The 57,671-nt window shown below is 35.6% G+C and carries 44 protein-coding genes and 11 tRNA genes; 44 read left to right on the top strand and 11 right to left on the bottom strand.

Going from position 1 to position 57,671, the window contains the following annotated elements; all coding sequences use genetic code 11:
• The first annotated feature begins 14 nt into the window (after positions 1-14).
• The 11 genes from ACU68U_RS05730 to ACU68U_RS05680 all read left to right on the top strand — a co-directional run bounded on the left by ACU68U_RS05730 (position 15) and on the right by ACU68U_RS05680 (position 1,071).
• Positions 15-89 (top strand) — tRNA-Asn (locus tag ACU68U_RS05730).
• Between the two features lie 3 nt (positions 90-92).
• Positions 93-181, top strand: a tRNA-Leu gene (locus ACU68U_RS05725).
• Between the two features lie 4 nt (positions 182-185).
• Positions 186-262, top strand: a tRNA-Met gene (locus tag ACU68U_RS05720).
• Positions 263-286: 24 nt separating this feature from the next.
• Positions 287-363: transfer RNA gene (locus ACU68U_RS05715), tRNA-Met, on the top strand.
• A gap of 49 nt (positions 364-412) precedes the next feature.
• Positions 413-487: transfer RNA gene (locus ACU68U_RS05710), tRNA-Glu, on the top strand.
• A gap of 7 nt (positions 488-494) precedes the next feature.
• A tRNA-Val gene (locus ACU68U_RS05705) sits at positions 495-570 on the top strand.
• A 30-nt stretch (positions 571-600) separates the two neighbouring features.
• A tRNA-Asp gene (locus tag ACU68U_RS05700) sits at positions 601-677 on the top strand.
• 5 nt (positions 678-682) lie between these two features.
• Positions 683-758 (top strand) — tRNA-Thr (locus ACU68U_RS05695).
• 26 nt (positions 759-784) lie between these two features.
• Positions 785-869: transfer RNA gene (locus tag ACU68U_RS05690), tRNA-Tyr, on the top strand.
• Between the two features lie 11 nt (positions 870-880).
• Positions 881-955 (top strand) — tRNA-Gly (locus tag ACU68U_RS05685).
• A gap of 39 nt (positions 956-994) precedes the next feature.
• Positions 995-1,071, top strand: a tRNA-Arg gene (locus ACU68U_RS05680).
• Here the strand turns inward: ACU68U_RS05680 and ACU68U_RS05675 are convergent.
• The gene (locus ACU68U_RS05675; protein WP_154272189.1) at positions 1,059-1,199 is read right to left on the bottom strand and encodes a hypothetical protein; all 141 of its coding nucleotides are present in this window, start codon (positions 1,197-1,199) and stop codon (positions 1,059-1,061) included. The genes ACU68U_RS05680 and ACU68U_RS05675 overlap by 13 nt on opposite strands.
• A gap of 508 nt (positions 1,200-1,707) precedes the next feature.
• Here ACU68U_RS05675 and ACU68U_RS05670 point away from each other — a divergent pair.
• From ACU68U_RS05670 to ACU68U_RS05610, 13 genes are all read left to right on the top strand, one after another.
• On the top strand, positions 1,708-3,006 hold the full coding sequence (locus ACU68U_RS05670) for an ATP-binding protein (RefSeq protein WP_446762908.1): 1,299 nt from the start codon (positions 1,708-1,710) through the stop codon (positions 3,004-3,006).
• Between the two features lie 272 nt (positions 3,007-3,278).
• Complete coding sequence (locus ACU68U_RS05665; protein ID WP_154272187.1) at positions 3,279-3,458, top strand: hypothetical protein; 180 nt, start codon at positions 3,279-3,281, stop codon at positions 3,456-3,458.
• Positions 3,459-3,560: 102 nt separating this feature from the next.
• A complete protein-coding gene (locus tag ACU68U_RS05660) occupies positions 3,561-3,740 on the top strand; it encodes a hypothetical protein (RefSeq protein WP_154272186.1) in 180 nt (59 codons plus the stop codon).
• 45 nt (positions 3,741-3,785) lie between these two features.
• Positions 3,786-3,959, top strand: a complete 174-nt coding sequence (locus tag ACU68U_RS05655; protein ID WP_154272185.1) for a serine/threonine protein phosphatase — start codon at positions 3,786-3,788, stop codon at positions 3,957-3,959.
• Positions 3,960-3,994: 35 nt separating this feature from the next.
• Positions 3,995-4,222: a hypothetical protein gene (locus tag ACU68U_RS05650; RefSeq protein WP_154272184.1), complete on the top strand. Its 228-nt coding sequence runs from the start codon at positions 3,995-3,997 to the stop codon at positions 4,220-4,222.
• Positions 4,223-4,288: 66 nt separating this feature from the next.
• Positions 4,289-4,465 carry a hypothetical protein gene (locus tag ACU68U_RS05645; RefSeq protein WP_154272183.1) on the top strand — a complete coding sequence of 59 codons (177 nt, stop codon included), beginning with the start codon at positions 4,289-4,291 and terminating at the stop codon, positions 4,463-4,465.
• Positions 4,466-5,860: 1,395 nt separating this feature from the next.
• Entirely contained in the window at positions 5,861-20,344 is a 14,484-nt protein-coding gene (locus ACU68U_RS05640) for a SpaA isopeptide-forming pilin-related protein (RefSeq protein WP_446762907.1), read from the top strand.
• A gap of 330 nt (positions 20,345-20,674) precedes the next feature.
• Positions 20,675-22,843, top strand: a complete 2,169-nt coding sequence (locus ACU68U_RS05635) for an isopeptide-forming domain-containing fimbrial protein (protein WP_446762906.1) — start codon at positions 20,675-20,677, stop codon at positions 22,841-22,843.
• Between the two features lie 117 nt (positions 22,844-22,960).
• On the top strand, positions 22,961-24,367 hold the full coding sequence (locus ACU68U_RS05630) for an MSCRAMM family protein (protein ID WP_446762905.1): 1,407 nt from the start codon (positions 22,961-22,963) through the stop codon (positions 24,365-24,367).
• 177 nt (positions 24,368-24,544) lie between these two features.
• Positions 24,545-25,411 (top strand): class C sortase, encoded by an 867-nt coding sequence (locus tag ACU68U_RS05625; RefSeq protein ID WP_446762909.1) that lies wholly within the window; start codon positions 24,545-24,547, stop codon positions 25,409-25,411.
• On the top strand, positions 25,398-26,237 hold the full coding sequence (locus ACU68U_RS05620) for a class C sortase (RefSeq protein WP_446762904.1): 840 nt from the start codon (positions 25,398-25,400) through the stop codon (positions 26,235-26,237). Before ACU68U_RS05625 ends, ACU68U_RS05620 begins: the two co-directional genes overlap by 14 nt.
• On the top strand, positions 26,224-27,075 hold the full coding sequence (locus ACU68U_RS05615; RefSeq protein ID WP_446762903.1) for a class C sortase: 852 nt from the start codon (positions 26,224-26,226) through the stop codon (positions 27,073-27,075). Before ACU68U_RS05620 ends, ACU68U_RS05615 begins: the two co-directional genes overlap by 14 nt.
• Before the next feature lie 137 nt (positions 27,076-27,212).
• Positions 27,213-28,382, top strand: a complete 1,170-nt coding sequence (locus ACU68U_RS05610; RefSeq protein ID WP_446762902.1) for a hypothetical protein — start codon at positions 27,213-27,215, stop codon at positions 28,380-28,382.
• Between the two features lie 97 nt (positions 28,383-28,479).
• Here ACU68U_RS05610 and trhA read toward each other — a convergent pair whose 3' ends face one another.
• Entirely contained in the window at positions 28,480-29,121 is a 642-nt protein-coding gene (trhA, locus tag ACU68U_RS05605; protein ID WP_446762901.1) for a PAQR family membrane homeostasis protein TrhA, read from the bottom strand.
• A gap of 152 nt (positions 29,122-29,273) precedes the next feature.
• Here trhA and ACU68U_RS05600 point away from each other — a divergent pair, with 152 nt between their 5' ends.
• From ACU68U_RS05600 to fic, 3 genes are all read left to right on the top strand, one after another.
• On the top strand, positions 29,274-29,777 hold the full coding sequence (locus ACU68U_RS05600) for a GNAT family N-acetyltransferase (RefSeq protein ID WP_446762900.1): 504 nt from the start codon (positions 29,274-29,276) through the stop codon (positions 29,775-29,777).
• Complete coding sequence (locus ACU68U_RS05595) at positions 29,777-30,511, top strand: carbon-nitrogen hydrolase family protein (RefSeq protein WP_446762899.1); 735 nt, start codon at positions 29,777-29,779, stop codon at positions 30,509-30,511. Before ACU68U_RS05600 ends, ACU68U_RS05595 begins: the two co-directional genes overlap by 1 nt.
• An 886-nt stretch (positions 30,512-31,397) precedes the next feature.
• Positions 31,398-31,973, top strand: coding sequence for a protein adenylyltransferase Fic (gene fic / locus ACU68U_RS05590; RefSeq protein WP_446762898.1), 576 nt, complete (start codon positions 31,398-31,400; stop codon positions 31,971-31,973).
• Positions 31,974-32,974: 1,001 nt separating this feature from the next.
• Here the strand turns inward: fic and ACU68U_RS05585 are convergent.
• The 3 genes from ACU68U_RS05585 to ACU68U_RS05575 form a co-directional block, all read right to left on the bottom strand.
• The gene (locus ACU68U_RS05585) at positions 32,975-33,217 is read right to left on the bottom strand and encodes a type II toxin-antitoxin system Phd/YefM family antitoxin (protein WP_094206721.1); all 243 of its coding nucleotides are present in this window, start codon (positions 33,215-33,217) and stop codon (positions 32,975-32,977) included.
• A gap of 162 nt (positions 33,218-33,379) precedes the next feature.
• Positions 33,380-33,994, bottom strand: coding sequence for a hypothetical protein (locus ACU68U_RS05580; protein WP_446762897.1), 615 nt, complete (start codon positions 33,992-33,994; stop codon positions 33,380-33,382).
• A gap of 82 nt (positions 33,995-34,076) precedes the next feature.
• On the bottom strand, positions 34,077-35,000 hold the full coding sequence (locus ACU68U_RS05575) for a YdcF family protein (RefSeq protein ID WP_446762896.1): 924 nt from the start codon (positions 34,998-35,000) through the stop codon (positions 34,077-34,079).
• A 79-nt stretch (positions 35,001-35,079) separates the two neighbouring features.
• On the opposite strand from ACU68U_RS05575, the gene ACU68U_RS05570 reads away from it, so the two are divergent.
• The 11 genes from ACU68U_RS05570 (at position 35,080) to pepD (ending at position 48,409) form a co-directional block, all read left to right on the top strand.
• A complete protein-coding gene (locus ACU68U_RS05570) occupies positions 35,080-35,865 on the top strand; it encodes a patatin-like phospholipase family protein (RefSeq protein ID WP_446762895.1) in 786 nt (261 codons plus the stop codon).
• Positions 35,866-35,970: 105 nt separating this feature from the next.
• A complete protein-coding gene (locus tag ACU68U_RS05565) occupies positions 35,971-36,465 on the top strand; it encodes a TDE2712 family protein (protein WP_294685572.1) in 495 nt (164 codons plus the stop codon).
• 60 nt (positions 36,466-36,525) lie between these two features.
• Positions 36,526-38,274, top strand: coding sequence for an ABC transporter ATP-binding protein (locus ACU68U_RS05560; protein ID WP_446762894.1), 1,749 nt, complete (start codon positions 36,526-36,528; stop codon positions 38,272-38,274).
• On the top strand, positions 38,252-39,988 hold the full coding sequence (locus tag ACU68U_RS05555; protein WP_446762893.1) for an ABC transporter ATP-binding protein: 1,737 nt from the start codon (positions 38,252-38,254) through the stop codon (positions 39,986-39,988). The genes ACU68U_RS05560 and ACU68U_RS05555 overlap by 23 nt, the downstream gene beginning before the upstream one ends.
• Position 39,989: 1 nt before the next feature.
• Entirely contained in the window at positions 39,990-41,453 is a 1,464-nt protein-coding gene (malQ, locus tag ACU68U_RS05550; protein WP_446762892.1) for a 4-alpha-glucanotransferase, read from the top strand.
• Positions 41,454-41,512: 59 nt separating this feature from the next.
• Positions 41,513-42,316, top strand: a complete 804-nt coding sequence (gene thiD, locus ACU68U_RS05545; RefSeq protein ID WP_446762891.1) for a bifunctional hydroxymethylpyrimidine kinase/phosphomethylpyrimidine kinase — start codon at positions 41,513-41,515, stop codon at positions 42,314-42,316.
• Positions 42,309-42,947 carry a thiamine phosphate synthase gene (thiE, locus tag ACU68U_RS05540; RefSeq protein ID WP_154272835.1) on the top strand — a complete coding sequence of 213 codons (639 nt, stop codon included), beginning with the start codon at positions 42,309-42,311 and terminating at the stop codon, positions 42,945-42,947. The genes thiD and thiE overlap by 8 nt, the downstream gene beginning before the upstream one ends.
• Before the next feature lie 672 nt (positions 42,948-43,619).
• Positions 43,620-44,120 carry a DNA-deoxyinosine glycosylase gene (locus tag ACU68U_RS05535; RefSeq protein WP_446762890.1) on the top strand — a complete coding sequence of 167 codons (501 nt, stop codon included), beginning with the start codon at positions 43,620-43,622 and terminating at the stop codon, positions 44,118-44,120.
• Between the two features lie 96 nt (positions 44,121-44,216).
• Positions 44,217-45,470, top strand: a complete 1,254-nt coding sequence (locus ACU68U_RS05530; protein ID WP_446762889.1) for an L-cysteine desulfidase family protein — start codon at positions 44,217-44,219, stop codon at positions 45,468-45,470.
• Positions 45,471-45,698: 228 nt separating this feature from the next.
• Entirely contained in the window at positions 45,699-46,910 is a 1,212-nt protein-coding gene (locus ACU68U_RS05525; RefSeq protein ID WP_446762888.1) for a DUF819 family protein, read from the top strand.
• Between the two features lie 83 nt (positions 46,911-46,993).
• The gene (gene pepD / locus ACU68U_RS05520; RefSeq protein WP_446762887.1) at positions 46,994-48,409 is read left to right on the top strand and encodes a beta-Ala-His dipeptidase; all 1,416 of its coding nucleotides are present in this window, start codon (positions 46,994-46,996) and stop codon (positions 48,407-48,409) included.
• Positions 48,410-48,830: 421 nt separating this feature from the next.
• Here the strand turns inward: pepD and ACU68U_RS05515 are convergent, their stop codons facing one another.
• The 5 genes from ACU68U_RS05515 to ACU68U_RS05495 are packed head-to-tail and all read right to left on the bottom strand — an operon-like array spanning position 48,831 to position 51,838.
• A complete protein-coding gene (locus ACU68U_RS05515; RefSeq protein ID WP_446762886.1) occupies positions 48,831-49,130 on the bottom strand; it encodes a DUF5960 family protein in 300 nt (99 codons plus the stop codon).
• A 2-nt stretch (positions 49,131-49,132) separates the two neighbouring features.
• The gene (locus ACU68U_RS05510) at positions 49,133-49,468 is read right to left on the bottom strand and encodes a hypothetical protein (RefSeq protein ID WP_110058382.1); all 336 of its coding nucleotides are present in this window, start codon (positions 49,466-49,468) and stop codon (positions 49,133-49,135) included.
• Complete coding sequence (locus tag ACU68U_RS05505) at positions 49,458-50,876, bottom strand: Y-family DNA polymerase (protein WP_446762885.1); 1,419 nt, start codon at positions 50,874-50,876, stop codon at positions 49,458-49,460. Before ACU68U_RS05505 ends, ACU68U_RS05510 begins: the two co-directional genes overlap by 11 nt.
• A 10-nt stretch (positions 50,877-50,886) precedes the next feature.
• Entirely contained in the window at positions 50,887-51,429 is a 543-nt protein-coding gene (locus ACU68U_RS05500; RefSeq protein WP_154272846.1) for an ImmA/IrrE family metallo-endopeptidase, read from the bottom strand.
• Between the two features lie 4 nt (positions 51,430-51,433).
• A complete protein-coding gene (locus ACU68U_RS05495; protein ID WP_446762884.1) occupies positions 51,434-51,838 on the bottom strand; it encodes a helix-turn-helix domain-containing protein in 405 nt (134 codons plus the stop codon).
• 180 nt (positions 51,839-52,018) lie between these two features.
• Here ACU68U_RS05495 and ACU68U_RS05490 point away from each other — a divergent pair, with 180 nt between their 5' ends.
• From ACU68U_RS05490 to ACU68U_RS05465, 6 genes are all read left to right on the top strand, one after another.
• Complete coding sequence (locus tag ACU68U_RS05490) at positions 52,019-52,144, top strand: LDCC motif putative metal-binding protein (RefSeq protein ID WP_311437516.1); 126 nt, start codon at positions 52,019-52,021, stop codon at positions 52,142-52,144.
• Between the two features lie 363 nt (positions 52,145-52,507).
• Positions 52,508-53,179, top strand: coding sequence for a ZinT/AdcA family metal-binding protein (locus ACU68U_RS05485; RefSeq protein WP_274983649.1), 672 nt, complete (start codon positions 52,508-52,510; stop codon positions 53,177-53,179).
• Positions 53,180-53,247: 68 nt separating this feature from the next.
• Positions 53,248-54,564 (top strand): metal ABC transporter substrate-binding protein, encoded by a 1,317-nt coding sequence (locus ACU68U_RS05480; RefSeq protein ID WP_094206739.1) that lies wholly within the window; start codon positions 53,248-53,250, stop codon positions 54,562-54,564.
• The gene (locus ACU68U_RS05475; RefSeq protein ID WP_002834940.1) at positions 54,565-55,236 is read left to right on the top strand and encodes a metal ABC transporter ATP-binding protein; all 672 of its coding nucleotides are present in this window, start codon (positions 54,565-54,567) and stop codon (positions 55,234-55,236) included.
• Positions 55,230-56,069: a metal ABC transporter permease gene (locus ACU68U_RS05470; protein ID WP_274983648.1), complete on the top strand. Its 840-nt coding sequence runs from the start codon at positions 55,230-55,232 to the stop codon at positions 56,067-56,069. The genes ACU68U_RS05475 and ACU68U_RS05470 overlap by 7 nt, the downstream gene beginning before the upstream one ends.
• Before the next feature lie 30 nt (positions 56,070-56,099).
• Positions 56,100-56,309, top strand: a complete 210-nt coding sequence (locus ACU68U_RS05465; RefSeq protein ID WP_002834937.1) for an AbrB/MazE/SpoVT family DNA-binding domain-containing protein — start codon at positions 56,100-56,102, stop codon at positions 56,307-56,309.
• Between the two features lie 213 nt (positions 56,310-56,522).
• Here ACU68U_RS05465 and ACU68U_RS05460 read toward each other — a convergent pair.
• Positions 56,523-57,671 (bottom strand): IS110 family transposase (locus tag ACU68U_RS05460; RefSeq protein WP_446762883.1); only part of this gene is annotated, 1,149 nt, incomplete at its 5' end.

Raw genomic sequence — 57,671 nt, 5'->3', positions numbered from 1 at the left:
AGGAGTGGTAATAATCCTAGGTAGCTCAATGGTGGAGCACTCGGCTGTTAACCGATAGGCTGTGGGTTCGAGTCCCACCCTGGGAGCCAAATGCCGGGGTGGCGGAACTGGCAGACGCACAGGACTTAAAATCCTGCGGTGGTAAAACACCGTATCGGTTCGATTCCGATCCTCGGCACCAATAACGCGGGATAGAGCAGTTTGGTAGCTCGTCGGGCTCATAACCCGGAGGTCGTAGGTTCAAATCCTGCTCCCGCAACCATACATAGCAACTAATTTTTAATATGGCGGAGTAGCTCAGATGGCTAGAGCACACGGTTCATACCCGTGGTGTCAGGGGTTCGATTCCCTTCTCCGCTACCAATTTTTTATTCAGCGGTTGTGTTTGATAAATAAATTACACTTGAAACAAGGCCCTATGGTCAAGCGGTTAAGACATCGCCCTTTCACGGCGGTATCCCGGGTTCGAATCCCGGTAGGGTCACCAGATATATGGGCGATTAGCTCAGCTGGGAGAGCATCTGCCTTACAAGCAGGGGGTCACAGGTTCGAGCCCTGTATCGCCCACCATATATTTTAACAAATAAATTTCTAACTAATGGCCCGGTAGTTCAGTTGGTTAGAATGCCAGCCTGTCACGCTGGAGGTCGACGGTTCAAGTCCGTTCCGGGTCGCCAAGTATGCTGGTGTAGCTCAATTGGTAGAGCAACTGACTTGTAATCAGTAGGTTAGGGGTTCAAGTCCTCCCACCAGCTCCACAAATCCTTTTTAAATAAAGGATTATGGAGGAGTTCCCGAGTGGCCAAAGGGGACGGACTGTAAATCCGTTACTTTATGTTTCGGTGGTTCAAATCCACCCTCCTCCACCAAAAGAATTCATGCGGAAGTGGCTCAGTGGTAGAGCATCGCCTTGCCAAGGCGAGGGTCGCGAGTTCGAGTCTCGTCTTCCGCTCCAGACAACAACAGATGTGCATACATCTGTTTTGTTGTATATGAACGATTAGCTCAGCTGGATAGAGCGTCTGGCTACGGACCAGAAGGTCGGGGGTTCGAATCCTCTATCGTTCGCCAAACACAGCGTTATACGAACTCTCGTCTACATCTCGAAGTTCAACATATACTTCGTGATCGTCACGATATTCGATACGCTCAAATAATGAATGGATTATAGTCTTCAATTGATGAGGGCTGTAATCCATTTTTTTGTACTAATATTTCCTATTTTATATCATCCGATTAAGAACCGCATATTGAGCTTTAGCCCAAATGGTAAAAGTTATCTATTCGATAATGCAAATCCTTAAGAATTATTAAATAAATATGCCTGTAATGGTATAATAAAATTACATAGAAAAGGCAACAAGATGAATAAAGAAATCGCAAAGCTAATATATTTATAGGTATTAAAGGTTCTGATGGGTTGAGAACAAAAGTATGTAAATTACATCGAGGCAGTTGCGTTGTTGTCAAAAAACATTGAATAAAGGGGCTTTAAAAGGATTAAAATCAATAGGTTTGTGAATTTTAAACTAGATAATTATATGTTTTTAAGAATTGGTGTTCAAAAAGTAAAAAACCTAATTAAAAAATATGTCCGATATGGAATTATTTCTAAATAGGTTTGAATTATATAATTTTACACTTTATAATATACTTAGATTAAGTTCCAAAATGGAAAAAATTCTAAATAGATAGAGGTGTAGACGTATGGAAATAAAGCGTGATTATTATTTAGATAAATTAATACGAAAAAAAGACAATGGGTTCATTAAGATTATTACAGGAATAAGAAGAAGTGGTAAATCTTATTTACTTAATAATCTATTTTATAATCATTTGACCCAAAGTGGTGTTGATGAAAACCGTATTATAAAATTTGCTTTTGATTCAGCTAGGGATTTATTAAAAATCGGCGAAGATTTAATGGATTTAGATGTATTAAGCGGTGAAAGATTAGTAGATCCTAAAAAGTTTTTAGACTATATCATGAACAAAACGAATGATAAAGAAAAATTTTATATCCTCTTAGATGAAGTTCAATTGCTTAATTCGTTTGAGCAAGTCTTAAATGGATTTTTGCGTCAAGATAATTTTGATATTTATGTTACTGGGAGTAACTCCAAATTCTTATCGAAAGATGTCATTACTGAATTTGCAGGTAGGGGTGATGAGATTCATATTATGCCGCTTGTATTTTCTGAATTTCTTCAAACTTTTGATGGCGACAAAGAAGATGCTTTTGCTGAATATCAAGTTTACGGCGGTTTACCAGCAGCAGCTTTAATGAAAACGGATGAAGATAAGATGAATTATCTAAAGAGGCAACTCGAAAATGTATATTTGCGAGATATTGTTCATAGGTATGACATACGCCTAACTTCTGAACTAGAAGACTTACTTAATATTTTAGCATCAGGTATTTCAAGTCTTACGAATCCAAGTAAACTAGCCTCAACTTTTAAGTCCATAAAAAAATCTAAAATTTCTGCAAATACAATTGATAAGTTTATAGGCTACTTTGAAGATTCTTTTATCCTAAAAAGAGTCTATAGATATGATGTTAAAGGGAGAAAATATATAGGTACACCTTATAAAATATACTTTGAAGATTTGGGGCTCAGAAATGCAAGATTAAATTTTAGGCAGATAGAACCAACCCACCTAATGGAAAATATCATTTATAACGAATTAAGATATCGTGGCTATATGGTCGATGTAGGAATGGTCATAAAAAGGGAAAATGTTAATAATAAAGATATAAAAAAACAGCTGGAAGTTGACTTCATAGCTAACCTTGGAAGTAAAAGATATTATATTCAATCTGCGTACAGCCTCCCATCCATAGAAAAAATAAATCAAGAAAAAGCGTCCTTGTTAAATATTGATGACTCATTTAAAAAAATTATTATAGTGAAAGATCGAATAAAGCCGTTTTTAGATGAAAATGGAATACTCACTATTAATTTATTTGACTTTTTGTTAAACAAGGAAAGTTTAGACTTTTAAAGAATAAGTTAACTTATTCTTTATTGATATATTCCAACATACGAGACTTTTGCAGAATACGAAGTTTTATCCATACTGACCATTTAAGCCGGGTAGAGACTATTTAACTATTAATGACGGTAAAAATTTAATTTTCTTTAGTGATAACGAAATAAATAATATAGAAATACTAGATTAAGTACAACTAGCTAGATAATGTTAGAAGTGCTTTTAAACACAAGAAAAGAAGAAACAATTAGTTGTTAATATTTATTGATTGAAAGAGGTGTAAGATGGCTAAAAGAGAACCAACTGAAGAAGAAAAACATGAACTACTGACAAGTAGGTTTACTGCCCCATTCAAAGCTGTGGTGACTGGCCATTTTGAGTTAACCGAAAAGCAAAAGAAAGAAAATGAGAAATGGGAAAAAGAGCTTGAAAGACGATATGGAACAACAAAATATAAGGATTAGCGAGTTGACAGGTCGCATGTGTAAAATGTTAGAAGTGCTTTTAAACACAAGAAAAGAAGAAACAATTAGTTGTTAATATTTATTGATTGAAAGAGGTGTGACATGGCTAAAAGAGAACCAACTGAAGAAGAAAAACGTGAATTATTGACGAATAGGTTTACAGCTCCTTTCAAAGCTGAAGTTACAGGACATAGAGAATTAACGGATGAAGAGAAAAGAGAAGCCGAAGAATTTTGGGAAAAAATAGACGAAAGAAAAAGAAAAAATAAAGATAAGCAGTGATAACATAATGTTAGAGGTGCTTTTTAGTACAAAAGAGGAAGCAAAATGAAAAAAATTGAAGACTTAAGAAATGAATATATAGAAAAATTTGATGATTATTTTCCTAATATGGGATTAAGTGAAGATAAAGAGGTAGAAATTATTGAAAAATGCTTGAAAGAAGGAAAAGACGCTTACGAATTAGGCTATTTTAAACTCGATGCCAACATAAAGTATTAAAAATAGATTTTAGGTGTTTTTTAGTGAGGTAGAATATGAACATTTCGGCTAAAAATATTGTAAATTTATCGAACAAAATAGAAAAAGAATATCTCAAAAAGTTTGGAGATAATTCACTGGATAGAGTTGTACGAGTTATTTATGAACCTGGAGTTAATGAGAAAGAATTTTTTGAAGATTTGAATAAGCTTAAAAATTCTGTAGCATCCGGTGTACAATTAGAGCAGATAGAAGAAAAAGATTGGAAGAAAATTATATTTTAAATTAAGCACGACTAGTCAAATTATGTTTGATGAGTGTAAAATAAACGGAATATTAATAGAGGTATTATGATGGTAACATTAGAGGAAATTAATAAAAAATTGGGATTTAATATTTTTGATTATGACCCAAAGGTATCAGATTATGAAGATGATACAGATACAGAAATTATATTTGATGTGTTAACAGATGAAGAGGTGAATTTTATAATAGATTACAAATTAAAAAATAAACTTAATAAATAGGCACACTAGCTAGTTACAGTTACAGCTGTAACTAGCTAGCACTGCTTTTTTTATACCCAAAAGTAATAAAAGAAAAATGAATAGATTGTTTGCTAAACAACTAGGGCATTACTGCTGCGTAGATTCGATTCCTACATGATTTGTAAGCTGTCTTTTACGTGATGGACATAAAAATCATGGGGCAAATATATTGAAAAACGCTGTTTCAATGGAAAAAAGAGTGACAGATTAAACAAACAATCAAAAGAAAAACACTAAAGAAAACAATGTTTCAATTGAATCAAACACCGAAATAGCTAAAAAATACAATAAATCAATAGTTTCTTACAGTGAAAAATAGTTACAATATGCAATTGACAAGGCTGTAGAAGAAGCGACAAAAGGAATGCTTACAAAAGACAAGATCAATTAGATTTTAAAATTGAAAAAAAGCTAAAAAAGAAACAAGAGCAAAGATGAAAGCTAAAGAAAAGGCTGAAGAAGAAAGAAAAGAACGCAAGAAAATCAAAAAAGTTCTCAGTAAGAGATAATGTTAATATAGCTTACAAATGAAACAAAAAATGCACGTAGACGTACTTTCAAAGACTCTTTTACTAAACCTATAGTCTTTTTTTTATTTTGACCAATAATAAGTCAACCATATACCCAATTATTTTCAAAATAATCACAAATATTTAATAAATTTAAACAAATTTTAAAAAAATTTGCAAACGATACGATATTTTTCGCTCTTAGTAACAAATTATATCAAAAAATTACTATTTACAATCTTTTAATTATAACGTTTCCTTAAAATAATCCGTAAATTTATAAAAATATTCTTAAATTTTTATGTTATATTTCACTAAATATATAGGGCGATATTTGAACGAAAAACTTAGAATAAATATTAAATTAGCAATTAATTTCATAATATAAAGTAAAATACAGCATATTTCTAAGTAATAAGATAAAAATAAAATAAATAAAATCTAATTAGAAAGTAATTTGTAAATATTTAATAAAACTTTATATGTATAACATCAAAAAGTCATTAAAAAAATATGAAAAAAACTTGTAAATTGACATTTCTTATATATCGTGGTAAAATTTACACATAAATAATACATGCAAATATATATTACATAAAAACAGAAGCAAACGTAATTATAATGGATATAAAAAGCAATGCATTTTATTTAGAACTAACAGAGTCAGGCAACACTATTCATAAAATATGTTGGGCTGATTCTTTCTTTATGTTAAGAGAATAAATGCAAACGATATGCATTAATCAGCGGAATGTTTGTAGTATTTTATTCTAAATGCATGTAAAGCAGTAGAGAATAAAAATAGTATAATAAATATCAAAAAACTAACATTTGAAATAAAAATCAAGTAATTCAGGAGGTTAAAATGAAGAAAATATTTGATAGACTAACGGCGTTAGTCATGGTGATGTTGATGGTAATACAGACCATCACGCCAGCAATAACATCATTTGCTAAGGAGGAAGAGCTCGACAAGAGATACGTAATACAAAAGCTCGAGACCTTGAAACAGGATACCTATGCCAACTTTTCATTGAACCTCGCTACAGTAATTGATGACAAGAATCTGGACACAGATACGAACGTCAAGTTTGTATTGAACACCACGAACGTCAATTCTAACATCAAACTATTAGTTAGAAAGGATTTTAGTCTTTATGACGAGAGGACATTTGATACAGTAGAAGAGGCTCACAAAGAATTCGACAGAGTGGACAAATCACTCAAAGATCAAGGATTGAGCTTGGATGTATCCGTAGTACAAGAAGATGGAAAATACAGAATCCATAACAATTACGTTCCTCAAGCTGACAAGGAAGACTTTGGAGACGACTACAAAGTATACAGTCTTAAAGTCGTAGACGAATTTGATTTTGACAAAGAAGGATTGTTTAACAAACTTCCAGAAAATCTAAAATCAACAGAACAACACAGACTTCAACTTGCTGAAGAACGCAGACTTCAACAAGACGGCGAAGTACCAGAAGGTGACAAAAACAACCGCACTTACATCTTCGACTTCAAAGTTGACAAAGCAGTTGACAACAAACTTACAACAATAGCTCTTAATAAGGATGACAATAATCCACTTGAAGTAAAACAAAACGCAGACTTATTTGCAGCTATATTAGATGATAAAACTTACAGCACATATCAAACAGAACAATTACCAGCTGAAGTTACATCATCAATAGAACACAAAAAAGAAGTTGCCGAAGCAAAAGCACAAGCAGAAGCCAAAGCCAAAGCAGAGACAGATGCCAAGGCAAAAGCCGAAGCCGAAGAAAAAGCAAAGAAAGAAGCCGAAGAAAAAGCAAAAGCAGATGCAAAAGCAAAACAAGAAGCAGATGCAAAAGCAAAACAAGAAGCAGACGCTAAAGCAAAACAAGAAGCAGATGCTAAAGCGAAACAAGAAGCTGAAAAAATAAAAGCAGAAGAAGCTAAAAAAACAGAAGAACAAAAAGCTCTTGAAGAAAAAGCTAAAGCAGAAAAAGATGCCAAGGCAAAACAAGAAGCAGACGCCAAAGCCAAAGCAGAAGCTGAAAAGTTAAAAGCAGAAGCTGAAGCAAAACAAAAAGCCGAAGCAAAAGCAAAACAAGAACAACTTGCAAAAAAACAAGCTGAAGCCGAAGCTAAAAAAGCCGCTGAAGAAAAAGCGAAAAAAGACCTTGAAAACAAAAAGCTTCTTGGACTTGAAAAAGACACAGAAGAAAACCAAGAAGAAGAACCTATTATAAAGAAGAAGGAAACAACAGAAGAAGTCAAAAAAGAACCTGCAACACCAGAAGAAAGAAAACAAAAAGCAGAAGAATTTGACAAAGCATTAAAAGACAAAAAAGAAGACATCAAAAAATCAGAAGACAAAAAAGATGCTAATAATAAAGAAGACAATAATAAGACAACTGACAAAAAAGAAGTTAGCAAAGAAACAAAAGGACTATTACAAGGCATCAAAGAATTCTTCGGATTTACTAATCTTCAAAAAGCAGACCGTGAATTAAAAGCAATCCTATCAGTAAAAGCAAACGGATTAAAAGAAGTTCAAGCATTATTATCCAGCTTTGAAGCAAAATATCATCTAACAAAAGAAGAACAAGCAAAGCTAATGGAAGATAACAAAGATGCAATCAAAGCATTAATCGAAAAAGATGCAGACAAGAACTTCAACCCACAAATGCTTTTAGCTAGTCCTGTTGGAGCAAGCCCAGAAGAATTAGAAAATAAAAAGTTTACAATCAGAACTAGACTTGACACATCAACTATTACTGGTCCAATTCAAAAGGGACAATTGTTTGAAATCAAATTGGATCCAAGACTTACTGTTAAAGAAGAAACTTCTCTTCCAGACATAGTAAACGATGGAACAGTATTAGCGAAACCAACTTACAACGAAAGCACGAATACAATTAGATACACAGTAGAAAATCCTATAGCAAAAAATCTACAAATTCCTCTAGCTATAGATGTAGACTATAATGTAGATAAAATCAAAGAACTAGATGGAGCAAAAGACAAACACCCTATTAACAATTCTATTTCTGGACTAGGTGTAATAAAACCAGCAAAACTTCCAGAAGTAGTAGTTAATAATAATGGCGACATCGTAAATGATATTTCAGAAGAAGACGGCCATAAAGTACTACAAATAGTAGAACCAGGTAGTGACTACAAAGTTTACATGGATGCTCATGGAAGTCCAGTTGTTAAAGATGGTAAACTTGTAGCAGTAAATTGGTCAGTTACATTTACATCAACTAAAGACTTATTAGATTTAGGTCTATCTTCAAACGCCACTATTGTCAAAGGATCTGGTCTAGGAGATTTTAGCAACTTATTATTAAATGGTGATGAGCTAAGTACTGAGGAAGATGGACTATCAACAAATGAAATAGAAGGTCAGCTTGGTATAGTAGCATCTAAAAACCATACTTTGAAAAAATCTTTAAGAGAGGTTCGTTACACATTTGAAACAAAGATAACCAATCCTCAAGAAAAATATGCCCTAGACCTTTCAGTTGCTCTTTTAAATTTAAATAAGAAGAAAACAGGAGCAGTAAGACTAGTTTATGACTCAGCAGATAACAAGTCTTATATGGAAGATACAACTTCTAAGCGTGTGGGCATTAACAATAGAACAACAATTATGGGTGAATTTTCATCTGATGCAACAGCTAAATGGACTGTAACAGACCAAGTGTCAACAGGTGATAACACTAAAAAAGTAGACCCTGTTATAGGCTTTCCTTTAGCTACAAGAGAGTTAAAGGGAGATCAAGAATTAAAATCAGCCAAGATGGCTGTTTATAGACTTGACCCAGATTCTGGTAAGATGGTTGTTAAACAAGCAGAGACTACCATTGACTCTATACCAGCAAAGGGGACAAACCCATCAGACCAACAATATCCAGGTAGAATTGCAGTCTATGAATTTAAAACAAATATAACAGAATCAGAAGCAGGCTATTCACTTTCAGGTGTTAACATCAACAAATACCAACCTATAAAAATAAAACAAACATGGTCTGGTATAGATGGCAAAAAAAATATGCCTGGTCAAACCATAGAAGTTAAAGATGGTAATGGGAATTCTTTAGCAAGTCCAATTAAAGTTGGCGAAGGTGAAATTGGTAAAACTAATAGAGAATTTGACCTTCCTGCTGTTAAGACATGGAAAATAGTAGAAGAAGTAAACCCAAAAACACAAGAGAAAGAAACAAAGGAAGTTAAAATAACTCCAAATATAGTTCAAGTTCTTCCAGCAGACACTACACTACCAGATGGAAAGACTTATTCTTACAAAGAAAAGTACAATTACCATTCTTTAGAAGATGGAGCATATCATCTTTATAATGTTATGACAGAATCTACAGATGAAAAAGATTCCTCATTTACAATTATAAAAACAGATAGCAAGGATCCTAATAAGAAGCTTTCAGGAGCAGAATTTACTCTTCAAAGTCCAAGAGAAACTTTAAAACTACAAACAGATGCTAACGGACAAATAAACTTCAAAAACATAAGTCCGGGAACTTATAACTTAATAGAAAACAAAGCACCTGCTGGATACAAATTAGACCAAGAACCTAAACAAATCATAGTACACAATGACGGTACTGTTTCAGTATCGGGAAATAATATTTCTATGCAAGGTGGGAAAGTAGCTACAGTTCTTGCAAGACACAACTATTACCCATCTTATCCATCCTACATGAATGCAATGCACTACGGTAGCATTAATGAAAAGGGAAATATTGAATTCTACATTTATCTAAAACCAGAAGCAAATGGAAATGATGGATATACCAACAAAGATACTAGACTAAACCTTAATCTAGCAGGTGGAGGAAAAATTACATCTGTAGAAGTTCTAGATGTTGGACCTGGAACTAGATATAATGTTAGAAATCAAATGCAAAATCAGACTGCGGGCTCATATGCGGGAAATGAAGTTCTAAACAAAGATCACGCTTATAAAATTATAGGACAAGATAAAGTACTAGATTCTTACACTGGTAAAACTGGTTATCAAATAAAATTCCCTGCAGTAAGATTTGGTGGACAAGCTGGAGATTGGGGCTTCCTAGTAAAAGTAAAAGCAACTGGTGGTACTAGTACAAGTACAGTTTCTTATGATTGGTTAACAGATAATGAAAGTGTTGCAAATGAAGCCAAGATGCAAGAAACAATTGGTTTATCAACTAAAAGCTCATCATCTACTACAGGCGGAGATGCTGCAGATGATGCGACAAGAATTACTATTACCAACGAAGAATTCCAAAAATCACCTGTAGAACTTACTAAGCTTGATTCTAACGGAGTTGACGGACTTAGTGGTGCAACATTTACATTAAAGGACTCAAATGGCAACCCTATAATCGACGTACAGTCACAAGCTGAAGGAGAAGGAAAAACTAAGGGACTTGTATCCTTTGGCCAACAAGCTCCAGGTAACTATACTATAGAAGAAAAGAAAGCACCTAAAGGATATAAAAACTCAAATGTTGTATTTGATGTAAATGTATCTGAGGATGGCAAGGTAACTTACAAGGCTAGATTCAAAGATGGCAACGGCACACCAATAAATGGCCTTGACTATATCCTAGAAGATGTAGAAGTAGGACAAGATTTAACTGATTATGGAATAAAAGTTATTAACCAAAGCATGAAGCTACAAGAAAAACAATCACAGCCAGATGATGGCCGTATTGGATGGACTGAAGGAGTTTGGGAAGCTTATGGTATAGAGTCTTATAGATACTATGGAAGCTACACCATTGACAAAGTTGTTAAAGGTGGAAGATTCAAAATTCAATTTGACTCTAACCTTGATTTCAAGAGATATGTCTATGAAATACCAGACCTTAAAGATGGTGATGGCAACTTGCTTGCAAAACCATACTTTAACTATGACACTAACCTTTTGACCTATGTATTTGTAAAAGATGCAGCTAGTGTTAGTGCAGAAATGGAAATCATTGGTATTATTCCGGACAAGTACCATGCGACTCAAACAAATAAGACTTCAGGTTATGATTTCAAGATAACAGTTGACCCTGACAATCCTAAAGTAGCAAATATGACTTCAGGCAGCAAAGTAACTGATAAACAAACCACAGTAAGTAACAACAACATATTAGACTTCAATGTTAAGACTGATTACTACACTTATGACTCCCAAGGTGGAGGTGGACCACTAACAAGTGAATATATAACAGATATTTACAAGGGTGATGATGGAGAAATCTACATGAAGGCTGTTTCTTATTACAACCCAACTAATTTGTCTAGTGGACCAAGAAAAGTTAGACTTGACTGGTTGTCAATGAAAAAACCAAGACCGGGTCTAGAATACTATCGTGCAGATGGATATCCAGCTTTTGGCTTTGACGACCTAAAAGTTTATAAGGTATATGGAAGTCAAGCAACTAAAGAGGCTCTAATGCCATTATCTTATGGTATAAGACCAGAAAAAGATACTTCTGACTATATTAGAGTTTATTCAAAATCAAATGTAGATCCAAAAAGAGGATTTTCAGAATCTGGTGGAGATGTAAGGGTTACCTATAATCCTGAATATCTAAAATCATCTGAAGGATTGCTAGACTATGGTCATAACAAGCACCCACTTGAAATAGACCTACCTAGAGTAAGTGGAAATGAAGGTTATGTAATAGTTCAAACCTTTAAAGTAACAGATGAACAGAGATTTAAAGACCTATGGTCAGGATACTACCTATCAAATGGTAGTAGACACACAGGTTCTTATCAAAAGGGTAACTACAACTGGGCGAAAGGATCGGAATCAGAACAAGAAATTCCTAAATTCTATTCCCGAAGAATCAAACTAATAAATAAAACTTACAAACCAGGCTCATTTAAAATCAAAAAGACAAATGAAGCTGATAATACAAACTTACCAGGAGCAGTTTTTGAACTAAAAGACCAAGAAGGTAAAACAATTAATAGGTACAGTGGTTCTGATGGTATAGTAGAATTTATTGACCTAGAACCAGGAACATATACACTACAAGAAGCTCAAGCTCCAGAAGGCTTTATTAAGTCAAATAGAAGATGGCAAGTAGTAGTATATGACACAGGTAATGTAGTTATTAATGAAGTCGGTGGAAGAGGAACAAGTTTCACAGGAAAAGATACTATATTAATTCCTGTAAGGAATAAACCAAGTGGAGGAGACTTCAAGGTTTATAAGAAAGATTCCACTGGAAAAGCTCTTCCAGGAGCTAAGTTTAAAATTACAAAACATAATGACACAAGCTTCACTCCTATAGAAGCCAAATCAAATGCAAATGGTGTCGTTGAATTTAAAGGCTTAACAACTCAAGGAACCTATATTATAGAAGAAACTGACGCACCATCAGGCTACAAGAAGCTCGAAAAAAAATGGGTTCTTGTAATAGATGCTGAAGGCAACAAAAAAGTCTATAACTATAGAGAAAAATCCGATCAAACAATTGGTTCAATCCTAGAACAGGCTAATGTTAACTGGGTTAACGTAGCAGGAAGAAGCCTAGATGGATGGAATCTTTACGATAATAGACGTACTGATTGGACAGGAAACTATCCAACACCATTTAAAATGGGAACAAGGATAGTTGGTATCAATAAAACTGAAAAATATATAATCCAAAGATATGTAATAAACCCAGAAGCAGAAAGCATTGGAGCTACAACAGGAACAATCCACAGAGAAAAGATAGAATATCAAAATATGGATTGGTACAAGGGAGGTGCTGTAGCTGGAAAGGATTATCAAGTTTATAAACTTGATAAGGCCGTAACAGGACCATTAGCTGATATCAGACTTGCTGACTACAAAGCAGAAAATATTACTAGCTTTGTAGAGGGATCTGCTAAAAAAGTAGCCGGTAAGTATGGAGAACCAGACAGACTAAGCCTAGACTTCCCAGCAACTGACAAGCCAATAGTTGTAGATATTAAGGTACCATACAAAGAAGACACTAGCGGAGTAGGTACAGGAATGGACTGGGTTGAAAATGGTACAACTTATTGGAAGTCTGACTACTACGAAAAAGTTAATATTATAAAAGAATCAGGACCAGTACTTGAACAATCTACAGGTATCCAAGGTTCTTATATAGCTGACAACTCTCTAGACGTAACCAATGAATCAAAAACATTTGGATTCAAACTAAAGAAAGTTAAAGAAGATAATGCAGCACAAGCTATTCCAGGAGCAGAATTTAAGCTAACAGGTCTAAAACCTAAAACAGAACCAAAATTTATGACTACCGGCTCTAACGGAATGATATCTTTTGATAAGCTAAAACCAGGAACTTATAAACTTGAAGAAACTAAACCGGCACCAGGTTATGAGGACGCCAATGCTACTTGGACAGTTAGAATAGATACTGACGGAAAAGTTTATATCAAACAAAACACAGAAGATGCACGTTCACCGGAAAAATCAAATGCTTCAGTATCAGTACCAAAAGCAAGTTTATTATCATCTAACAGAATAAGAATGTATCTTGCACAAAATGCAAGATCAGTCTATGGTGTGAATACTGGATTGGAAATGATGAGTCCAGAAATTGTTAACGAAGCACTAAAAGCAGCAAGTGATTGGGAAAAAGTTGATCCAAATAAATCTACAATAGCAAGCCATCAAGATGGAGATGGAATCCAAACTAAAATTATTAGAATCAATAAAGATACTAAGGAATTTACACAAGTATTCTTAATTGATGGAAGTAAGACATTAGGTAAAAAAGCTATTATGCTAAACTACCACACAGCTAATGGCACTTCAATAACTCCTAAGAATATCCGAGTTTATAAAGTTACAAATGCTTCAACTATAGATAACTTACAAGCTAATGGAGCTGATATAAATCATAACGGACCTTTTGGAGACAACTACTACACAGGTAATACTATAAATTTCCCTTGGAGTACTGATAAGTATGCTGTTGAATTCACTGTTGGTTACTCCGACAACTCAAGTTTAGGTTTAGAAGCTTATTATTTATACGACAGACAAAAAAATCCACCTCTAACTTATTGGAAATATGCTACAGCAAACGAGTCTTACAACAGCGCAAATTACATCAACTACAAACACCTAATTACAATCCACCCATCAACAGGTGGTAGTGTAACTGCTCCTCAATATGGAGAAACTGGTAAGGATATCAGCCTAAATATAGTACCTGACCCAGGATACGAATGGACAGGCAACAAAATTACAGATAAAGATGGAAATGTAATAGCACAAAATGTATTTAGCTTTACAATGCCAGACAAGGATGTAATAGTAACAAACACATTTGAGAAATTAAATAGCGATGTGACAATCTTCTTTAGTGCTGGTGATGGTGGTTCAGGAACAATGCAAAGTCAAACTGTTCCACAAGGTTCTTACAAACTACCAAATCCTACATTCAAAGCACAAGCTGGAAAAGAATTTAAAGCTTGGTCAGTAGGTGGAAAAGAATATCAACCAGGAGATACTATCCAAGTAAGTGCTAATACAACACTTACAGCACTTTGGAAAGATAAACCAATTTCACAAGGTTATAAAATCAATATTGATCCTAATATCCAACATGGTAAGGTAACAAGCAATAAAGCTAGAGCAAAAGAAAATGAAGGTGTAACCTTTACCGTAACACCAGACCCAGGATATGAATTAGCAAGTCTAAAGATAGCGGGAACTGATCAAACAGCAGCAGGGAAAAAAGGCACATTTACAATGGGAATGCCAAACTACAATGTGAATGTAACTGCTACATTTAAGAGAGATCCATATAAATCAATCATAAGCTTCGATCCAAATGGTGGATCTGGTGTAATGAAGAACCAAGAAGTATATAATGGCTATCAATACACAATACCAAATTGTGAATTTGCTCCTCCAGCTGGAAAAGAGTTTTTAAGATGGACTATAAATGGATATCAGGGTGTATACCTACCAGGAGAATTTATTACAATTGGTGGAGACTACACATTTGTAGCTCAATGGAAAGATGCTCCAGTGAATCTTGAGAGTATAAAAGTTAATAGTTCAAACCATAAGACAACTTATAAAGTTGGCGAAGAATTAGACGTAACTAACCTTACAATCGAAGCAACAATGTCTAATGGTACTAAACAAACAATTCCTGTTAACCCAGGAATGGTTTCAGGATTTAGTTCAGCTAATGAAGCACAAGGTATGCCACTAACAATAACATATGGTGGCAAAACAACAACTTATAACATAAATGTTGTCAAGCCTGAACCAGACGCTTTTGATATTAACATTATAAGTTCAAACAACGGTAAAGTTGAAGCTAATATGCTAACTGCAAAAGAAGGTGAAGAAGTTACTCTTACAGCTACAGCCAATGAAGGATATACATTCTATTCATTCAAAGTAACTGATGAAAGTGGCAACCCTATAACAGTTACAGACAACAAGTTCACTATGCCAAAATCTGCAGTAAATGTTTCTGCAAGCTTTATTCAAGAAGGTGGAACAACTCCTGGCGATGAGGAAATTGAAATCGAAGAAGGTAAGTTTGCACAAATCACTAATAAGCAAACAGGTATTGAGCTAAATATCTTTAAGAAAAATACTGCCGACGCAGGTCTTGTAGGTGCAGAATTTGAATTAAAGAAGGATGATGGAACAGATACAATAATTGCAAAAGCAGTATCTGATGAACAAGGTAATGTAAAATTTGTAGACAAAGATGGAAATCCTATTAAGCTACAAGTTGGTAATTATCTATTAACAGAAACTAAGTCACCAGCTGGTTACAAGAAACCAGCAGCTCCTTGGAAGCTACAAGTAGTAGAAGAAAATGGACAACTTGTTATAAAAGAAAGTGGTCCTAAACACACATCTACTTCATATCTATCATCTGAAGGGGCAAAGGCAGGAGACAATACTAATTCAACTGATGCGATTAAGTATAAGTCAATAATTAAAAATATTGACCCTGTCAATAAGACTTTTGTTCAAAGAATCTATATAGATACTAGAGGATACAGAGGATCTAACAAGATAAATGTTCAAATCACTCCAACAACTAAGAGGGAAGAAATTGATACACCTTCACAGACTCCAGAAACAACTGATGGTGGTGTAAAGACTGCTTACAGAACAACTTATAAGGTTGCAAACCCAGGAACAAATCCTGATGTTGATAAAATCTTAAAGGATTATGACTTAAGAAAGTCTAATGTATCAGTTGTTAACACTGCAAGATGGAGACCATTTGACTGGGGCTTTGACGAAGACCAAATCAACCTAGAAAATAATGGAGTTTACTTCATAGATATTGAAGGATTCTATGACGACAATATCGTTGACCTAAAGGAAATAGAACTTAAGGTAGACTTCTACGGTGGAGAAAGAATCTTCGCCCAAAGAACTTTTGAAAATGGAAAATTAGGTTGGAAGTATGATAAGGACATTGGAAACACAGGCGGTCTCCAAACTAAGAGAGATGCAGCTTACCAACAAGGTATGGAAGCTCTCTATAAATACTATTCAAAATTATACGGTGAAGCCGCAGCTAAGACATGGTTCTATAGTAATCCTGACAATAAAAAATATGATGTTTGGTTAAGAAAAGGTGCAACAATAGCAGGAAATTATTACGATGCTGGTAGAATAGTTCTTGCATCAGACCAAACAAATCCTAATAATATTCTCAACACTAAACCAATCCAAACTTCATATACTAAGGCGGATATTAAAGACTTATATTCTTCAGATAGTATAAAGACAGTTCCTCAAGATGGAATGACAATAACAAATGAAGATGAAACTTATAATATTACTTTCTCTAAGCACGCCAAATTAAAGACAGATGGAACAGAAGAAGACTTTAACGCAAACAGACTTGAAGGTGCTGTATTCAAACTTGAAAAGAAGGAAGGTTCCTTCTGGTATCCTGTAGATGAATCTTATGTAGCATCAGCCTTCAACGGTTACTTTGGTTTCAGAAGACTTGAACCAGGTCGTTATAGACTATTAGAAGTAACACCACCAATAGGCTATAAGCCAATTGAAGGACCACTACTAGAATTCACAATTAAGCAAATTGATACAAGATCTGGAAAAATCATAAATCCAAAAACTAAAACGGAAGTAGCATTAACTGAATTAACAATAATAGACCCATACAATGAAGAAAAAATAGAACTTAAAAATGCTAAGGCTAAGATAAAAGATGACTCTACAAATACAGTCTATAATTTTAGCGACTTAGTAAACACAGATAAGTTCAACATAGATACTTGTATGATTCTAAGTGAAGTTAAAGATAAAGATGGAAAACCAAAAGAAATACCACTAAAGACTGCAAACTTTAAAGACCCAGAATCAGATGAGCTAATGGGTAGAATTATTGCAGGTGCCCAAGGTTATATAACCCTAGAATACAAAGAAGGCGGTTATGTAGCAGAATATGGTAAAGCAGGTTCATCAGGTGGTTCGCTAGTTGACTATGTAACAAGCGCAACTGCTAAAAACATGGGTAAGATATTGAACGAAAAACCTGGTAAAGGTAAAGTCACTATCAAAAAGGTTGATGAAAATGGAAAAGCTTTAGGTTCTGTTAAACAAGGTGAATTAACAGTTGGAGCTAAATTCCAAGCTATAAGAATTAGTGGTAAGAAGGATAAAGACGGAAATCCTGTAAAAGACGCAGTATATCCTGGAACTGTAGATGCTAATGGGGAACTTGTAATAGATGGTCTTCCAGTTGGTAACTACGAACTAAGAGAAGTAAAAAATCCATCTGGTCACATAAACACTGGCCAAGTATGGCACTTCACAGTTGGTGGTAAAGAACTTGACCCTTACTCTGGAGACATAGCAAGGACAGGTCTAAACTTAACAGATAAGATTACTCTAAGTAAATCTGAACTTAAAGTTGTTAGACCAGACCCAGATGATGCAAAAGTAACATCATCAGAAGGGAATCGTGTAGTCAGACCTCACGTTGGACAAAGTTTGGAATTTGATAACGAATTTAAACTTGATCCAAATATTGAGATAAAACCTGGAGACTACTTCGTACTAAAACTATCTGACAATATCGACCTTGTAGGTATTAGAACAGATGAGGTAGGAAACATAGACCTCTTTGCAGACGGTGTCGGTACAATAGCCAAGGCAGACTATGACAAAGAAGCAGGAACAATAACTTACACATTCACAAAATATGCTGAACAATATAAGTTATTGAGCTTTGAAAACAAGATTGCCGCTTTTATAACATTGGATAAGGTTAAGACATCAGGAAATCAATCTGTTGGAGTAGGACTTGGAACTAATAAGGACAACTATAAAAATATAAAAGTAAAATATGTTGTCGATACAATTGAAAGAACAGATTCCACTAACTATATTAATATGGCATCTAAGATTTACCATTACAATCCAAAAACAGGTGAGTTCGTCCATTACTTCTATGTAAATAGAGATGGAAAGTACAACGGTAAAGATTTATACTTCAAATACACACCAAGTATAGATGTAAAAGACTTACAATTCACTTATTATAAACTAAGGGATAATAGTGATTATGCAATAGCTCAAAGTATGCCAGAGTCTTTCGCAGTTAATGAAAATAGTCCAAACTTAAGAAGAGTTGGCGGTATGCCACCAACTGATATAATGGCTAATAAGTCAACAGAAGAACAGCCAATAGGAAAACTAGATCCATATGGTCCAATGATTATTAAAGTTACAGGTACTATGAATACTAAAAATCTATTATCTTATAATGGTATATCAGACATATACAATTACAATACTTTCTATAGTAGGCAGTATGGAAGAAATATTACAGAGAAGTATCCAGGTGTATCTAGAACAGATTGGATTTTCGAGTTCAAAAGTACAAATACAGCTTCTGCTGAATTAACTATCCAAGCAGTTAACCCATCTAATAGGATTCAGTTCAAGAAAGTTGACCCATATGGTCAATTAATAAAAGATGAAAAAGGAAATCTATTGACAGCATCCTTCTCACTATTCAAGAATGGCGGTACAGCAGAAAAACCAAACGAAACTTGGGAGCCTAAGGGAAATGCAAAAGCTATTGACAAAAACGGAATTGTTCTTTACGAAAAACTTGAAGAAGGCTACTACAAAGTAGTAGAAACAACAGCACCTAAAGGTTATATAAAACCGACAGAAGCAGTTGCCTACTTCAAAGTCGATAGTTCAGGAAAGATTTATCACAAAGTGACTATTAAAAAACCTGATAGCAAGGAAACTGAAGAAATCTTCCAACCAGTTGACGGAACTATTCCAATTGAAATTGTTAACAACAAGCCTATTGAGTTTGAAAAAGTTGACGCAGCCGATAATTCTAAAAAACTAAAAGACGCAGAGTTTGATGTTTACTACAAAGAAACTTCCGAAGGAGATTATGCTAAACTTACAGTGAAGAAAACTGTAAATGGTAAAGAAACAGATGTAACTGTAACAGCTAAATCTGATGAAAATGGTAAGTTTAAGCTAGAAGTCACAAAAGATGGCTACTACGCCCTTAAAGAGACTAAGGCACCAAAAGATTATGCAAAGATGCCAGGCTATATCAAAGAGTTCAAGCTTGAAAAAGGAAAAGTTCAAGTACTTGAAAAAGACCCACTAAAAGCATCCTTAACAAAGGGTGAAAACGGAATGCTTACAAGTGAAATCTTAGAAGTAGACAAAAAGAAAGGTACCTTCAAGCAAAGACTTGTAATTAATCCAAATCACAGTAAATGGACATTTGACGAATATGATTCACACCTTAGACTTTTTGTAGAAGGTTGGAATGTTGAAGAAACTAATACTTCTAAACTTATTAAAGTTGCAGTACTTGATAAGGATAAAGATATTAGCAAATTGAAAGACACAGACTTTAAGTCAGTTTCTCCAACTAATTACAATGTAACAGCAACTACTAACCCACTTAAGTATGCTATAAAAGGTATGTATAGTGGTGGTGAAAATACGGATTATACAAGACCTAATCCAAATGGAAGTAATTTAGTTACAGAAAAAGCATTAGTAGTAGAATTTACTGGAAAACTTAAAGAAGATGTTCAAGGTCCAGTAAATCCAAAATCTGATGTATATATCAATGCTTTCAGTAGAATGGTTGATGAAGTAACAAATAGACTAGATTTAACAAACTTATCAAGTTTTGAAGGAGCTTATATTGACGCCAAGACTCCTATCCAAGTTGAAAACCGTAAAGGAGAATATCCTCACACTGGTGCGATGGGTATTATAGGATTCCTTGTAGCGGGAGCTGTGATGATGGCAACGGCGTACTACAAGTACAGACGTAAGAGAAGAGAGAGTGCGTTATCATGATTGAATTAAATCAAAAGATGAGGTACCCTCCGTAAAGGGACTAAAAAGAGATAAGGGGATGAGGCGATGAGCCAAGTCCCTGGGGTCTCAATGAAGTTATGATGTTTATTCAAGATGACAGAATAATAGTAAACAAGCTAATCGAAGTTCTAATAAAAAGGGCTTGATTATAGAGAGCGGACTGAAAGGTTTGCGAAGTAGGCGAAGCTGAAGAAACCAGAAGGGTTGGAAAAGCAGAAGCCTAAGAGAAAAAGTGCCCAAGGGGGGCAAGGGTAAGGTAATAATTTGCGAAAGGCAAATGATTATAAAAAAATATAAAGGAGTTATATTATGAAAAAAAGATTTTTATCACTAATCATAGCATTAGCGATGATGGTTGGCGTATTCACCCCATTGTTGTCAAGTGCTGCACAAACTGGTGCCGATGCAACGGAACCTACTAAAGTGAAGGTTAATGTTCACAAAATTTTGATCAGCCAAAAAGCACTAGATGATCATGATTCAAACAAAAAGTATGATCCAACTAAAGGAATCACTAACATTAAAGATTTCTTTGGTGACACTAATGCTAGAGAAATTAACGGCGTATTCTTTGTAGCAATCAAAGAAGGCGAAACTGGTTACGCTGATTTTGACACTAAAACAAGAGAAGAACAAGATGCAATTTTAGCAACAGCTACAAGAACAGGAACAACAGCAAATGTTGATGGAAAAGATGGAGTTGTTCAATTTGATTTAGAAAATCCTGGAAATTACAAGATTTATGAAGTTAAACATAAATCAACTTACAAAGGACCAAATGGTGAATTTCTAACAGGTATGAAAGCAATTCCGGTTGATTTAAAACTTCCAGAACACGCTAGAACAGAAGCTGGTGTACAAAAAGAAATTCACGTATATCCAAAGAACTCTGAAAAGAAAGTACAATTTGACAAGAACTTTGCTAAAGAAAATGGTTTAGAAGCAATTACTGACCCTAATCAACTAAAAGATGTTGGAGCAGTTTTTGATAACTACGAAAAAGAAAAAGCTAATGCAGAAGCTGAAGTTGGTAAAGAAATCAAATATGAAGCAAAAGCTTTCTTACCAAAAGGTTCAATTTACAAAAATTTACACTTAGCAGATTCTATGGACAGTGGATTAAAATATGACTCTAAAAAAGGTGTTACAGTTACTGTTACTCCTACATTAGCCAAAGCTCTTGATCCAGCTGCTGATTATACAGTAAAAACAGTAGGTAATGGATTTGATATCACTTTCAATCAAACTGGTCTTGACAAGTTAAACAACGCAGCAAAAGGTTCTGATGTTGAAATTAAATTCGAATACTCTGCAACAGTTACATCAGAAGCAGTTGTTGATAAACCAATGGACAACCATGCAACATTCACTTATAATCATCAACCACCAGAACCATCTAGTGATAAATTAACACCAGTTGATAATAAAATCAACGTAGAAAAAACTTGGGCAGAAGGAACTGCTCCAACTGATATTACAGTTAAATATGTATTATTAGATGCAGATATGAATGCTATAGCTGATGTTACATTCAAAAAAGCTACAGAAATTGATGGAACAGATTTAGGTAATGGAATTACTTTTGAAAGAACAGGCGACTATAAAGGTACTTTCAAAGGATTAGAAAAAGGTAAAGAATATAGAGTAAAAGAAATTGTTAATGGTTATGAACCAGAATACAAAGTAAATTCAACAACAGGTACAGTAACAGTTAAAAATACTAAGACTAATGAATCAATCACTCCTACACCTCCACAAGTAACTGTTGGTGGTAAGAAATTCGTTAAGGTTGGAGATGCAGATGCAAGATTAGCGGGTGCTCAATTTATTATCCAAAACAATAATAAAGGAGCTAACGAAGGTAAGTTCCTAAAGATTAACGAAGCAAACAATTCTACAACTTATGCAGATGCAGAAAAAGCATACAATGATGCTATTGCAGCTGTTAATGAAGCATTAGCTAAAGGTGGAATCTCAGCTACAAATAAAGTAACGATTGCTGGTCAAGAATATGAATCTAAAGATGCAGCAATGGTTAAAGTTGGAGAATTAAAAGATGCAAGAGATAAAGCATTTAGAGAAGCTAACCTATCATATACTTGGGTAAAGAAAGACGAAAATCCTACAGTATTTACTTCTAATGATTTAGGTCAATTTGAAGTTAAAGGTATCGAATATGGTAACTACCAAGCAGTGGAAATTAAAGCTCCAGAAGGATATGCACTTCCAACAAACGGTGGATCATTCACATTTACAGTTGAAGAAGGTTCATACAAAGGTGCAGATACAGAATTTAAATATGAAACTGTATTAAAAGAAGGCGAAACTCAAACTTACGGAATGAAAATAACAAATACTAAAGTATCTATCCCACAAACAGGTGGTATTGGTACTGTAATCTTCACTGCGATTGGTCTTGCAATAATGGCATCAGCTATTATCGCTATCAAAAAAAGACAAGCAACTGAAGCTAGATAATAATTAAAAGAAGAGAGGAAAAGCAATTTTCCTTCTTCTAAAAGTGCAAATATGTGAGGTATTTGCACTTTTAGAAGGATAAGATAATGGATATAAATATATATGGAAGGTAATAATATGAAGATTTTAAGAAAAATTTTGATGGTTATGATAATGGTGGCGATGGTTGCGACTAGCACTTCATTTGCTGCGGGTGATTATTCGATAACTGTGACTGTGGATAAGAAATACGGTGATGTTACGGGGAAGATGAGCTTGTGGAAGGTGAAGGATGAACAGATTCCCGATTCCGAAAAGGCTACTGAGCTTGGAGATTTGAATAAGTTGTCCGTTAATAATCTGAATTCTACATACAAGAACAAGGCTGATGTGGAGTTTTCCAACAATGAGGTTGTGTTTAGGAATTTGGAAAAGGGTGCGTATTATGTGCGTGACACTTCGGGTATCAAACGTAACAAGGAGATAGCTTCGGTATTGGTGAACCTTCCAGATGATGTGGAGGGTGACAGCAAGAATGTGACTATTCATGCTAAGGAATCTTCTACTAATGTGAGACTTGTGAAGGTGGACGAGAGCGGCAATCCTTTGAAGGGTGCTAAGTTTAAGCTTTTGGTGAGACGTGGCAGCGAATACGTTGAGTTGAAGAACAAGGATACTTTGAAATCAAAAGATTCAGATAAAAAATTGGAATTATCTTCAAATGAAGAATCGAAGAAGGATTCTGAAAAGGATGAAGCTACAGAAGAAAAGGATGACAAGAAATCCAAGGAAGAAAAAACTGAAGACAAAAAATCTAAGGATGATAAGTCTAAGGAAGAAGACAAATCAAGTGATGAGGGCTTGTATATTTCCAACGATGCTGGTGAGATTATAATCAACGATATTAAAAGTGGCGATTATATTTTCAGAGAGGTGGAAGCACCTGCAGGTTATTTGATTAAGAATGTGGACACTAAGTTTACTATTACTGATAAGTCTGTGGAACTTAGGGTTGTGAATAGTAAGACTCCGGACAAGGACAAGGGTAGACACGACTTCATGAAGACTGATGAAGCAAAGAAGCCTTTGGGTGGTGCGATGTTCAAGGTTATGACTAAGAACAAGGATGGAAAGTTTGAGCCTGTGAAGAAGGACGGCAAGGATTATATCGTAACAAGTGCTGACAATGGTAAGTTTGCTGTTGAGGATATGGATTATGGTAAGTATTACTTGGTTGAGATAAAGGCTCCAGAAGGTTTCATTTTGTTGAGTGAGCCTGTGGAATTTGAAATCAAAAAGCAAGCCGACGACAAGACTATTTCCATTGCTTTCATTACTAATAAGAGTGATACTATTACTAGAAGAAGAACTCCGGGCGACGATATTACTAGAAGAAGAACTCCAGGTGGAGATATTACTCGTCGTATTCCAAAGACTGGGGACATTAGATTTTTCATGAGTATGATTGGCGGTGCGATTATGTTCTTCATAGGTAAGTGGATGATTGCGAAGGACGATAAGTTAATAGGAAAGAATATTAAGTAATTCGAAAAATTATTTGGAATATGAATGTAGCATGCCCTCATGCTAGGTGATCTACGATTGTGAGTTGGGTTATTGGCGTGAGGGTTTTGTTTATGTTTGAGGGCTCAAATGTTTTTCGATTTTATTTTTTTAGGGTATAATTGACTTGGAAATCGGTGTTTGAGAAAGGTAATTGTTATGTGGAAAAAGATTAAGCATAATTTTGTGTTTATTTTAATATTTTTATTGGGATTTGGTGTGATGATGTATCCTGTGATTTCTAGGTTGTATTATAGGGTGGATTCCACAAATCAAGTGAAGGAGTTCGACAAGGCTGTGAAGGGTTTGTCGAAGGAGGAATTGGATAAGAGGTTGGCTTTGGCGAAGGGCTACAATGATTCGTTGAACAATGTGGTGAGCAAGGATCCTTATGATAAGAAGAACCAAGAAGAGGGCAGGAAGGCTTATGCTAGGATGCTTGAGGTGAAGGAGAAGATTGGCCACGTGGAGATTCCGAAGATTAATCAGGATTTGCCGATGTATGCTGGTACGAGTGAGGATGTGTTGCAGATTGGGATTGGCCACTTGGAGGGGACTTCTCTTCCTATTGGTGGAAACAATACTCACGCAGTGTTGACTGCTCACAGTGGGCTTCCTACGGCGAAGTTGTTTACGGATTTGAAGATGATGAAGATTGGCGATAAGTTCTACGTTCACAATATTTTCGGGACGTTGGCTTATCAGGTGGATCAGATTAAGATTGTGGATCCGTCTAATTTTAACGATTTGTTGATTGTGAAGGGTCATGATTATTGTACGTTACTTACTTGTACTCCTATTATGATTAATTCGCACAGGCTTTTGGTTAGAGGTCACAGGGTGCCTTATGTTCCGGCTGTGGATGAGGCTCTGATTGCTGATAATAAGGCAAGTTATATTTACAGGTATTTGTTCTATGTTTCTTTGGTTATTATCGCTATTTTGTTGTATTTGATTTATCGTCAACGTAAGGCGAAGAAAAAGTTGAGAGAACTTGATGTAGAGGATAAGCATGAAGAAGTCTAAGTTAAAGGAAAATTTGAAGTATATGTTGATTTTCTTGGTGGGGTTTGCTGTGGCGATGTATCCTTTGATTTCGAGGTTGTACTACAGGATTGAGGCTAATAGTGCGGTGCACGATTTTGATACTACGGCTAAGAAGATGGACAAGAAGGAGATTGACAGGAGGATTAGGCTCGCTCAGATTTACAACAAGACTTTGGATCCTAGTAAGCTTGCGGATCCTTATTCTGAGAAGGAAAAGAAGAATGCGATTAGCGAGTATGCTAGGATGCTTGAGGTGAAGGAAAAGATTGGCCACGTTGAGATTCCGAAGATTAATCAGGATTTGCCGATTTACGCTGGTACGAGCGAGGAGGTTTTGCAAAAGGGTGTTGGTCACTTGGAGGGGACTTCTCTTCCTGTTGGTGGCAAGAATACTCACACTGTGTTGACTGCTCACAGGGGTCTTCCTACTGCGAAGCTGTTTACTGATTTGAATAAGATGAAGAAGGGCGATGTGTTCTACATTCACAATATCAAAGAGGTGTTGGCGTACAAGGTTATCGACATTTTTGTTGTGGAGCCTAGCGATTTCGACAAGGTTTTGGTTGTGGAGGGCAAGGATTACTGTACGTTGTTGACTTGTACTCCGTATATGATTAATTCGCACAGGTTGTTGGTGCGTGCTGAGCGTACGGAATACAATCCTGCTGCTGTGGAGAAGGATTTGGTGAGTCAAGTGACTGGTAAGTACAAGATTTATTTGATTATTTCACTGATTATTATTGCGATTTTGTTGTGGTATTATATTAGACAAAGAAGAAGGAAGAAGAATAATGAGATCAAGTAGGAAGTTTGGTTATGTGATTTTGTTTGTGGGGATTGGGATATTGACTTTTTGTTTGAGCAATTTGTCGTATAAGATTGTCACGCAAGATAAGAAGATGGAGGATTTTTTGAGGACACAAGGTGAGATGTCGACTGAGCTTTCCGAAAGAATCGACAAATATAATTCGAATGTGAATGTGGATGAGACAGGTCTTGTGGATCCTTTTAATTCGGAAGATATTGAGCTTGAAAGTAGTAAGGTGATTGATGAGAATGGGATTTTCGGGTATTTGGAAATTCCTAAGATTAATTTTAAGAAGCCGATTTATTTGGGAGCTAGTTACAATCATTTGGCGAAGGGTGTCGGTCAACTTGACGGTACTTCGATTCCTGTGGGTGGTAAGGGCAGGCGTAGTGTGCTTGCGGGCCACAGGGGTTGGTACGGCGATATTATGTTGTTGAAGGTGGGTCAATTGTATTCGAATGATGTGGTGTATGTGCATCATCATGGTAAGACGTTGACGTACAAGGTTGTCGGAAGAGAGTACATTAGTCCGTCGGATTGGGATAGGTTGAAGCCTGTGGAAGACAAGGATATGCTGACTATATTGTCGTGCGATCCGATGTATCCTCCGTTTACGAGAAGGATTTTGATTAACTGCGTGAGAGTTGATGAGAATTCTGAAAAGGCTACGACAGATGCTACGAATAAGAAAAATGCGGTGCAAATGAACACTAAGAGCGATTCGTCATCAAAGACTGTTGATTATGTTTTGTTGGCGCTTACAATATTAGCGTGGATTGTGCTTATTGTGAATATTAGAAAATTTGTATTGGATATTAGAAAACACAAGAAATAAAATAAAGGGTAGTGCAATAGATTTTCTATTGCGCTACCCTTTTTGTTTGAAATGAAGTGGGGATATATAATTATATTTTAATTTGGGTATATATAATTTGTAAAGATTATGACGGAATGTTTTGTGGAGGTGCAGTTATGACTAAAAAGTCGGAAGAATTGGAAAAGTTGGTAGAATGTTATAAGAAAAAAATAGGAAACGTAGATAAAATTGATAAATTTCCTGAAAAATATAATCCATGGAGAGAAAAGAATACAGAGCAAGAGAATACTCAACGTAAAGGAAAAGACATTGATGAATTGTTAGATGATTTCTTTGAAGCTTTGAAGAATGATGATAAGGAGTTTTCATGGCTAAAGATAGATGATAAGTTATATAATGAATTAAAGGATAAGAATGGTAAGGCAGCAAGTATTGATTATGGAATTCCGAGTCATGTTAGAGGAGATATTGAAAATGGTACGTTGTTTTTGTGCTTAGTGAATCCGAATATTCAATATGACGGCAGAAAAAACAAAGGTATAACTAGTTTTTATGAGGAAGCAAGGAAATTAGAATCTGACGATGAGTCACTAAAAATCTTAGATAAAAACGGAGATATTTTAAAAACTAAAAAAGAAATATCAAGTTATATAATTAATACAGATCCAGAAAGTAGTATATTACTTAATGAATTAAAATGTCTTCGTTCAAAAATGGAGAAAAACAAAAAAACGCCAAAAAAGGATTATGGTTATTATTTAAGTAGGTATTTTCCGCAAATTATTATTTCTTACATGGATAAAGAAAAGTCTATTCAACCATTGATGAAAAACTTATCAGATGCTGAATGGAACAAACTAGAAAAAATGTCGAAGAAAATAGTAGATTTAGAAGCTTTTCCTTTTAGAAGCAAACTTCCAGGTTTTTCTAAGACATTAGATATAAATAACCCTAGCTTTGCTGATTCAATCGTAGATTTAAATTCAAATGTAAGTATGCTAAGTGCAAGGATAATAATATGGAGAATAGTGAAATATTTTAAAGATATTGATGAAGATATTAATACTACAAGACCTAGATTTGTATTTAGAAGATTTAACACGGCATGGTTACCGTCACTAATTAATGTATTACAAGATGATTTAAGTTATACAAAAGATGATTCCTTAAAATTGATTAATAAATTACATGAAGATTTTTTCTTAACAATTGATGAGAAGAGTTCTAATATGAGGAGAGGATATATAGGTAAACGATTATTTAAAAACGATACAATGTTATCTGATGAAGAGTTTGATGAATTTGCAAGAGAAACACTAAAATAATTATTGATTTATTAAATATTTGATGTTACTGTGCATAATAGACAAAAACGACTTTCTCTTATGAGGTAGTCGTTTTTAATTTATATCTATTTATTTTTTATCCGAAATATATTCCGAAAAACTGTGCTACTGATGCTAGTATTATGAATATGTGCCATATTGAATGGAAGTATTTGCGTTTTTTGGCGTAAAAGTACACTCCGATGGAATAGAGTATTCCTCCCGATAGTATGAGTATGAATGAAAGCATTCCAGAGATTTGGATGACTTTTTTCATAAGTAGAACGGACATCCATCCCATTACTACGTAAAGTATGAGTGATTGCTTTTTGTATTTTTCTTGGAGATTTTTCCTGAATATTGTGATTTTGAGGATTATTCCTACTAGTGCTATAAGCCAAACGGCTACTAAAAATCCTACTCTTTGTGCGCCTTGTAACACTCTAACTATTATTGGTGTGAATGTTCCAGCTATGCAGATGAATATTGCGGAGTGGTCAAAATATCTGAGGACTATTTTTGCTTTGGTGTTGGTGATGGCGTGATATAGCGTGGAGAATAGGAACATCAGCATTAGGCTTACTCCGTAAATTATGTTTGCGATTATGAGAGGAGGGTTGCCTTGTGATTTTATGATTAACAATACCATGAACGCTATTGCTATTAGAACTCCCACTCCATGTGTTACGGAGTTGAAGATTTCTTCGCCTATTGTGTATCTTTTTTTAGTTTGTTGCATTAATTCCTCCTTGTTTCGTAATGATTTAATTTTATTACTTAAATATGGTTATTTTATGAGTGTATGGTTGGTGAGTGATGTGATGATAGAAATGGCAAATGTGTGTGAATTAGGATATAATTGATGTAACGAATGATGAAAAAGAGGGATTTATGAGATATAGATTATATAGTGCAGATGATTATGACTTATGTTGTGATTTGTTGAGAGATTCTAATATGAAGTACAGTTTTTCGGAGAAGAGCGATGTGAAATTATTCACGGATATTGTAGCTTCGGAGAGTTTCTGTGAGGATTGTACGTTTGTTTTGGAAGATGAAGATGCTATTTGTGGGCTTGTGATGTTCACGAAATGTCGTCTGAGGAAGTTCGATGGGTTGTTGTTGTCGATTTTCTACATTGACGATGAGCATTTGAGTGATGATAATGTGGATTTGCTTGTGGGAAATGCTGTCGATGATGTTATGAGTCGAGGTGTGAAATTTGTCTGCGTGATGGGAGAGCCTGATGTGTTCACGAGGTTTGGTTTCACGAGGGCGAGAGACTACGGGATTTTGTGTCCTTTTTATGTTGAGGATGATTATTTCATGGCGAGATGCGAGGATGGTTTCAAGACTCGTGGTGAGTTGAGTTATGCAAAGGAGTTTTTTGAGTAATGAAGATTAGTTTGTGTGCTGTGGAGCAGCGTTTGAATGATAAGGTATTTAATATGAAGCAGATTGAGAAGTATGCGAGACAGGAAGCTGAAAATGGTGCTGACATGTGTGTGTTTGGGGAGAGTTTTCTGCAAGGGTTTGAGTGTTTGAGTTTTGTATACAAGGATGATGTCGGTGTTCCTGTGACGCAAAATTCGAATGAGATTGCGGAGATTCGTAGGATTGCGAGAGAGAATGAGGTTGCGATTTCGTTCGGATATATTGAGAATGATCATGGTGCTTTTTATTCTTCGCAGTTGACTGTGACGAAACGTGGCGAGATTATTAACAATTACAGGAGAATGAGTCCTGGTTGGAAGGAACCTTCTGCTTGCAGCGATTACAGGGAAGGCGATAAGTTGTATTTGTACAAGATGGATGGAGTGAGTTTTTCGACGTTGATTTGCGGTGATTTCTGGGATGAGGATTTGTATACTTATATTTCTATGATTGACTCGGATATTTTGTTGTGGCCTGTGTTTGTCGATTTTTCGGTAAAGGACTGGTTTAAGAATGAGTTTGAGGACTACAAGAAACAATCTCAGCTTGTGCCAATGCCGGTGTTGTTTGTGAATTCGTTTGTGGATGAGGATGACAGGGCAAAGGGTGGCGCTTATGTGTTTTACCAAGGGAAGGTTGTTGAGGAATTGGAACCAGGAGAAGCGGGTGTGTTGAGGTATGAGTTTGTAAGGTGAGGTATTAGAGAATTCGTGTGTAGGTAGGTTTTGAGTGAGGGATAAGTTGTTAGATGGGGTTAGAGAGTTCGTGTGAAGGTAGATAGGGACGGGGTTTTGTTGCTAGAGATACGTTGAGAATTCGTGGCTAGATAGACAGGGGCAAGGTTATGATTGCTGGAAATACTTGGTTTCATACCAGAATAAAAGGTTTAACACACTTCGTCTGGCTTCCAAAAATTGGAAAACAACAAATCTCGAAATCCTAAAATTTGAAGCACGCTTCGCTTACGCGGTCAAATTTTGGCCGGATTTCTGCGATTGAGTTTTCACAATTTTTTCCAGATGACTCGCTTAGTTAAAGCCTTTTATTCTAAAGGATCATACCTCTGGGGGATTAGGGGGAGAAAGTTGATAATTCAACTCTCAAAATCCTAAATCAGTCCGCTTGCTTGCGCTTCGCTTCCTGATTTTGACGGATTTTTTCGAATGAATTTTCGTTTGTATAGGGCTGGTGCTTAGGTAGGTAAGGATAGGAGTTATGGTTGCTGGATTGGGAGCAGAGAGTTCGTGTGAAGGTAGACAGGGACGAGTTTTTGTTGCGGGATTTACTTTGTCGCGTACCAGAATAAAAGGTTTAACTTCGCTCCTCTGGCTTCCAAAAATTGGAAAGCCTCTAATCTCGAAATTCTAAAATTTGAAGCACGCTTCACTTACCTGGTCAAATTTTGGCCGGATTTCTGCGATTGATTTTTCACAATTTTCTCCAGATAACTCGCTTAGTTAAAGCCTTTTATTCTAAAGGATTTATGTATAAAAGGTAATATTCAATGATAAGAATTATAACCGTATAATAATTGACACGTGGAATTTTACATAAAATAATGATAAGAAGGGATGGTGTTTGATGGGTCGTTTTATTGATGAGGAGCTTTTGTCTAAAAGAAGGGCTATTGAGCTTTGGGACAAGGGTTTTATCAATGACTTTGAGGTTGGTACTTACAAGGGTTTGCAGGAGATTCACGGGTTTTTGTTTCAGGATATTTTTGATTTTGCAGGGAAGACTCGTGATGTGAATTTGTCAAAGGGAAATTTCAGGTTTGCAAATTTGTTGTATTTAGAAAGCAATTTGGCGATTATTGAGAAGATGCCTGAGGGTTCTTTTGACAAGATTATTGAGAAGTATGTGGAGATGAATGTGGCACATCCTTTTAGGGAAGGGAATGGTCGTGCGACTAGGATTTGGCTGGATTTGATGTTGAAGAAGAATTTGAACAAATGTATTGACTGGGCGATGGTGGACAGGGCTGATTATTTGAGTGCTATGGAGAGGTCGCCGGTGAATTCTTTGGAGATTAAACACTTGTTGAAGAATGCTTTGACGGACAAGATTGATGACAGGGGTGTTTATTTGCGTGGTATTCAACAGTCGTATGTGTATGAGGATTTGGATAGATATGATATTGAGGATATAGAGGAGTAAGGGAGTAAGGTGTGAGTGTTCGTGTGAAGGTAGACAGGGACAGGGTTTTTGTTGCTAGATTTAGGTTGTTTCATACCAGAATAAAAGGTTTAACTTCGCTCCTCTGGCTTCCAAAAATTGGAAAACAACAAATCTCGAAATCCTAAAATTTGAAGCACGCTTCGCTTACGCGGTCAAATTTTAGCCGGATTTCTGCGATTGAGTTTTCACAATTTTCTCCAGATGACTCGCTTAGTTAAAGCCTTTTATTCTAAAGGATCATACCTCTGGGGGATTAGGGGGAGAAAGTTGATAATTCAACTCTCAAAATCCTAAATCAGTCCGCTTGCTTGCGCTTAGCTTCCTGATTTTGACGGATTTTTTCGAATGAATTTTCGTTTGTATGGGGCTGGTGCTTAGGTAGGTAAGGACTGGAGTTATAGTTGCTGGATTGGGAGCAGAGAATTCGTGTGTAGGTAGACAAGGATAGGGTTTTGATTGCAAGAATTACGTTGTTTCAAACCAGAATAAAAAGGTTTAACACGCATCGTCTAGCTTCCAAAAATTGGAAAGCCTCTAATCTCGAAATCCTAAAATTTGAAGCACGCTTCGCTTACGCGGTAAAATTTTGGCCGGATTTCTGCGATTGAGTTTTCTAAATTTTTTCCAGATGACTCGCTTAGTTAAAGCCTTTTATTCTAAAGGAATTTATGTATAATCTTATGGTTTTCGCATGAAATACCATAAAAATCGTGGATACGAATTTGAAATTTTACTACAGATTTATATATCTCTAAACGAGAAAAAAGCAGATTACTACAATTGCTATAGAATATCATCTGGAGAAAATAATTATAAATCCAAGCGAAATGAACCGTTAAGAAATCTCACTGGTGCCAGAGCGAAGCTCGCACTTGAGATTTTAGGTTTATGAGCTTAGGATTTATTTATTTTAGTAAGCTAGATATTCGGGCAATTGTGGTTTTCTGCTTTGTTTTAATTTATGATATGTTGGCAATTTTTTATTTTGAGAGTTCCTTGTAAGCTTTTTTATTTTGTTTTAAGATTCTTTTTGAGATTTCTGTGATGCATTCATCATCAGCATTTTGTTCTGATTCAAATTCAGTATATTTAATAATTACGTATTTAGGATTATTATTTTTTAGTATGACAGCAGATCCTTGCTCATCTACTAGTCGTGCTACTTTGGAGAAGTTTTGGTTTGCTTCTGTGATTGATACAAGATTTTTTGTGTTAATTTTCATGATTATCCCTCCTAATAAAATTATACCACTATTTAGGATAAATTAAACCTATTTTCTTAAGCTAGATATTCGGGCAATTGTGGTTTTCTGCTTTGCATATTTTGAAGAGGTTTTTATTCTCACAAAAAAAGAAGCTGTTTTGCAGCTTCTTTCCTAATTCTATTAGAAATTGTTTACTAGATTTTCTAATGTTTCGAGTTTGATTTGTGGATTCCATTCTGATCCGCTATCTTCTAGTTGTTTGATGTATGCTTGTTTGTCTTCTTTGTAGTAGTCCATTGTGTTTTTCAATGCTTTGACTGCCATTTTGAAGTTTTCTGTGTCTTTTACTTCTGAGACTTTTTTGATGAAGTATTGTTGTGATTGTTCTGGTTTTGTTTCTAGGAATTCGCATCTGTTGACTATTTCTGTGAATAGTCTGTCCATTTTAAGTGATGCTCCTGCTGTTCCTACTTCGTATTTTTCTAATCTTTCTACGAATTCATCTATTGTTGATTTTTCATCATCTGTAAGTTGTTGGTCGTCTTGTTGTGTGTCTTCTTTTTTGTCAGTGTCTTCTTTTTTGTCAGTGTCTTCTTTTTTATCTTCTTTTTGTTCTGTTTTATCAGTGTCTTCTTTTTTGTTTTCTTGTGTGTCGGCTGCTGTATCTTTTTTGCTGTCTTCAGCTGTTGATGTTGTTGTATCAGGTTTAGTTAATGATTGTTCGCTGCTGCAGCTTGATAGCGATACTGAAGCGATTAATGCAAGTAATAATCCAAATTTTTTAATGTTTTTCATAAAATCCTCCTCCGATTCTTTATATATATTATACCACTATTTCGATTTTCCAATCAGGAGAATGTCTACAATATAGCTACGATTATACTAAGGTGCCTATTATTATGGTGATGATGAGAAGCATTATGATGTGAAGTACGATGTCTAGGTAGATTGCGGCTAATAATTCTATTAGGTAGGTGTTGATTTTGGAATTGAGATTGGATTCTGCGGGTATTACTGTCCAATTGACTTTCATTTTGTTGCAGATGAGTTTGGTTCTGAATGCGTGGAAGTTGTTGGTGATGACGCAGACTTTTTTATTGTAATATTCAGTATCTTGTTGTATCAGATTTTTGACATATTCTATGTTTTGCATTGTGTTCATGGCAAGTTTTTCCAATAAAATATCTGTGTCCTGGATGTTGTTTTGGACGGCGAAGTTTTTCATGGCTACGGATTCTTCGATGTCTCCGTTGGATTTGCCACCGGAAAATATCATTATGCTTTTGTTGGTTCTGTAGTAGGCAAATGATGTGAGCATTCTTTGTTTGATGAGTTCTGAGAGTTCGATTCCTTTCATGGATCCTCCAAGGACTACGATGTAGTCAAAATCTGTGGCGATTTTTTTGTATTTGATTATGAGGTTTCCAAGTAGGTGTGACAGTACAATTAAGCTCAGATACAAATTCATTCCTATTATGTATTTGTAAAGGTCAAATATTTTGAACAAGTTTATTGCTATCATTGCGATGTATAGTAAACTTGCTGATAAGTGAAGTGCGATGTTGGCTTTGACTTTTGCTTTTTGGTAGAGTCTGTATGATATTATCGCAAGGATAAATAAATTTGTGATTACGTTAATCGCTATGATTATGTTCAAAATTGTTCCGGAATTTGGTGAAAATATTAGTCCGATGGCACTAATTACGAATAAAATGATGCTTGTTGCTGTGAACATACTTATGAAGTTGTCTGTGGCTGCGATTATTAGAAGTATCGCAGATATTAGTAGTAGTGTGTACATGTTTTTTCCTTTCACGAAAAATTATATCACACAATTGAGGGTTGGTTGATGATATAATCATATTAAGAAGGGGGTTTTTATGAGAGGGTTAGTGTTAGAAGGCGGCGGAGCGAGGGGATGCTATCAGATTGGCGCTTACAAGGCTTTGGCGGAAATGGGAATTGACTTTGATTATGTTGTGGGAACTTCGATTGGAGCTATCAATGCGGCTATGATTTGCCAGGGCGATTGGGAGATTGCGTATAAATTGTGGGAGAATTTGACTTACGATGATGTGATTAGCGTAAAGGACAATGATGTCAATTCTATTATGAAGGAGAGGCTTTGCTTAGAAAATGCGAAGGATAAGCTAGGCTTGGCGAAGGATTTTATCGATAACAAGGGTTTCGGGGTGGAGCCTTTGAATGAGTTACTGAGCGAATATATTGATGAGAAAAGAGTCCGTGAATCTAGGATGAAGTTCGGTCTTAATACTGTTGATGTGGAACAAAGAAGGGTTTTGAATTTGTTTATTGAGGATATTCCACAAGGTCACTTACGAGATTATTTGCGTGCAAGTTCTAATTTGCTGGTGTTTAAGCAAGAAAAATTGGACGGTAAGAGGTTGATTGATGGTGGATATATGGAGAATAATCCGTACAAGATGATTGATGATGTGTGCGATGAGGTCGTGATTGTGTCGTTGAAGCCGTATTTGTTGACGAATAAGTTGAAGAAAAATCCAAAATACACGATTATTAAAACGTGGGACAGAGATTTTCCAAAAGTTTTGGAGTTTGAAAAGGAAAAGATGCGATACGGTTTGAAGCTTGGATATGATGATACGATGAAGGTGTATGCGGATTTGAAAAAAGAAAATTTGTAGAATTATTGGAAAATATGATAAAATTTGAAAATTTTGTTGGAAAAAGTTTTTGTTAGTTGTATAATATTTAATATAGAGAATTTTTGAAAGAAGGAGGTCTGAATAATGAACATTAAAATTAATAATGAAGTAGTTGAAATGATGCTATATTTCTGGCAATCAGCGTCAGAAGGTCAAAAGGTTGCTGAATCTTTTATCATTGATGTGGCTAATAGAGACGAAATGAAATTAATATACAATGACAAATTTGATGAGGAAGCTGTTAGAAGAGTTTTATCATCTATTACAAACAAAGAGCTTTTGAATGGTGGAAGTCCTGAAGAAAAAAGATTCTGGAACAACAACATGTGGATGATGGAAGATATGGGTGTGGTTGAAGCCATGGTTGACCCTATCAAACATTTGAATCTTGATGATGTTGAAACAGACAAGAAGGAATTGATTTTCGTTCCAGGTCATATTGAAGAACACTATGATTTGGGAGACAAATTAGTTGTGAACTTCTTCAAGGTATCTGTGGATATTTTTGGTGGCACAGGTGCTGTTACTATGGACGGAGAAGATTTCAGAGAACACATCATTAAATTATTGCAAAAATAGAATTTGCTAATGGGGCTCTTTATGAGCCCTATTTTTTATTGCAAAAGTAAAGGAGTAAGTATGTTAAAAAGGTATAAGTGGTTTATTGATTACTACAAGAAAAGCTACATAATCGCAATTATCGCACTTATTTTTGATTATGCTTTCAAGTTGATTTTGCCGTACATGATTGGTAATGTGGCGGACAATATTTTTAACAAGAATGTGACAGCTAAAAATTTGAAGATTAATTTGGGAATTTGCTTGGTTGCAAGTGTGTTGTGTTATGTGGTTAGCGTTGTGTGGAATTTGAATGTGTTTAGGGGCGATGACACGATTAGGTATTTGGTGACTACTAGGTTGTACGACAAATATTTGAAGCAATCGCCGGAGTTTTTTGAGAAGAATTCCACGGGGTCTTTGATGGGGAAGGCTACAAATGATCCGTACGCTTTGGGAGATTTTGCGGGATATGGTCTGATGAGTTTATTCGATTCGACTTTTTATCCTATTTTAATAGTTATTGTGATGATTGTGACGACGGATTTCAGGTTGACCTTGTTAAGTGTGCTTCCACTTCCGATTTTGGTTGTGGTGAGCAATAAAATCGGCAACAAATTGAATACGACTTTTGATGAAGCACAAAAATCGTTCGATAAGATGAATGATCAGACTTTGGAAACTGTAAGTGGTGTGCGTGTGGTTCGTGCGAATAATTTGAAGGATTTTCAAAGGAAGAAGTTCCAAGATAGGGCGGATGATTTGTACGAAAAAAACATGGCGACTGCAAAGTTAATCGCATGGTATGGCCCAATTCAAAAGCCGATAGAGGTTATGACGTACGTTCTTGCGATTTCTTATGGAACTTATTTGATACGAACTGGAAGCATTACTGTGGGCAGACTGATGAGTTTTATGTTTTATTTGAATTTGTTGATTTGGCCGATGATTGGCATGGGCGATTTCATCAGCGTGAAGAAGCAAGCCGATGCTAGTATGGACAGGATTCAAGAGGTGTGGGATTACAAGGAAGACATTGTGAATAAACCTGATGCTGTTGATTTGAAGGAAAATCCTACGATTGAGTTTAGGAATTTATCGTTCAAGTATCCGAGTTCGAAGGAGAATGTGTTGGAGAAAATTAGTTTTACAATTGAGCCTGGAAAAACTTTGGGTGTTTTGGGAAAAACTGGAAGCGGCAAGACTACTTTGTTGAAGCAATTTCTTAGATTTTACGATGTAGAAGATGGAGAAATACTTCTGAATGACAAAAACTTGACCGATTATACTATCGAATCAGTCAGAGAAAGAATGGGTTATGTTCCACAAAACCATATGATTTTTTCGAAGACTATTGGCGAAAATATCAAGCTTACAAACAAGGATGCAACGGATGAAGAATTGATGGAAGCTATACGAATGAGCGATTTTGAGAAGGATTTGGATAAGCTTGTGAATGGAACGGATACGTTGTGTGGAGAAAAGGGGATTAGTTTGTCGGGCGGTCAGAAACAAAGGATTGCGTTGTCGAGGGCTTTGATAAAGAATCCGGATATTTTGATTATGGATGACTGCATGAGTGCTGTGGATGGAACAACGGAGAAGAATATTTTGGATAATTTCAGAAGGATTCGCTCCGGCAAGACGAATATCATCGCGACTCACAGGATTAGCCAGGTGAAGGATGCAGATGAGATTATCGTTCTTGAAAACGGAAGAATAGTTGAAAGAGGTAATCACGACTCTTTGATGAAACAAGATGGTTGGTACAAGGAGCAATATTTGAGACAGACAGTGGAGAGTGCTTATGAGAAAGAGTGTGACGAATAGAATTATAAAATACTCCCTAAACGAGAAGAAAAACTTGACGATAGGGATGGTGTTTACGGTGTTGATGACGATATTCGAGATTATAGGGCCGATTATATTGGCGTATATTCTCAACAATTTACTTACAGGAGAAAAACTTGTATACAATATTAGAAAATTAGCGTTGGTGTTGTGCTTGTATGCGGCGGTTTTCTTCGTAGATTCGTTGTGGAAATACAATTCTACGGTGTATTTGGAGAAGACTGCGAACAAAATCGCACGTAGAATGCAAATGGATGTGTACGATCACATTCAAAAAATGCCGATATCTTTTTACGATAATTTGCCAGCTGGAAAAGTTGTCAGCAGGATTACAAACGACACGAAAACTGTGAAGAGTTTCTACCAAATGGTGTTGGCACAGCTTATGGTAAGCGTAATCGTGAGTATTTTTATGATTGCGATGGTGTTGATAACTGATACGAAAATAGGGATTATTGTGTGCCTATTTTTCCCAATTATGTTTTATATTTTTAAGAAATTTTTGCAAAAATCACGTTTTGCATTTACAAATATGAGAAAATACATTAGCGAAGAGAATGCAAAAATCAACGAGACTATCAATAATATCGAGATAATCAAGGCGTATAATTTGGAAGATGATTTCAGCAAAGATTATGAAACTTCTGCGAAAAACGTGTACGATTACGGGTATATGGTGACGAAGGCTTACGGTACGATGAGCTATAATGTGTCGGAACTTCTTCGAAACTTTGCCAACATTACGATACTTGGGATTTATGCGTACAATGTTTTGACTGGAAATACTGATGTAAAGTTGGGGAGCATGTATTTGACGATGGAGTACACGACTAGGACTTTCTCGTACATCAGCAACTGCGTACAAAGAATGGGCTCGTTGGAGCAATCGTTCAGTGCAGCAGAGCATGTGTTTGAATTGTTGGACACTGAGGTCGAGGAGTTTCCAGAACGAGAAATCGGCGACATCAAGGGTGATGTTAAGTTTGAAAATGTGGATTTTTCGTATATTGAAAACGAACCTGTACTTAAAGATTTGTCGCTTGATATAAAAAGCGGAGAAAGTGTTGCATTTGTAGGGTTTACTGGAAGTGGCAAGACTACGATAATCAATTTGCTTTTAGGATTTTATAAGCCTCAAAAAGGTGTAATCAAAATCGACGGCAAGAACTTCAACGACTACAGCGTGGATTCTATTAGGAAGAATATTTCGCTGGTGCCACAAGATCCGGTGCTTTTCATGGGAGATGTTAGGAGTAACATCAGGCTCGACAAGGATTTTACAGATGAGGAAGTCGAGAATGCGTTGAGGGATATCGGCGCGGACAGGTTGATAGATTTCAGAAATGGACTTGACGAGGAAGTCAAGGACAACGGGGCGAGTTTCTCCGCAGGTGAGAAACAACTTATTGCATTTGCGAGAAGTTACATCACCAATCCGAAGATTCTGATATTGGACGAGGCGACTGCAAACATCGACACGCAAACGGAATCTGTGATTCAGTACGCTATCGACAAATTGAAACAAAATAGGACTACATTTATAATTGCGCACAGATTGTCTACGATTAAAAACGTGGATTGCATTTACGTGTTGGACAAGGGCGTTATTGTGGAAAAGGGAACGCACGAAGAATTGTTGGCGAATGGCAAGATTTACACGAGAATGTATCGTGAACAAAACAAGAAGGGCTAATATGAGTGATAATAGAAAAGCAGGGATTTTGTGTCCTGTGTTCAGTTTGGATTCTAAATATGGAATAGGAAGTTTTGGTGAGAGTGCGTATGAGTTTGTGAGGTTTTTGAAGAAATCTAAGCAAACTTACTGGCAAATATTGCCACTTGTTCCGATAAGTTCTGATGGCAACAGTCCGTATTTGTCGCCGTCAACTTTTGCTGGAAACTACATGTACATCGACATCGACAAGTTGATTGAGGATGGTTTTCTGACGGAAAGAGATGTTCGTGGCTATGAATTCGAAGACGATTTTGTGGATTACGATTATGTGGCAAAAGCAAAGGATGAGATTTTACGAAAGGCTTTTGAGAACAACAAGGTTTTGAAGATAATCGACACAGAAAATTTTAGTGAGCGTGAACTTGTTCGTGGATTTTGTTTGTTTCAGGCTTTGAAAAAGCATTTTAATGGTAAATCTTGGTTGGATTTTCCGGATGATATAAAATACCGCAAGAAAGAAAGCGTCGATTATTACGAAAAATTGTTGGCTTCTGAGATTGAATACAATGTGTTCGTACAATGTTTGTTTTACAAGCAGTATTTCGAATTGAAAAATTACGCGAATGATTTGGGGATAAAAATATTTGGAGATTTACCGATTTATGTATCGAAGGAAAGCAGCGATATGTGGCAAATCCCCGATATGTTTGTGGTGAACGAGGATTTGTCACCGAAGCTTGTTGCAGGTGTTCCTCCGGACAGATTTTCTGAAACTGGGCAATATTGGGGTAATCCTGTGTACGATTGGGATTATTGTGAGAAAACTGGTTTTGATTGGTGGTTAAAAAGGTTGAAGCATAATTTGAAAATGTACGATGTGCTTCGTCTGGATCATTTTAGAGGATTTGAAGCTTTTTGGGCGATTGATGCATCGGAAAACACTGCTGAAAACGGACACTGGATTAAAGCAAAGGGCGAGGAGTTTTTCGAGATTTTGAAAAAAGAGAACTTGATTGACAGGATTGTTGCCGAGGATTTGGGTTTGATTACTGATGATGTTATCAATTTGCGTGATAGGTTTGGATTCAAGGGCATGAAGGTAATGCAGTTTGCGTTTGATTTGAATGAGGAATCGGACTATTTGCCGCACAATGTGGGCGAAACCACAGTGTATTACACTGGAACTCACGACAATCAAACGTTGAGGGGATTTGTAAATAGCAGAAGTTCTGATGAACTTGAATACATTAAAAATTATGTGAATTCAGATGATGTACAAGAGGCTTTGATAAAGGTTGCTTACATGACGAGAGCCGATTTGTGTATGTGTCAGATGCAGGATTTCTTGGATTTGGATGATGATTACAGGACGAATACGCCTAACACGTTGGGTAATTGGACGTGGAGAATGAAAAAAGATTGGCTTACGGATGAGCTTGAATGTAAAATTTCTTCGATTGTGAAACTCTACAATAGGGATTAGTTGAAGTAAAATGATTATAGGTATATAATTTAATTTGCAGCAAATTATTAGGAGGAGTTATGAAGAAAGTTCTTACGATTGCAGGTTCTGATTGTTCAGGCGGAGCGGGAATTCAAGCAGATATCAAGACTATGTCGGCACACGGGGTGTATGCGATGAGCGTTATTGTTTCGGTGGTCGCAGAGAATACTTTTGAGGTGGTGTCGATTGAGGATTTGCCCGATGAGATTATAAAGGATCAGATTGATTGTATTTATAATGATATGGGAACTGACGCTGTGAAGATTGGAATGTTATCGAACAAGAGGATTATGAGTTGTGTTAGGGACAAATTATTGGAGTACAAACCGGAAAATGTGGTGTTGGATCCTGTGATGTATGCGAAGCACGGCGCTTGTTTGATGCAAGAAGATGCGATTGATTTGTTGATTGAGGATTTGATTCCTTTGTGCACTTGTATAACTCCGAACATTCCAGAGGCAGAGAGAATTAGTGGAATGAAGATCGACGGCGTGGACGATATGAAAAAGGCAGCTGTGAGTATTCACGATATGGGAGCGAAATACGTTCTTGTGAAGGGCGGTCATCATGTGGGAGATGCGATTGATATTTTGTATGATGGAGAGAATTACCACGAATTTGTGACTGAAAAGATTGACACGAAGAACACTCATGGGACTGGCTGTACGCTTTCAAGTGCGATCGCTAGTAATTTGGCGCTTGGAAAATCGATAGATGACGCCGTGAAATTAAGCAAGGATTACATTACTAATGCTATTAAGCACGATTTGCATATTGGCAAGGGAAATGGGCCGACAAATCATTTCTACAAATTTTTTGAAGGAGAGTTGGATAATGAATAAGGAATTTAACTTAGGGTTGAACTTGGTCACGAATAAACAAACTCTCAAGGGCAGGGATTTATCAGAGACTATTGAGATTGCGCTGAAAAATGGTGCAGATTCTGTGAGACTTAGAGAAAAAAACATGGATACAAGAAGCATTATGCGCGAGGCTTTTAGGATAAAAGAGATTACTCAAAGCATGGGCAAACTTTTGATTGTGAATGACAGGGTTGATATTGCGAAGGCGTGCGATGTCGACGGAGTGCATTTGGGACAAAAGGATATGCCGATTAAGTATGCTAGGGAGATTCTTGGTGACAATAAGATTATTGGGATTAGTTGTCACACGTTGGAACAAGCGTTGGAGGCACAAGAGGCTGGCGCTGATTACATTGGCGTGGGGGCGATTTTTCCGACGTTCACTGGAGATGATTTCGTGAGGGTTACAATCGACACGTTGAAGGAGATTGCTGAGAATATTCACATTCCAATCACTGCGATTGGTGGCATTAACAAGAACAATATTAGGATGATTTTCGACTGTAATGTGGATTCTGTGTCATTGACATCGGCGGTTTTTTCAACGGGAGATGTTGCAGCATCAACACAAGAGTTGAAACAAAAATTCGATATGATTTTGAGTAGATAACGAGGGGTGCGAGGGCACCTCTTTTTTTAATGCGGGGAAGGTGTCGCAAGACATTGACGTTGTACAGGGACAAGGGGAAAGTAGAAAACCAGTTTGCAAGACATAGACACATGACATGGACAAGTAAACACAAAAACTCGTAAACCACTCATCTGTCTACAAAAATTGATAAATTCATCGCTCATGAAACTAAAATCGCAAACTCGCTGACGCTCAAACAGTGCGATTTTTTAACGTTTCATTTCGCTTGAATTTAAAACAATTTTTCCGAATGATTCGCTTGTTTACGATGTTTTTGGTTTGTTTCAATGCAAATCTCCGTTTTACAAGGACAGGGAAAGTAGAAAACCAGTTTGCACGAATATCTGGACTACACAAATAAATAAATTCTAAGCTTGTGAATCTAAAATTGTGAACTCGCCTTCGGCTCAAACAGCACAATTTTTTTACGATTCACTTCGCTTGAATTTATACTTATTTTCTCCGTATGATATTCTTAGCAAACTTGGTAATCTACTTTGTTTCAATGCATCCTTATCAAATCTAATAATCTACTTTATTTCACAACGCCATAAAACCACCAATCCACATAACCACAACAAAGATTTCACCTAGCGGGGACGGAAGCGCTTTGTGTTGTTATGATATAATCTAGGTTGATAGGGGGATTTTATGAAGGGAAATTACGAGACGATTGTTCATCCGTTGTCTCCTCTTTACGATGAGGATTCGAAGGTTTTGATTTTGGGTTCTTTTCCGTCGGTGAAGACTAGGGAGTACGGGTTTTTCTACGGTCATCCACAAAACAGGTTTTGGAAGTTGATGGAGAGACTTTTCGATGTGAATTTGGATGTGAGTATTGAGGAGAGGAAGAGATTTTTGTTGGAGCATAATATTGCTGTGTACGATTCGATTTATCAGTGCGATATTATTGGATCATCAGATTCTAGTATCAAAAACGTGGTACCTTCTAATTTGAAGGAGATTGTGGATTGTGCAGATATTAAGCATGTTTTTTGCAACGGGACTGCTTCTTTTAAGTGCTTTGAGAAATATCACGCTAAGAATTTGGGCGTGGAGGCTACGAAGCTTCCTTCGACATCACCTGCAAATGCTAGATACAGGTTGGATGATTTGGAAAAAGAATGGAATGTTATTTTGGAGTATTTGTAAGAGTTTGAAATCATTTACAATAATGTATTTCTGGTGTTATAATGGTTAATGTATGGAAGAAATTGTTATAAAATTATTTTTTATTGAGGAGTACAAATGAAGAATTACACTGAATTATTAAAATCAGAATTAATTATGGCGCTTGGATGTACTGAACCGATTTCTATTGCATTGGCAGCGGCCAAGGCTAGGGAAGTTTTGGGAAGTATTCCATGTAAAATTGAGGTTAAGTGTTCAGGAAATATCATCAAAAACGTTAAGGGTGTTACTGTTCCTAACACAAATGGTATGAAGGGCGTGGAAGCTGCGACTGCTATTGGTAATGTTGCTGGTGATTCTTGTCTTGGTCTTGAGGTATTATCCAAGGTTACTGATGAGGATATCAAGGCTGCGAAGGATTTATTGGAAAAAGATATTATCACAGTTAGTCTAAAAGAAGGCGTGGAAAACTTAGACATAGAAATCGTAGCAGAGGACGACAATGGAAATACTGTGGATGTTGAAATCAAAAACAAACACACAAATATCGTCAAGGTTACTAAAAACGACGAAGTAATACATATTGATAATTGCTACACTCACACACCAGAATACGAAAATTACGACGAACTTTCAGTAAAGGATATTTTTGAATACGCAAACAATGTGGACTTAGATGAGGTTAAGGATTTGTTGGAAAAACAAATTACTTTGAATTCTGATATTTCCGATGAAGGATTGACTGGAAAATGGGGAGTTGCAATGGGCAAGATTTTGATAGACGAAGATGAATCTATCAGAACGAAAGCTAAGGCAAGAGCTGCAGCAGGATCAGATGCACGTATGAGTGGCTGTTCACTACCAGTTGTAATAAACGCAGGAAGTGGAAACCAAGGTATAACTTGCACGATGCCACTTGTTGTATTTGCAAATGAAAAAAATTACGACAGAGAAACATTATACCGTGGACTTCTGATTACAAACTTGACTGCTCTTCATATCAAGAGATTTATTGGTAGACTTTCAGCGTTCTGCGGAGTTACTTCTGCAGGAGTTGCAGCAGGAGCTGGAATTTGCTACATGGAAACTAAGGATTTGGATTTGATTGAAAAAACAATAGGAAATGCTTTGATGATTGCATCGGGTATGATTTGTGACGGTGCGAAACCATCCTGTGCTGCAAAAATCGCAACAGCTGTAGATGCAGGAATTTCAGGATATTATTTGGCGAAAAATAACAGAAACTTCGAAGCTGGCGATGGTTTGTTAAAAGACGATATCGAAGAAACTATCAGAAGCATTGGTTATGTTGCTAAGGAAGGTATGAAAGAAACTGATATTATTGTGCTTAACACAATGATTCAAAAATAATTTTGAAGGCGTTAGTAAATCTAATGCCTTTTTTATTTGTGAGAACAAAAACATTTTCATATTTAACACAAAAATGATTTGGTTTTAACGTAAATTATAATGAAAATACAAGTTTAAAAGCAAGTAAATTACTTGTGATTTTATTTATAAATTTTAAGAAAACACTTGCATAATTTATTTATTAGTATTATAATTTAATTAAATAAAATATTTTGAAGGAGGATTCTTATGGGATCATTTATTAGTGCCGAAAGTACTTGGATACTTTGGGCTGTGTTGGCATCATGTGCTGCTCTTGCAATATATTTGGAACAAAAATATACATGGGCAAGTAAGGTTACAGGATGTATTTTGGCTTTGACTTTTACTTTAATTTTGTCAAACCTTAAAATTATTCCAACAGAAGCACCTGTTTACGATGCTGTATGGGATTATGTAGTTCCTTTGGCTGTACCAATGTTGTTATTTAACGCTGATATCAAAAAAATTGGTAGAGATTCAGGAAGAGTTTTAATTATTTATTTATTCAGTGGTATTGGAACTGTTCTAGGTGGATTTATTGCATACTTTGCTTTGAAGAATGCTATTCCTGCTTTGAACGATATCGTTCCAATGTTTGTGGGTACTTATACTGGTGGTTCAGTAAACTTCGTTGCAATGAGTCAACAATACAAGGTTCCTGGAGCAACTGTATCAGCTGCATTAGTTGCAGATAACTTACTTATGGCTTTATATTTCTTCACATTGATGGCACTTCCAACAATGGCTGTTATCAAGAAACATTATAAGATGCCACTTGTTAACGCTTTGGAAGAACAATCAGAATCTGACAAGGAAGCTAATAAAACTATGGCTGCTAAATATTGGGGAGCAAAAGAAATCTCTCTTAAAGACATTGCTTTCACAGTTGCATTATCATTTGTTATCGTAGCTATTTCTGACAAATTAGCCACTGTTTTTGGAAACTTATTCTCAGGCGAAGGAGCTGGAAGTGCAATTTTAGGTGGATTATTGGGAAATAAATACTTATTAATGACTACATTTACTATGATACTTGCATCAGTATTCCCTAAACAAATTTCATCTATTAGAGGTAGCCAAGAAATCGGTACTTTCTTAATTTATTTGTTCTTCGCAGTTATTGGAGCTCCAGCATCAATAGGATTGATTTTGAGAGAATCTCCATTGTTATTAGTGTTCGCATTAATCGTTGTATTAATCAACTTAATAGTTTCATTGATATTTGGAAAACTTTTCAAATTCAATATCGAAGAAATCATTATCGCATCAAATGCGAATGTCGGTGGACCAACTACTGCAGCAGCAATGGCTGTATCAAAAGGTTGGACAGAACTTATCGTTCCTGCGCTTCTGGTAGGTACGTTAGGTTATGTAATTGGTAACTACTACGGTATTCTTTCGGGAATATTGTTACATTAATTTAGAAATTTGAACACATTCTTTGGGTTAATCTCAAAGAATGTGTTTGTTTGAAGAGTAATTTGAACAGAAAAGGAGAAAATATGTTAGAAAATTTAAAACCAGAAAGAGTGTTTCATTATTTTGAAGAATTGACTAAAATTCCTAGAGAATCTGGAAATGAACAAGCAGTGAGTGATTTCTTGTACAAGACTGGAAAAGATTTGGGACTTGAAACAATTCAAGACGAAAGCAACAACATTATAATCAGAAAACCTGCTCATCCAGATTATGTGGATCATCCTTCAGTTGTAATTCAAGGCCACATGGATATGGTTGCAGAAAAAGCAGACGGAGTTGAACACGACTTTTTAACAGATCCTATTCCACTAGTTGTAGATGGCGATTGGGTTAAAACAGAAGGCACTACTTTGGGGGCAGATGATGGTATTGCAAGTGCTATTGGACTTGCGATTATGGAAGACAAGGAAGCCAAGCATCCAGCGCTTGAGTTGTTGGTTACAACTAATGAAGAAACTACAATGGTCGGTGCGAGAGCTTTGAAGAGAGAAAATATCAAAGGTAGAAAACTTTTGAATATTGACGCTGAAGTAGAAGGAATTTTGTTGTCTGGTTGTTCTGGTGGACACAATATAATTGGTACGAAAAAGCTAAATTATGTGGACAATAAAATGAAAAACACTTTTGTTATGAATATTAACAACATGCTTGGTGGTCACTCAGGAATGGAAATTCACCAACAAAGAGGTAACTCCATCAAATTTGCACGTGAAGCTTTGAAGTTAATCGAAGAAAAATCACCTGTAGCACTTGTTAGTATAGAAGGTGGAACAAAACACAACGCTATTCCAAGAGATGCGAAGGTTGTGTTCAGTTCTAACGAAGACGATTACGATGTTGATTTTTCTGATTTAATTGCAAAATATCCATTGGATAAGGATATGAGAGTTAAGATTGAAAAATGCGAAAACGTAGACAAAGTATTGGATGAAAAAGATAAGGAAGATATCTTATCTTTCATCGAAGATGTTCCTCACGGAGTTTACAGTATGATGAAGGAATACCCAGATATCGTTGAATGTTCCAACAACTTGGCGATTTTTGAAATAAAAGATGATGTGTTGAAGGTAACTATTTCTCTTAGAAGTTCAAACCCAGAAACTTTCGATGCACACACTGAAGATGTGTCAAAAGTTTATGAAAAATATGGATTTGAAGTTAAGAAGGAAGATTATTACAAACCATGGGCATTTGTAAAAGATTCTGAATTGAGAAACTTGGCGCTTGAAACATACAAAGATTTGTTTGGAAAAGAAATGAAGGTTGAAGTTGTTCACGCAGCATTGGAACCAGCAGTATTCATTGATACTTTCCCAGACATGGAAATGATCTCCATTGGACCTACTATGAAAGACGTTCACAGTCCTAAGGAAAGACTTTCTATTGAATCTACACAAAGAACTTACGAATTTGTGAAATCACTTCTTGAAAGACTTTAGTTCTTGACAAAATAAATCACAGAGAAAAACTGTGATAAACAAACCCTTATGCATAGAAATCGACGATTTTGTTGTCGTGTGCATAAGGGTTTTTGTGTCTTCTTATTCCTGTAAAACGTAAACGTCCAGTGATTTTTGAAAATATTTGTGAGTGCATTGAAACAAAGTAGATTACCAGCTTTGCTAAGAATATCATACGGAGGAAATTTATCTGATTTCAAATCGAAAGAATCCGTCCAAAATCGCATTTGCGTAAGCGCTAGCGTGCTTGCGATTTTAGGATTTTGAGATTTAGAAATCACAAATTTACGTAGTCTAGATATTCGCACAAACTGGTTTTCTACTTTCCTTTGTTATGAAATTTCTTTTTATTTCACGACATAGCAAAACCGCAACTTTACAACACAAGTAAATAAAATTTCTACAAATTTTTAAGTTCCGATTGCGTTTTGTGACCGACGTATTCAAAAAGAATTATGGATTTGTTTTCTTTTACGAAACTTTTCCTGAAGATAAAATAATGGTCGCGGTTATCCTTGCAGTTTTTCGCGTTTATCCTGAAATAATCATTTTTTGTAGACACCATGTGTTCTAAAATGTCGTCTGTCAAGAATGTAAGTGGCACGTTGATGTTTGCGTATTTGTAAAAGTCCTTCTCAAATGCTATGAAATTGTCCGAAAAATAATCGAATTGAAAAGTATTTTTGTGTAATGTATTCATAATTACTCCATCAAATTAATGTTCAAAATATTGTCGAATTTTATCTCTATCATTTGACCGTCGCTTTCAAAATATATCTTGTCTTCGAAAAAATCGTAGATTGTCCCTACGTATGATTTGTTGTTGTGGGTGAAGATTTCGACTGTAAAATCATTCAGAAAAGCTTGGCTTATAAGTAAAAGTAAACTACTCGCACCTAACGATTGTACGCTTACATTTTCAGTCATCGAATGTAGTGCTGTCGTGTGTTCTGATAGGAAAAACCCCATCCATTTCGCCATTTTTCTGTCGCAATATTCCCTGGCTGATTTGTAGGGAAGATAATTTCTAATAATCATAAGTGCCGTCCATTCCGCCGCAGTGGCCTCCAATTAGTTTGCTTCGTTCGATAACACGTGATCCTTCCATAAGAGATGTCGCTTTTTGAATGGAAGTGAATCCGTATTTGTCTCTGATTTCATCGATTGCAGATTCCAAATTTTTCTGTTTTTCTATTTTCTCAATGTCTTCAAAAAGTGAAAATGATATGCACGCTTCGTCCACCAAATTTTCATAACTTACGCCAAGTCTTCTGACAGATCCTCCCTGATATTTCTTGTGAAACAAATCCATAACATGATCTGTTAGCTCTGCTGTTGATTGGGAAGGGGAGATGGTTTTTTGAGCGTGGATGTATTTTTTGTTTTCCTTGTAGGAATATCCAACATAAATCGACACTACAGTCGCTTTCTTTTTGATTCTTCTAATTCTTATAGCAACTTGTTCTGCGATTTCTTTGAGAACTATTTCGATTTCACTTTTCTTGGAGTAATCTCTGGGAAGAACTTGTGAATTGCCCAGTCCCTTGGATTTTCCTTTGTAAGGTTGTGTGACTTTGGATTCATCTACGCCGTTCGCGTGAAACCATAACTGCACACCCATTATCCCGAATTCTCGTTTCAAAAGATCTGGATTGGAATTTGCGAGATCTCTCACCGAAAAAATACACAATTTATTCAGCCTTCGCTTCATTCTTTCACCGATTCCCCAAAAATCTGTTAAATCAGGAATGTTCCACACTTTTTGTTCCACATCTTCATAAGACCAATTCGCCCTCATATTCACAGTTTTCTTCGCTTCGTTGTCCAGCGCAAGCTTTGCTAACAGAGGATTGGAATTACTCATTCCAACAGTAGAATACAATCCAGTTTTGTTTCTGATTTCGTTTTGAATCCTAGAAGATATCAAATCCAACTTGTCCTTGCGAGATATTGTTTTATCGGGGATAAAATAGTTCAAGCTAGTTGTCAAATCGATAAATCCCTCGTCGATAGAGTAGGGAAGAATCTCGTCTTTTGCTGCGTAATTCATGAAAATCTTCTGGATTTTCAAATTCTCCTCAATGTACAATGCCATTCTTGGAGGAACGATGAGGGTATTTTTCGCCCACGTTTCGATGTAATTGATATATGAATCAGTTATTGGTAAATTTTGTCTGAGAGCTGATTGGAAGTTAAACTTCCTATCGTGGACGTGAAAAGGCAAATCAAAAGCCCTACCGACATTCTTCTTTCCAAAAACTTTCTTGAAAGTAGGAGAGCTTGCGAGAATTAATCCGCTCGCATTGTCGGAATTACTCATGACGCAAAGAGAAGTTGTCAAGGGATTCAGATTTCTCTTGACGCATTCAACGCTTGCATAAAAACTTTTGATATCCACAAAAGAAATATCAGATTTTGGCTCCAAAGAGTAATCTATAAATCCCAAAACAACCTCCTTACTCGTCATCCAACGGACTGTAATCTTCCAAAAACGTAGATTTTGGATTTTCAATATAGAAAATATCTGCAGGAAACTTGTTCAGCTTCACCATTTCAGATATTTTCAAATTCAACAAATTAATATCCACACCTAACTTGTACGCCATAGTCTTGTCGTCAGTGTACTCGCGCATAGTTTTAATCAAATCTTCATCGGAAATCAAAAGATGCGCCGCGAAAATATTCGCTTCGTTTTCAAAAACATCGGTAGGATTGAACACCTTGTTCTCGTGAAAAGCGTGGCCATCAATGCAGTATTTTCTGTGGAGTTGATCGTGGCCAATCTCGTGAGCCAGTACGATTTTTTTCAAACTTCCGATGTTGTTCGCAATCAAAATAACCCTATTTCTAAGAATTACTTGATACACTCCCAAAAGTTTGGACGGACTATCGATATAATGAAGCTTAATTCCCAACAACTCCAAAAGCTCCTCGGGATTTCTGGTGTGGTATTTTTCAACCAAACTATTTACCTTATCATATATCCATCTATTGTACATAAGACTACCTTTTATTCTTGTTTTTTCCGTATTTTTTATTCTCTAATTTGGCTTCGTAATACGCCTCAGCAATCGCATTGAAAAGTTTGTCCTTGTCTTCTTCAGGAAGAGAACCTCCAGCGAAAAGTCCCGACAAATTATCCACCAAATTCTCCGCATCTTTTTTACCAGAATATCCGAAATTTTTAGCAGAATCCAGCACGAAATTATCTTCCACAGTTAACAAAAAATTGATGTCAACATTAAAAAATTCCGCGATTTTTTTGTACATATCTTGAGTGCGTGGACGAGTGCCTTTAGTTTCGTAGTTACTTATAGTCTTCAAAGTAACACCAAGCTTGTCCGCAAGTTCTGTCTGAGTAAGACCCCTGTCTTCTCTAAGTTGTTTTAATTTAGCACCAAAGCTCATTGATTTCCTCCATAAATGAAATTAGAAGTTCAAATTCAAAACATATGAACTGTAACTACTAATATTATAATTTAAACTTCTAATCACGTCAAATTTTTTTGGAATTTGAAAATGAAACTCAATAGGTGTATAATATAAATGTAAACAAGTTGACATTGAAACTAAAAAGGTAGTGATTAAATGAAAATTTTTAGTAAAATAAAGAAAAATTTTGAAGAATTTTTAAAAAAATTGGGCAACGAAAACAAAAACACTTTCGGTGAAGAAAGATTAGACTGTTGCACAATGAATAAACAAAATAAATAGAACATCACAGATCGGATTTGATTATTCAAATCCGATTTTTTGATTGAAAAAAATTTTAAATTCAAATGATTATCATTATTGACAGAGTAAAAAAATAATGTTATTATTTATTTGGATAAAGTTAGTAGGATGATTTTTACAATTGATTTTGCAGATTAGACGTAATTTGCAACTAAATAAGTTTTTAATTCTCAAATAAACTTATTACATATTTAAAATTGAATAGGAAAAATAGAATAGAAAACCAAATTTTATTGTAGTAAGTTAATTAATTAATAAAATTAGAATGCATTCAAATTTATTTTGAGATATTAATAACTACTTGTATTGTTCTACTAACAAATACAAATAAGGAGTATTGATATGAATAAATTAAAATTGATGGCTATAGTTGGAGTGATGTCAGCGGCGTTATTGCTGAATGGTTGTGGAGCACAAAAAGATGCACCGAAAGAAAACACAAAACAAGCTGAACAAAAACAAGAAGACAAAAAAGAAGACAGCAAGGCTACTGAAAAAACTGAGGACAAAAAGGAAGAAGTAAGCTTGTCTGATTGGGACGGAGAATGGAACAACATGGGAAGTTATTTGGATAAGCCAGAAGTTCAAGGCGCTTTCAAAACTTTAGCAAAAAAAGAAAATATCGATGAGAAAAAAGCAAAAGCAGATTATCTTGAAAAAAGAAAATGTGAATTCAACGGATTGAAAATCGACGGAAACAAGATTACATTCACAAGTAAAATCCCTTCAGAAAATGGAGAGAAAATAGCTGAAACTGAGTACAAATTTGTGGAAAAAAAGGCTGTAAAACATGGATCACACATGCTAGAATGGGATGTTTTTGAAGCTGTGGATTCTAATGCAAAATATAAAGTTTTGTTGATGATGCCAATTCACGGCGAAGAAGAGTTGACACATTTCCACATGAGATATGGTAATGACAAGGAAGAATTATTTGCAAAGGAAGGCTGGTTCCCAACTTTCGTAAAACCAAACACAACTGATAAACAAATTATCGGAGAAATCGAAGAATAAGGTTGGAATATGAAATTGACAAAGGGCAGGGACGACCTGTCCTTTGATTTTTGAAAAGGAGAATTTAGATGAAAAAGAGATTTTTGAGTTTTCTATTAGCCTTGTGCATGGTTTTGTTTGCGGGATGTTCCAATCACACGAAAAAATCTTCAGGAAAACCTGTTATCTACACATCGTTTTTTCCTGTGCATGATTTGGTGAAGATGATTGCAGGAGATACTGTTGAGGTGAGAACTTTTATGCCTGTGGATAAGGAGCCTCATTTGTGGGAGCCGTCTGCTAAGGATATGAAAAAACTTGCCGATGCAGATTTGCTGGTTGTAAATGGTGCGAATATGGAACATTGGGTAGACAAGGTGCACGAGAATTTGCCTAATTTAGATATTTTGAAGTTGTCGGATTCTGTAGAGCTAATCACGTATAAAGGAGCTGCTGCAAGGGGCGATTTTCAATATATGGCACAATTGGATTTAACAAAGGGAAAACGAAAAATAGATTTTGGGCATACTCATGAAGATATTATGAGGGTTGCGTTCTTCAAGGACAATGGAGAAGACAAAAAAGAATTGGTGAAAAAAGCTAAGGAAATTATGAATCAAAAAGGTGAGATTGTTCACCAAAAAAACACTTTCGATGTTGAAGAAGGAAAAGTATATGGCCTTGAAATGGGCCATGAATCTGGAGAAATATTTTACAATATAAAAGATGATGGCAAGTGGATTTTCGTATCGGACAGAATAAGCGAAGATTTGCTACCATATTATTTACAAGATACTAACGGTAAATTGCTTCAAGATGAGGGCAAATTAAAGCCTGTAATGGAAGGATCTTCGTCGGGATTTGACAAGATAACTTACGATCCACATTCATGGTTATCTGTTGTAAATGCAAAGAAATATTTGAATAGTATCCAGGATAAATTGATACAAAAATACCCAGACAACAAGAAAATTTATCACAAAAACAAATTGAAATATGTAGATAAATTGACAGATATTGACGCCGAATACAAAGAAAAATTTAGTAAATTAGACAACAAAAGCTTTTTGGTAACACATTACGCTTATGCATATATAGCGAGGGATTTTGGGCTTACTCAGTATCCATTAGAAGGTCTTACTAGCATGGAAAGTCCAAGTCTTAAAACAATAAAAAAAGCCGTGGATTTTGCGAAAACGAAAAACATTACTACGGTATTTTATGAATATGGAAAACCTCCAAAAGAAGCGAAGACTTTATCGGAAGAATTGGGAGGAGATATAAAGCCTTTGGCTTCGATGGAATTTATAACAAAAGAGCAACAGGACAATAATCAAGGATATATCGAATTAATTGAGATGAATTTGAAAAACTTATACGAATCTATGAAAAAGGCAGGTGTATAAATGAATGCAGTAACTATTAAAAACTTAAACTTTGGTTATAATGAAGATTTGGTGCTTAAAGATTTGAATTTGAAGATAAATCAAGGAGAAATGGCTCTAATCCTTGGAGGAAATGGTAGCGGTAAATCAACTTTATTGAAATTAATGCTGGGAGAGTTAAAAGCTGATGACGGAGAAATCAAAGTTTTAGATAAAAATATTAAAGATTACAAAAGCTACCGAGATATAGGATATGTTCCTCAAATAAATATTGTAAACAAAATTGCGTTTCCGATTACTTGTTTGGAGCTTGTAACGTTAAATTTGTATGAAGATTTTGGGCTAATTAAAGTCGCACGCAAAAAACATTACGATAAAGCTAGGAAAATTATGGAAGAAATGGGAATGAAAGAATATATTAATCGTCCAGTAAATGAGTTGTCGGGAGGGCTTCAACAAAGAGCTATGATTTGTAGGGCGATGATTAACGAGCCCAAACTTCTTATACTCGATGAGCCGACTGCAGGTGTTGACAAAGAAAACAAAGAGAAATTTATAAAAACAATTGCTAAACTCAACAAAGATTACAACATAACTGTAATAATGGTAACTCACGAAATAAAAGAAATAGAAGCTTTGGATATTGATAGAACACAATACGAAATGATTGAAGGGAGGCTTGTAAAATGCTAGAATTTGCGTTTATGAGAAAAGCATTGGTAGCAGGATTGATGCTTTCGATAATGATTCCGATGATTGGAATAATAATGGTTAATCGTAAAACATCGATGATAGGAGATGCGCTTTCTCATACTGCTCTTAGTGGAGTTGGGCTTGGACTTATTTTAGGATTTGATCCTTTATTAGGCTCTGCAATAGTCTGTGTTGTAGCGGCATTTTTAATCGAATTAATCAGGAAAAAATTTCCGCAATACGGAGATATGGCAACTGCTGTCATAATGAGTACGGGACTTGGAATTGCAGCGATATTATCTGATTTTGCTCCTGGAGGAAACTCATTTGAATCGTATCTTTTCGGAAGCATTTCTTCTGTAACAAACAGAGATGTGATAAATATTTCTGTGATTTTTATATTAATTTTAGTGGTGTCTATATCGCAATATTCCGGACTATTGGCTATTTCTATCGACAAAAACATCGCTCGTCTTGCTGGGGTGAAAGTAAATAGAATCAATGCGATATTTACATTTTTGTCAGCGATTACCATAGCTCTTGCAGTGAAAATAGTTGGAGCGTTGATGGTGACATCTTTGATTGTACTTCCCGTAGCCACAGCACTCATAATTGCAAAAAGCTACAAGAAAACATACATCATAACGATAATACTCGGTATTTTGTATATGATGTTGGGAATAGTTCAATCTTATCAATTTGATATTAAACCAGGTGGAGCAATCGTAGTAAATGCAGTTATAGGAATGATAGTTTTCGTAGCATATTCAAAAATTAAACAACCAAATAGGAAAAACTTTTCAAATTCAAGAAATAATGCTAAAATAAAGTAAACACAACATTACAGAAGAAGGCAGGATAATATGAATTTCGAAGTAGAAAAAGGAAACAAAATTACAATACCAGATATATTAATGAGAAAATACGACCTAAGAGTTGGAGATATATTTGAGTGTGAACTTGAAAACGACAGGATAATATTGATTCCTAAGAAAAATCACGATGCAAACTATGTCGAAAAATTAAAGGGATTGACTGATGATACAATCGATGCATTAAACGAAGAGGAATAAAATCAAAAGGACTATCAAAAAAACGATAGTCTTTTTTCTTTTTTCTGTGTAAAAAATATAAAAAAGGGGTATAATGATATTGGATATTAAAAAAGAATATCACATTTAAGACCAGCTATCAAATGTCAAGAGAAAATAAAAAATAATTTATCTTGAAATTTAAGGCATGTCAAACAAGCCTAAAAATTTAGGCTTATCAAAATTGAATAACAACTAAATATTAGGTATGTAAGCTTTGTTATCCCTCAAAACAGCAAAAATTATGTTGGTAAGTTTTCTAGCAACAGCACCAATAGCTGTACCATGAGCCTTACCCCTTTGTCGAAGTTTTTGATAATACACAGACAAAGCAGGATCTTTAAAAGCAGCAACACAAGCAGCAAGCCAAATAGCATGTCTAAGATAAGGAGAACCACGTTTAGAAATCTTAGTATCAGTAGCATTAAAATTACCAGATTGCTTAACAGCAACATCCAAACCAGCATAAGCGACCAACTGATTAGCTCTCTCAAATCGTGAAATATCACCGATTTCTGAGAAAATAGCAGCACCTAAGACATCACCAATACCGGTAATAGAAGTAATAACAGGACATAAAGAATTAATCATAGAAGAAATTTCATCTTCAATCTCAAAAATCTGATCTTCAAGAAAAGAAATTTGAGCAATAATTTGTTTGATTTGAAAAGAAAAAGACTTCAAAGCAAACTTAACACCAAAGGAATTAGAAGCCTTCTCTTGAATTTCTTTAGCCTTATCAATGCCAAAGCGACCTCTACTGCACTTAGACAACATCTTAGCTAGCTCATCAGCAGAAATAGAAATCATATCCTCAGGCAAAGGATACTTACTCAAAAGCTCTCTAGAAGCTACACCATAAATATTAGAAAAAAGCGAAGAATACTCAGGAAAAACTTGATCTAAAATAGCAACAAGCTTTCTTTTCCAATCAGAAGCTTCATCAACAAGAGCAAACCTGAACCTAGAAAGATTTCTTAAAGCAAAAGTATCCTCATCAGAAAAATGAGAAACAGAAAATTCACCAAACCTAAGAATTTGAGCAATGACAAAAGAATCAACAGAATCATTCTTGGTCTGTCTAATGTACATCTTTCTAAAAGCATCAGATTGAATAGGGTTAATAACAACACAGGAAAAACCTAAATCTATCAAGAAAGAATAAAGAGAAAGCCAATAATGACCTGTAGCTTCCATACCAATAATACAATTGTTAGAATCAATCGAAAAAGAGGAAATAAATTTCTGAAACTTTTCTAAACCCCTGATAGAATTAGAAAAAGAAAAAGACTCAGAAACAAGTTTACCATTAGAATCAATTATTGAGGCTTCGTGGTTATTCTT

Source organism: Finegoldia sp. P3-F-LR (genome assembly GCF_052932165.1).
Note: the sequence above shows the minus strand (reverse complement) of the source record. Positions and strands in the feature narration are given on the sequence as shown.

Coding starts and splice junctions, on each gene's coding strand:
- ACU68U_RS05675 (WP_154272189.1), bottom strand. CDS start 1,199: ATGGATTACAGCCCTCATCAATTGAAGACTATAATCCATTCATTATTT.
- ACU68U_RS05670 (WP_446762908.1), top strand. CDS start 1,708: ATGGAAATAAAGCGTGATTATTATTTAGATAAATTAATACGAAAAAAA.
- ACU68U_RS05665 (WP_154272187.1), top strand. CDS start 3,279: ATGGCTAAAAGAGAACCAACTGAAGAAGAAAAACATGAACTACTGACA.
- ACU68U_RS05660 (WP_154272186.1), top strand. CDS start 3,561: ATGGCTAAAAGAGAACCAACTGAAGAAGAAAAACGTGAATTATTGACG.
- ACU68U_RS05655 (WP_154272185.1), top strand. CDS start 3,786: ATGAAAAAAATTGAAGACTTAAGAAATGAATATATAGAAAAATTTGAT.
- ACU68U_RS05650 (WP_154272184.1), top strand. CDS start 3,995: ATGAACATTTCGGCTAAAAATATTGTAAATTTATCGAACAAAATAGAA.
- ACU68U_RS05645 (WP_154272183.1), top strand. CDS start 4,289: ATGATGGTAACATTAGAGGAAATTAATAAAAAATTGGGATTTAATATT.
- ACU68U_RS05640 (WP_446762907.1), top strand. CDS start 5,861: ATGAAGAAAATATTTGATAGACTAACGGCGTTAGTCATGGTGATGTTG.
- ACU68U_RS05635 (WP_446762906.1), top strand. CDS start 20,675: ATGAAAAAAAGATTTTTATCACTAATCATAGCATTAGCGATGATGGTT.
- ACU68U_RS05630 (WP_446762905.1), top strand. CDS start 22,961: ATGAAGATTTTAAGAAAAATTTTGATGGTTATGATAATGGTGGCGATG.
- ACU68U_RS05625 (WP_446762909.1), top strand. CDS start 24,545: ATGTGGAAAAAGATTAAGCATAATTTTGTGTTTATTTTAATATTTTTA.
- ACU68U_RS05620 (WP_446762904.1), top strand. CDS start 25,398: ATGAAGAAGTCTAAGTTAAAGGAAAATTTGAAGTATATGTTGATTTTC.
- ACU68U_RS05615 (WP_446762903.1), top strand. CDS start 26,224: ATGAGATCAAGTAGGAAGTTTGGTTATGTGATTTTGTTTGTGGGGATT.
- ACU68U_RS05610 (WP_446762902.1), top strand. CDS start 27,213: ATGACTAAAAAGTCGGAAGAATTGGAAAAGTTGGTAGAATGTTATAAG.
- trhA (WP_446762901.1), bottom strand. CDS start 29,121: ATGCAACAAACTAAAAAAAGATACACAATAGGCGAAGAAATCTTCAAC.
- ACU68U_RS05600 (WP_446762900.1), top strand. CDS start 29,274: ATGAGATATAGATTATATAGTGCAGATGATTATGACTTATGTTGTGAT.
- ACU68U_RS05595 (WP_446762899.1), top strand. CDS start 29,777: ATGAAGATTAGTTTGTGTGCTGTGGAGCAGCGTTTGAATGATAAGGTA.
- fic (WP_446762898.1), top strand. CDS start 31,398: ATGGGTCGTTTTATTGATGAGGAGCTTTTGTCTAAAAGAAGGGCTATT.
- ACU68U_RS05585 (WP_094206721.1), bottom strand. CDS start 33,217: ATGAAAATTAACACAAAAAATCTTGTATCAATCACAGAAGCAAACCAA.
- ACU68U_RS05580 (WP_446762897.1), bottom strand. CDS start 33,994: ATGAAAAACATTAAAAAATTTGGATTATTACTTGCATTAATCGCTTCA.
- ACU68U_RS05575 (WP_446762896.1), bottom strand. CDS start 35,000: ATGTACACACTACTACTAATATCTGCGATACTTCTAATAATCGCAGCC.
- ACU68U_RS05570 (WP_446762895.1), top strand. CDS start 35,080: ATGAGAGGGTTAGTGTTAGAAGGCGGCGGAGCGAGGGGATGCTATCAG.
- ACU68U_RS05565 (WP_294685572.1), top strand. CDS start 35,971: ATGAACATTAAAATTAATAATGAAGTAGTTGAAATGATGCTATATTTC.
- ACU68U_RS05560 (WP_446762894.1), top strand. CDS start 36,526: ATGTTAAAAAGGTATAAGTGGTTTATTGATTACTACAAGAAAAGCTAC.
- ACU68U_RS05555 (WP_446762893.1), top strand. CDS start 38,252: ATGAGAAAGAGTGTGACGAATAGAATTATAAAATACTCCCTAAACGAG.
- malQ (WP_446762892.1), top strand. CDS start 39,990: ATGAGTGATAATAGAAAAGCAGGGATTTTGTGTCCTGTGTTCAGTTTG.
- thiD (WP_446762891.1), top strand. CDS start 41,513: ATGAAGAAAGTTCTTACGATTGCAGGTTCTGATTGTTCAGGCGGAGCG.
- thiE (WP_154272835.1), top strand. CDS start 42,309: ATGAATAAGGAATTTAACTTAGGGTTGAACTTGGTCACGAATAAACAA.
- ACU68U_RS05535 (WP_446762890.1), top strand. CDS start 43,620: ATGAAGGGAAATTACGAGACGATTGTTCATCCGTTGTCTCCTCTTTAC.
- ACU68U_RS05530 (WP_446762889.1), top strand. CDS start 44,217: ATGAAGAATTACACTGAATTATTAAAATCAGAATTAATTATGGCGCTT.
- ACU68U_RS05525 (WP_446762888.1), top strand. CDS start 45,699: ATGGGATCATTTATTAGTGCCGAAAGTACTTGGATACTTTGGGCTGTG.
- pepD (WP_446762887.1), top strand. CDS start 46,994: ATGTTAGAAAATTTAAAACCAGAAAGAGTGTTTCATTATTTTGAAGAA.
- ACU68U_RS05515 (WP_446762886.1), bottom strand. CDS start 49,130: ATGAATACATTACACAAAAATACTTTTCAATTCGATTATTTTTCGGAC.
- ACU68U_RS05510 (WP_110058382.1), bottom strand. CDS start 49,468: ATGATTATTAGAAATTATCTTCCCTACAAATCAGCCAGGGAATATTGC.
- ACU68U_RS05500 (WP_154272846.1), bottom strand. CDS start 51,429: ATGTACAATAGATGGATATATGATAAGGTAAATAGTTTGGTTGAAAAA.
- ACU68U_RS05495 (WP_446762884.1), bottom strand. CDS start 51,838: ATGAGCTTTGGTGCTAAATTAAAACAACTTAGAGAAGACAGGGGTCTT.
- ACU68U_RS05490 (WP_311437516.1), top strand. CDS start 52,019: ATGAAAATTTTTAGTAAAATAAAGAAAAATTTTGAAGAATTTTTAAAA.
- ACU68U_RS05485 (WP_274983649.1), top strand. CDS start 52,508: ATGAATAAATTAAAATTGATGGCTATAGTTGGAGTGATGTCAGCGGCG.
- ACU68U_RS05480 (WP_094206739.1), top strand. CDS start 53,248: ATGAAAAAGAGATTTTTGAGTTTTCTATTAGCCTTGTGCATGGTTTTG.
- ACU68U_RS05475 (WP_002834940.1), top strand. CDS start 54,565: ATGAATGCAGTAACTATTAAAAACTTAAACTTTGGTTATAATGAAGAT.
- ACU68U_RS05470 (WP_274983648.1), top strand. CDS start 55,230: ATGCTAGAATTTGCGTTTATGAGAAAAGCATTGGTAGCAGGATTGATG.
- ACU68U_RS05465 (WP_002834937.1), top strand. CDS start 56,100: ATGAATTTCGAAGTAGAAAAAGGAAACAAAATTACAATACCAGATATA.